Source organism: Streptomyces sp. NPDC058457 (assembly GCF_042720695.1).
Classification (GTDB): Bacteria; Actinomycetota; Actinomycetes; order Streptomycetales; family Streptomycetaceae; genus Streptomyces.
On the sequence record NZ_JBHXLU010000068.1, the window covers coordinates 1 to 56,482 of the forward strand.

Sequence of the window (56,482 nt, forward strand, 5' to 3'; positions counted from 1 at the left end):
GAGCTGTTCGGTCTCGCCCGCGAGCTGAACATCGACGCCGAGGGCATCGACATGGGCCCGTCCCCGACGGACGCCGCCCTTGCCGCCGACCTGGCACTGCCGATCGAGGAGCTGGAGCTCACGGTCCGCTCCTACAACTGCCTCAAGCGCGAGGGCATCCACTCCGTGGGTGAGCTCGTGGCTCGTTCCGAGGCCGACCTGCTCGACATCCGCAACTTCGGTGCGAAGTCGATCGACGAGGTCAAGGCGAAGCTGGCCGGCATGGGCCTGGCCCTCAAGGACAGCCCGCCCGGATTCGACCCGACCGCTGCGGCTGACGCCTTCGGGGCCGATGACGACGTGGACGCCGGGTTCGTGGAGACTGAGCAGTACTGAGCGCTCCGCGAGGAGGCCGGTTCTGCGGCTGCGGGCCCGCTGTGGCTGGTCGCGCAGTTCCCCGCGCCCCTTCGGGGGCGCGGACCCTCCGGGGTTGAAAAGAACCCCGGATCTCCGACGGGCAACCGCCCGCTCGGATACTGACCCCGGTACCTGATACGGCCGGGGCAGACACACAGGAGAAGAACCATGCCGAAGCCCACCAAGGGTGCCCGTCTGGGCGGCAGTGCCGCGCACGAGAAGCTGCTCCTCGCGAACCTCGCGAAGTCGCTCTTCGAGCACGGCCGCATCACCACCACCGAGGCGAAGGCCCGCCGTCTGCGCCCGTACGCCGAGCGTCTGGTCACCAAGGCGAAGAAGGGCGACCTTCACAACCGCCGTCAGGTGCTCCAGGTCATCACGGACAAGAGCATCGTGCACACGCTCTTCACCGAGATCGGCCCGCGGTACGAGAACCGTCCCGGTGGCTACACCCGCATCACCAAGATCGGTAACCGTCGTGGCGACAACGCGCCCATGGCTGTCATCGAGCTGGTCGAGGCGCTGACGGTTGCCCAGCAGGCGACCGGTGAGGCCGAGGCCGCGACGAAGCGTGCGGTCAAGGAGGCCGAGGAGGCCAAGGTCGAGGAGACCAAGGTCGACGAGGCTCCGGCCGACGAGGCTGCCGAGGAGTCCAAGGAGGCGTAAGCCGTCCTTTGGCTGCCGGTCCGTCGTGGCTGGTCGCGCAGTTCCCCGCGCCCCTAGGGGGCGCGCTGGTGGGCCCGTTCCTTTCGAGGGGCGGGCCCACTTTTTCGTGCCTGAGAGGATTCTTCTGTGAGTGACGACGTTCAGCCCGGCCAGGTGCGCATTCGTCTCGACCTGTCCTACGACGGGACCCACTTCCACGGGTGGGCCAAGCAGGCCGGTGGGAAGCGGACCGTGCAGGGGGAGATCGAGGACGCGCTGCGGGTCGTCACGCGGTCGCAGGACACGCTGTACGACCTGACCGTGGCCGGGCGGACGGATGCCGGGGTGCATGCGCGGGGGCAGGTGGCGCATGTCGATCTGCCGGCCGGGGTGTGGGAGGAGCAGCGGGAGAAGCTGCTGAAGCGGCTGGCGGGGCGGCTGCCGAAGGACGTGCGGGTGTGGTCGGTCGGCGAGGCGCCGGCGGGGTTCAACGCGCGGTTCGCCGCGCTGTGGCGGCGGTACGTGTACCGGGTCGGGGACCGGCCGGGAGGCGTGGACCCGCTGCTGCGCAACCACGTGCTGTGGCACGACTGGGAGCTGGACGTCGATGTGATGGACGCCGCCGCGAAGTCGCTGGTGGGGGAGCATGACTTCGCCGCCTATGCGAAGAAGCGCGATGGCGCGACGACGATCCGGGAGATCCTCGGCTTCGGGGTGAGCCGGCGCGCGGACGGGGTCGTCGAGATCGAGGTCCGGGCCGACGCCTTCTGCCACAACCAGGTGCGGTCGATGGTCGGCGCGCTGCTGTTCGTGGGGGACGGGCACCGGGGCGTGGAGTGGCCGCGGAAGGTGCTGGACGCGGGGGTGCGGGACAGTGCCGTGCACGTCGTACGGCCGCACGGGCTGACCCTGGAGGAGGTCGCGTACCCGGCGGCCGACCAGCTGCTGGAGCGGCAGCGGCAGGCGCGCCGGGTACGGGTGCGGACGGTCTGAGGCTCAGCCGGCCAGGGCCTTCTTGACGGTCGGCTTGAGGAAGGGCGCCAGCGACTTGGCGTAGCTGCCCGTCATGTGGCTGTTGTCGAAGTAGACGATCTGGTCGGCGATCACCGTCGGGCAGACGTCGTCCGCGCAGAACGCGGGCAGTGAGTCGAGGACCGTGGCGCCGTGGCGTTCCGCCACCTTCTGCTCTATGGCGCGGAAGTCGGGGTATTCGACGGCCGTCTTCTCGTCGGGACTGCAGGCGGTGACGTCGTGGATGTGGGTGGCGAGGCAGTCCGGGACGTTCCGGCCGGGCTGCGGGGTGTCGGTGATGTAGACGAGCTTGGCGCCGGAGGCCTCGAACTTCTTGAACGCCTTCTCGGCGCCGGCCTCGGTCACCTCGCGCCGGATGCGGCTGGTGACGACGATGACGTCCGGCTTGAGGTCCTCGATGCTCTGGAACGCCGATTCCCGCCAGCTGTCGCACTCGGAGTACTCGCGGTTCAGCTCGGGGTTCTTGATGGCGTAGACCTCGGGGGAGCAGCCGCCCTTCGCCATGGTCACCACCTTGAGGTGCAGGGACTGCCCGAGCGCGTTGAAGGCGTCACCCCACTGCCAGGCGTGCGAGTCGCCGATGACGACGACCGTGCGCTTCCCCGTCTTGTCGCCGATGACGCAGTTGTCGCGCATGACGAACTTCTCGACGTCGGTGTTGTCGATGCAGCCGTAGTGGGTGGTGTCCTTGGGGGCGGTCGCCAGCGCGTTCAGCGCGGTCGCCGACAGTTCGCCCTGGGTCACGGCGCTCTTCACCGACGCCTCGCCGGCGTACCCGGTGGCGCCCCCGTTCACGGCGGCGGCCGAGGTGGCGAGGTTGAGCGGGATGAACAGGGCGCACGCCGTGGCCGCGGCGGCGCTGGCGGTGGCCGTGCCGCCGGCGAAGATGCCCTTCCAGGGGGTGGCCACCAGCTGCGGGTTGTTCCGGAACCGGGCCTCGACGACGTAGTACATGACGACGGCCAGGATGAAGGAGAGCGACAGCACCCGGAAGCGGTCCGAGTAGGTGATGTCCCGTCCCACGACGTCGGGCCACAGGACCAGGATCGGCCAGTGCCAGAGGTACCAGCCGTAGCTCACGTTGCCGACGTAGTCGGTCACCGGGTTGTGCAGGATCCGTTCCACGCCGAGCCGGGGGTTGGCGCAGCCGCCGGCGATGATCATGCAGGCGCCCAGCACGGGGCCGGCCACCGCGTAGCCCGGCAGCGGGGTCTCCTTGGTGATGACGAGCGCGGTGCCGATGGTGGTCACCAGGCCCAGCCAGGAGATCACGGCCGCCAGGCCCTGGTTCATGCGGGAGAGCAGCGGGGCGCCGAGGGCCAGCAGGATGCCGGAGGCGAGCTCCCAGATACGGGTCTGGGTGCCGAAGTAGGCGAGGGGCTGGTTCTCCGCGGTCTGCTTGACCGACAGGTACAGCGACCCGCCGATCGCGGCCACCAGGAACAGCGCCACCAGGGCGCGGTTGCCGAGGATCTTGCGGGACAGCCAGGCCGTGACGACGAGGACGATCGGGGCTGCCACATAGAACTGCTCCTCGATGCCCAGCGACCAGAAGTGCTGGTACGGGGACTGGGTCCCGTCGTTCGCGAAGTAGTCCGTGCCGGTCTCCACGAGGCGCCAGTTCATGAAGCTGAGCGCCGCGCTGAGACCGTCCTTCATGGTCTCGCGGAACCTGAGCGGGCTGGCGTAGAGCCAGGCCACGGCCGCCGTGGTGATCACGACGACGGCCATGCCCGGGGCGAGCCGCCGCATCCGGCGCGCCCAGAACTTGCTCAGCGACACCTTGCCGGTCTTCTCGATCTCGGCGAGGAGCTGGCTGCCGATGAGGAAGCCGCTCAGCACGAAGCTGACGTCCACGCCGCCGTGGATGTCGATCAGGCCGACGTGCATCGTGACCACCATCATGATGGCGACGGCACGCAGGCCCTGGATGTCCGGCCGGTACTTGCGCAGGCGTTCCGTCTGCGTGGCCGGTGAGCGATGGCGGGTCAACGGTTCTCCAGTAACTGTGTCCGGTCGGACCGGCGGCTTCAGTGGGCCGTCAGGCAGGCGGCAGCCGTACCGCTGACGCGCACGCCTTGGCTGGGAATGCGGATGCCGCACGACAGCCGCAGCTGGGCGGGCAGCTCGTTCTCGGCGCCGACGTGGGCGTGGCAGCCCACCACGACCTCGCGGAGGAACGATTCGCTGCCGATCGAGGAGTCGTGGTCGACCACGGACTCGTGGATCCGGGCGCCCTCGGCCACGGTGACGTGTGCGCCGACGATGGAGCGGTCGACGACCACGCGCGGGCCGATGACCGCGTACGGGCCGATCGTCGAGCCGCCCGTGACGCGGGCGCTCGGGTGCACGGTGGCCGTGGGGTGGACCAGCGCCTCGGCCGGCGGTCCCACCAGCGGTGAGGTCGCCCGTCCTGTGACCAGGTCGGCCGACCCCTGGACGAAGGCCAGCGGGGTGCCGAGGTCGCGCCAGTAGTCGTCCGTGGTGTGGCCGAAGACCCGCCCGCCGTCCGCGACGAGCCGGGGGAAGGTCTCCTGCTCGACGCTCACCTCCCGGTCGCCGGGGATGGCGTCCAGGACGGACCGGCGGAAGACGTAGCACCCGGCGTTGATCTGGTCGGTGACGCACTCCTCCTGGGTCTTGGGCTTCTCCAGGAAGGACAGCACCCGGCCGGACCGGTCGGTGGGCACCAGGCCGAAGGCCCGGGGGTCGGCGACGCGGGTGAGGTGCAGCGTCACGTCGGCCGCGTTGGCCTCGTGGTACGCCAGGACGCCGCGCAGGTCCACGCCGGAGAGGATGTCGCCGTTGAGGACGAGCACCGGGGCGTCGGCCGGGCCGCGCAGCAGCCGCCCGGCGTTGCGGATCGCCCCGCCCGTGCCGAGCGGGACCTCCTCGACGGCGTAGGAGATGTCCAGGTCCCGGGAGAAGCCCCGGAACTCCTCCTCGAAGAGACCGGCCAGGTAGGACGTGGCGAACACCAGGTGCTCGACACCGGCGTCCATCAGCTTGGCCACCTGGTGGCGGATGAAGGAGGAGCCCGCGACGCCGAGCAGCGGCTTCGGGGTGTGGTTGGTCAGTGGGCGCAGGCGGGTTCCCTTGCCGCCCACCAGAATGATGGCTTCCTGCATGAGTGCCTCGCTGGTCAGCTAGCGGTGGTGGTCCCGGGGCCTGCGTAGTCCGAGGTGAAGCAGTTCTTGATCGCTTTCTCGGACTGGGGGCGGCCGGCGAAGTCGAGCCGGGAGGCGACCTTGTCGTCGGGCTTGGTGTTCGGGTCGTCGTCGAAGTAGATCGACCACCAGTAGACGCCGCTCATCTTCCGTTCCTGGACGACCTTGCAGACGGCGGTGTACCAGTTGGCCTGCACCTCGGGGTTGACCGCCCGCTTGGTGTAGAAGTCGCCCGGGGCGTGGTAGGCGCCGTTCATGGCGCCGATGCCGGCCTCGGCGACGGTGATCTTGGGGAGGGTGCCGGTGGCCTTCTTGTCCAGCCACTTGTCCCAGCCGTCGACCAGGTCCTGCACCGAGGCGTCGTCGTCGACCTTGACCGGGAAGTAGGCGTCGATGCCGAGGTGGTTCACCGGCATGGTGATCGGTCCCTCGACGTAGTTGTCCCAGTTCGCGTCGTAGGCGACCTCGCCGCTGAACACCTTCTCGGCGTCGTCCACGACGGTCTCCCAGTGCGGGTCGCCCTCCAGGGAGTTCAGCTCGGTGCCGATGACGAAGGTGGCCGCCTTCTCGCTCTGAGCCGCCTTCAGGTACGGGGTGACGAACTTCTCGTACGAGGCGAACCACGCGCTGCGGTCGGCGGGCTTGATGGAGCCGCGCCAGCCCTTCTCGGCCTTCAGGGAGTGCTCGTCCATCAGGGGCCGGATGGTGGTGCGCAGCCCGGCCTCGTGGAAGATCTCCAGGACGCGGGCGAGCCGGTCGGGGGTCGGGGTCTTGTCACCCCGGCTGACCGCCGTCGAGGCGAGCTTCCCGGTGAAGAACGGGAAGGAGACGCTGACCGAGTTGGCGTGCAGGCCGACCAGGTAGTTCGCGTGCAGGCGGGCCTGCTTCTCGATGTAGGCGAGGGAGTGCTTGGGGTTGTCCTCCCAGTAGAGCTGGGCGCCCCACTGCGGCATCCCCTTCTTCCACTCCTTGTCCACCTTGGCGACCTCGGTGGTCGGCGACGGTGCCGCGGAGGTCTTGCCGTCGCCGCTCGTGGAGCCGGCCGGCCCGCTGTGCTCCTTGCCGTCGAGTACCAGGTGGGGCATGAACGAGCCCGACGACCACTGCAGCGGGTGGTCGCCGACCACGAAGGGGGTCGCGACCACGAGTGCGATGACGGTGACGGGGAGCACGGCGAGCAAGGGCAGGCGTGCGCGCTTCATGAGTGTGGGGTCTCTTCCGGGTCAGGCGGGCTTGGCGATGACGACGAACTTGTTCTCCTCGCGGCGGACGAACTTCCACAGGCCCTTGATGCCGCCGATGCCCTCGATGAGGGAGAAGAAGGGCAGCATGACGAGGACGGCCAGGGGTTCCCACCACCTGCGCCTGCCGTTGACGGAGGCGATCGCGTTGAGCCGCAGACCTTCCCAGTACGCCCAGATCACGTAGGCGAAGCTGACCGACCAGAGGATGACCACGGACTGGGTCACGGGTGAGGTGTTCATGTCGCCGATGAACCAGGCCACGAACAGGATCGTGCCGACGTGCTGCAGCGGACCCAGGATCCAGCTCGTCACGCAGATGGTGAGGAACCAGCGGTAGCGCAGCGGCACCTTGCGGTTGAAGCAGAGGGCGACCAGGCCCCAGGCCCAGCGCTCGCGCTGCTTGATGAAGTCCTTGGTGTTGGCGGGCGAGGCACCGTAGCAGCGGCCGTTGAACCAGTCGCTGCGACCCGGGTAGATGCGGCAGAAGGTCAGGGCCAGCCGGGCGTCCTCGACGATCTCCTTGGGGCCGAAGTCCCAGCCGATCTCCGCCTCGATGGAGGCACGGATGACGAGCAGCTCGCCGTGCACACCGGCGGCCGGGGTGCCGAGGCCGGTGAAGGCGCGGAACCGGGCGATGTCGTCGGCCGGGCGGATGGCGTCGGCGAACCAGGTGAGCAGGGACACCGCGTTCTCGCGCGGGTACGTCAGGATGCCCTGCGCCATGTGCTTGACCTCTTCGGGGGTCGCACGGCGCTGCCGGTTGATGAACTGGGCGAGGGACGCCGAGGTGTCGGGGCCCACTCCGGTGTCGTCGTCCATGTGCAGCACCCACACGTGGTCGAGGGCCTCGCCCTCCTCGATGCGCAGCTCGTGGGCGTAGTTGTTGGCGCGGGCCTTGAATCGGGTGCCGTTCTTGGTCTGGTAGGCCTTCGGGACCGTGACCACACGGATCAGGTTGCTGGTCGCGGCCAGCTCGTCGATCCGCTCGGCGGCCTCGCAGCCCTCCTCGGTGAGCACGTCCACGCGCATGTACGGGAACCACTCCGGCAGGTGCTCCACGTAGGAGAGGACCGAGCGCTCCAGGGCCGGGTAGGTGTCGTGGCGCCCGATCGTCGGCACCAGCACGGTCAGGAAGTCCTGCTCGACCAGGGCCGGCGGGGTCATCAGATGGGCCTTGCGGATCCGGCGGCGGATGAGCAGGAAGCCCTGGATCGACACGAGCACGCCGGGCACCGGCAGGGCCCAGCAGATGGTGATCAGCCAGGCCAGCGGCGAGTCGCTGGGCGTGTAGGACCACAGGCTGAAGAGAGTCAGGAACACGAGCGGGATCAGGAACGGCAGGATGCCCGGTTTCCACTCGGCAGTGCGTTTGGCCAGCTTCGCGTTGTGTCGCGAATGCGGGGCTCCCCCGTCGACCACTGTCGATGCCATACGGCTACATGCTCTTCCGTGAGTTCGGCGGCTGCCGGACGGCATGGCTCGGTGACGGGTACGGGTGACACGAGAAACCTCGTCTCATCCGTCCCGTTCCGGGCCTTGATGTTGCCCCCCGGCGCCTTCTTCGGCGTTCTGCGGCCGGTCAGATGCCCCCCCGGGCGACCTGCGCCCCGGCCGTACAAGAAATCAAATCCTGCCACGTAAGAATCAGCCATGAAGCATGAGTGAGCAAGATGTAGTGGGAAAGTAATAAACCTATGTCTTGTGCAACGAAGTCCAGTCGAAAGCCGTCCGCCCGCCCCCGCTGCCGGTGATGACCTGCGAAGACGAATAAGTCGCTTTCACGTCTTCTGGGGTGTTTTTAGCGGTCGGGCCTGAGACATTCGCGTATGTGAGGGCCTGCCCCCATACCGTCCAGAGCACCCAGGGGGTGTCCGAAAGTGTGCTGCGCTGAGCGGAGCCGAGCGGAACGTGAAAGGACTCGGCCATGACGCGGGGCCGGTCGTAGCGCTCCAGGCCCCGGTACCAGACCTCGGTCCAGGGCCTGCCCCGGAACGGCCGCTGCGGGGTGTCGGTGTAGTCGTCCACGCCCACGACGTCGACGTACCGCCCGCCCGGGTAGTAGTCGCCGGGCTCCCGCGCGAAGGTGCCCTCCCAGGCGCTGGGCGACCAGACGAAGAGGAGGTTGTGCAGACCGCGGCTGCCCACGAGGTAGTCGTATGTGACATGCCACAGCTTCCGGTAGGCGGCCGGATCCTGCCCCGCCCACCAGAATCCGTGCCCCGGCCTGGCGTTCATCTCGTGGTACGGCCGCAGCAGGACCGGCACCCCGTGTGCCGCGAGATACCCCAGGTGGTCGGCGAGGTAGCCGAGGTCCAGCAGCAGGGCCTGGTGCTCGGCGGTGCCCGGGGTGACCACCCGGCCGAACCAGCCGCTGTCCCGGGCCGCGGGGGAGTTCTGGTACCGGGTCTGCTCGAAGCCCTTGACGGTGCTGCCCGGGTAGGGCTGGTGGAAGGAGAAGCCGACGATGCCCGCCGGGCCGCCCCCGTTGCCGGGCAGGCTCACCCGGATCCCGGAGGCGCAGTCGACGTGCGTACCCGAGGGGTGGTACGACCCGTCCGCCGGCCGGGGCAGCCCCGCCCACACCCCGAGCGCCAGGTCCACCGCGTCGTCGACGTACCCCCAGCACCTGCGGCAGCTCGGCCACGAGGAGCGGGAGTACGAGCGCGGCTCGCCCACCGCCCAGCCCGGCTGCCCGTACCCGGGCCCCAGGTCCACCTCCACGAACCCCGGGAACCTGCCGGTGATGTCGTGGGCCTTCTTGTAGTAGTAGCCGGGCTGCTTGGTGCCCCGGTAGTCGCCGTACGACGCGTTGTAGCGCTCGTTGTGCAGCTCGACGTGCTGGCCGATGACCGTACGGGACGGCTCGCCGCGCCGCGCCCGGTTCTCCAGGCCCGCGAGCAGGGCGTAGACCCGGCGGGCGGCGGGCGTCGCGTGCGGGTCCCGGGTGCGCAGGTCCGCGGGGACCGGACGCGGGCCGCCGCCGACGGCCTCGGGCCGGGTGGCCCACCATGTCAGGGGGGCGAGCAGTCCCGCCGCCACCCCGGCCCCGACGAGCCGAACCCGCCCGCGCATGTGCATGTCCCGACCCCTCCCCGGCCAACCCTGTGCATGCCGATTCTGCCTCGAAGCGGACGGGGCCTGCCGAGTCGTGCCTGCTGGGAGGGGGGGCTAGCCCTGGGCCGCCGCCGACGCCTGGGCCTCGCCGCGGCGGTGGATCTGGCGGAAGGTGAACTCGGCGAGGTCGTCGCCGGCCTGGAACACCTTGGTGTCCTTGGTGGTGACGTCCTTGCCGTTGAGGAAGCCCGCGGTGGTGAAGTACGCGTAGCGGCCGTACGAATTGGTCGTCGTACGGCAGACGCCGGAGTCGCAGAAGGCCTTCACGCCGGAGCCGGCCAGGGCGGTGACGAAGCCCTTCTTGTCGGCCTCGGTCTTGGCCTTGCTCGCCTGTGCCTCGGTGTCGAAGACGGCCACGCCGACCGTGACCGCGACGCCGTCCTTGAAGTAGGTGACGCGCAGCAGGCGGGTGCAGTCGTTCTTGGTGAGGATGCTCGGGAGGGTGCCCTTGGCGGCCGTGGCGCACTTCTTGGTGTCGGCCGTGGGGCCCTTCTTGTACACCGTCTCACCCATGGTCAGCTGGGTGCCCGGGAAGAGGGTCTCGGCGCTGAGCGGCGCCGTGTCCTTCTTCACGTTGCCTATGAACTCCTCCGGGTCCAGCGGCGGCGGCGCGCTGGTCGGCGCGAAGGACGGCGCCGAGTCGGCCGAGTCGCTGGGCAGCGAAGCGCTCGCGGGCAGGTTGGTGGGCGTGCCGGAGGCGTTGTCGTCGCCGTTCGCGGACACCACGGCCATGGCGACGGCGGTGCCGATCGCCAGCGTGGCGACCACGCCACCGCCGATGAGGAACACCCTGCGCCGCTTGTTCCGCGTTTCCGAGGCCTCGGCGAGCGATGCCCAGTCCGGAGTCGGCCCGGTGCCGCTGCTCCAGGGCTGCTGAGACTGCGGTTTCCACGGATCCCACTGGGACTGAGGTCCCCCCTGCCCATAACTCATGGGGCGCATCTTAGACGGGGGCCGGGGGGTACCGGTGCGACTGTAGGAACAGTGATAGGGGACCTTTGGGGGCAGGACGGCGCATCACGGCCGCGCCGGGTGCCCCGGGTTCGCGCCAATGTCGACGACGGCTCGTCCGGATGTCGGCGGGAGCTCGTTTTGACCCGTCCGGGGGCACCCTTGTAGGCTTGCTCTTCGTTGTGTATTGGCTCGCTCATTCTCACGGGAGTGGCCTCTACCTAGGTTCCCTGGAGCAGTTACCAGTGGGCGGCATACGGGCAGCGTCCCCGGCATTGTCGTCCTCAGCTGCACGATCGCTTCAGTGATGCCATGTGTCAGCACCCATCCACTGAAGAAGAAGGCTGCGAAGTGCGTACGTACAGCCCCAAGCCCGGCGATGTGACTCGCCAGTGGCACGTCATTGACGCCCAGGACGTCGTCCTGGGCCGTCTCGCCACCACCGCCGCGTCCCTTCTCCGCGGCAAGCACAAGCCGATCTACGCCCCCCACGTCGACACCGGTGACTTCGTCATCATCATCAACGCCGACAAGGTGCACCTGTCCGGCAACAAGCGGACCCAGAAGATGGCGTACCGCCACTCCGGCTACCCGGGTGGTCTGCGCTCCGTCCGCTACGACGAGCTGCTGGACAAGAACCCCGAGAAGGCCATCGAGAAGGCCGTCAAGGGCATGCTCCCCAAGAACACGCTGGGCCGTCAGATGCTCTCGAAGCTGAAGGTCTACAAGGGTGACGTGCACCCGCACGCTGCGCAGCAGCCGGTGCCGTTCGAGATCACCCAGGTCGCGCAGTAGTTCCGGCCACCCCCTAAGACTGAAGAGAATCTGAGGAGCATCGTGGCCGAGACCACCGTTGAGCAGCCGGTCGAAGAGACCGAGCTTGTCGACATCGACAGCTACACCACCGAGTCGGACGTCCCCGTCGAGGGCGAGTACACCTCCGAGTCCCTCGCGTCCCGCTTCGGCGACCCGCAGCCGGCCGCCGGCCTGGGCCGTCGCAAGAACGCCATCGCCCGCGTCCGGATCGTCCCGGGCACCGGCAAGTGGAAGATCAACGGTCGCACCCTTGAGGACTACTTCCCCAACAAGGTGCACCAGCAGGAAGTCAACGAGCCCTTCAAGGTGCTGGAGCTCGAAGGCCGTTACGACGTCGTCGCCCGCATCGCCGGTGGCGGTGTCTCCGGTCAGGCCGGTGCGCTCCGTCTCGGTGTCGCCCGCGCGCTGAACGAGGCCGACGTCGACAACAACCGCGGCCCGCTCAAGAAGGCCGGCTTCCTCAAGCGCGACGACCGTGCGGTCGAGCGCAAGAAGGCCGGTCTGAAGAAGGCCCGCAAGGCCCCGCAGTACAGCAAGCGCTAATCACCAGCTGCCTGCACGTACTCCGAACGCCCCGGCGGCACGCCACATGTGCCGTCGGGGCGTTCGTTTATCCCAGCCAAGGGCGTATAACGACACAAGACGCTCAAAGGCTGGTGTGATCGAGTGACCAAGCGCCTGCCATCATTCCCTGGCAGCAAGGACGCTTCTTCAGGAGGACAAGTGGGACGACTCTTCGGCACGGACGGCGTGCGCGGTGTCGCCAACGCGGACCTGACCGCCGAAATGGCGCTCGGCCTGTCCGTCGCGGCGGCGCACGTGCTGGCCGAGGCGGGCACGTTCGAGGGCCACCGGCCGACGGCGGTCGTCGGACGCGATCCGCGCGCGTCCGGAGAGTTCCTGGAGGCGGCCGTGGTCGCGGGCCTGGCCAGCGCCGGCGTCGACGTCCTGACCGTGGGGGTCCTCCCGACACCGGCCGTCGCGTTCCTGACCGGCGCGCTCGGCGCCGACCTCGGTGTCGTGCTCTCCGCCAGCCACAACGCCATGCCCGACAACGGCATCAAGTTCCTCGCCCGCGGCGGGCACAAGCTCGACGACGAGCTGGAGGAGCGGATCGAGGCGGTGTACGAGTCCCACCGGCACGGCGAGCCCTGGGAGCGGCCCACCGGCGCGGGCGTCGGCCGGATCCGGCCGTACGACGAGGGCTTCGAGCAGTACGTCACCCATCTCCTCGGCGTGCTCCCGAACCGGCTCGACGGACTGAAGATCGTCCTGGACGAAGCGCACGGCGCGGCCGCGGGGGTCTCGCCGGAGGCGTTCCGCCGGGCCGGCGCCGAGATCGTCACCATCGGCGCGGAGCCGGACGGGCTCAACATCAACGACGGCTGCGGTTCGACGCACCTCGGTCCGCTGAAGGCCGCGGTCGTCGAGCACGGGGCCGCCTTCGGCATCGCGCACGACGGGGACGCGGACCGATGCCTCGCCGTCGACCACACCGGCGAGGAGGTGGACGGCGACCAGATCATGGCCGTACTCGCCCTCGCCATGCGGGAGCGGGGTGCGCTGCGCGCCGACACCGTCGTCGCCACCGTCATGTCCAACCTCGGCTTCAAGCTGGCGCTGGAGCGTGAGGGGCTGCACCTCGTGCAGACCGCGGTCGGCGACCGGTACGTCCTGGAGGAGATGAAGGAGCACGGGTACGCCCTCGGCGGCGAGCAGTCCGGGCACGTCATCATCCTCGACCACGCGACGACCGGCGACGGCACGCTGACCGGGCTGCTGCTGGCGGCGCGGGTCGCCGAGACCGGGCGGTCGCTGCGGGAGCTGGCGGGCGTGATGGAGCGACTGCCGCAGGTGCTGATCAACGTGCCCGACGTGGACCGGACGCGGGTGAAGACGTCGGGGGACCTCGCGGCGGCCGTGGCCGAGGCGGAGCGGGAGCTGGGGGAGACCGGGCGGGTACTGCTTCGCCCTTCGGGCACCGAGCCGTTGGTACGGGTGATGGTCGAGGCGGCCGACATCGAGCAGGCCCGGTCGGTGGCGGGGCGGTTGGCGGACGCCGTCAAGTCCGCGCTGGGGTAGGGCGGTTCGTTCCGGGTTCGGGGTGCCGGGGAGTGTGCGTCGCGGGCTGACGGTTCGTCGTGGCTGGTCGCGCCCGCGCGGCGGTAACCGCTTGTCTGCACAGCCCCGCGCCCCTGGGTTTGTTGATGCTGCTGTTTCCAGAAGTACTTCTGGGCGATGAGCAGCGAGATCGCGTCGGGCCGGTAGATGAAGTTGCTGTTCGGGCGTTCCGCGGCCAGCTGCACCTTGGTGAACAGGCCGATGCCGTCCACGAAGTAGCCGAACCCGACCGTCACCGGCAGCGCCACCGCGAAGCCGACGAGGAGCGCAGCGCCAGGCGGGGATGGCGCTGCGTCCGCGCCCGCACCCGGCGCCTCCTCCTAGAGCTTGCGGAGCCGCAGCCGCTGCACCTTGTGGTCCGGGCCCTTGCGGACGACCAGGGTGGCCCGGCCGCGGGTCGGGGCGATGTTCTCCACCAGGTTGGGCTTGTTGATGGTGCGCCAGAGACCGCGGGCGTAGTCGACGGCCTCGTCCTCGGACACCTGGGTGTACTTCCTGAAGTACGAGTCCGGGTTCTGGAAGGCGGTCGCACGCAGCTTGCGGAACCGGTTGAGATACCAGCGCTCGATGTCCTCGGTGCTCGCGTCGACGTACACGCTGAAGTCGAAGTAGTCGGCGAGACCGACCCGGGTGCGGCCGTCCTGGCCGGGCAGGGCGGGCTGGAGGACGTTGAGGCCCTCGACGATCAGGATGTCCGGGCGGCGGACCGTGAGCCTGCGGTCCGGGACGATGTCGTAGATGAGGTGGGAGTAGACGGGGGCGGTGACCTCGTCCTTGCCGGCCTTGATGTCGGCGACGAAGCGGGTCAGGGCCCGGCGGTCGTAGGACTCGGGGAAGCCCTTGCGTGACATCAGGCCGCGGGTTTCGAGTTCCCTGGTCGGGAGCAGGAAGCCGTCCGTCGTCACCAGCTCGACGCGCGGGTGCTCGGGCCAGCGGGAGAGCAGGGCCTGGAGGAGCCGGGCGACGGTGGACTTCCCGACGGCCACCGAGCCGGCGACACCTATGACGAACGGGGTGCCGGACTGGGAGCCCTGCTCGCCGAGGAAGGTGTTCAGGGCGCTTCTCAGGCCGTCCGTGGCACCGACGTACAGGTTGAGCAGGCGCGACAGCGGGAGATAGATGTCCCGTACCTCGTCGAGGTCGATGACGTCGCCGAGGCCGCGCAGCTTCTCGACCTCCTCGGCGGTGAGCGGCAGCGGCGTCTTGTCGCGCAGCGCGCTCCACTCGGAACGGGTGAGGTCGACGTAGGGAGTCGCCTCCGGCTTGTGCCGGTGGGCGCTCCGGGAGATCGGGGAGACCGGAGAGATCACATTCCATTGTTAACGGAGTTTGAACGGGGTGGGGGGTGGGGTCGGTCACGTGGGCGCCGTGGAGCCCTCAGCTCTCGCTGTCCGGCGCGGCTCCGGAGGCCCTGCGCAGGGCGATGCTCCTGCCCGCCATCCGCGCCAGCGACTTCGCGCGCGCGACAAAGGTCTCCGGGTCGTCCATCCCGGCGGTCACCCGCGGTGGATAGATCTCGGAATCGACGTGACCGGGAAATACGTCGCGCAATGCGGTCAGGACGTTCGTCTGATCGGGCTCCGGGAGTTCACCGATGAACACATAGCCCGATGCGGCACCCGCGGCGATGTCGCGCCTGGCCCGGTCGTCCGCCACATGCCGGAGGACAAAAGCGGCCACGTCGTCGAAGAGAGCTGAGGTGGCGAACCAGTTGAGGTCCTCTCCCGGCCCGCCTGACGGGAACGACACGAGCTTTGTCATGGCTTCCTTTCCTTTGCTGTGAGTAGCGCGACCGGGGGACGCGGTACCGAACCTGTCATAGCCAGGCCTTGGGGCGTGAGGTGACGTCGGCCGGTTCCGAACCCCGGTTTAATTTCCGATTTCGGGCACGCTGAGCCGTGTTCGGGCGGGGTTCGGCACTTAGGCTGCCGCCCATGTGCGGAATCGTGGGATACGTGGGGGCGCAGTCTGCGCTCGATGTGGTGGTCGCCGGGCTCAAGCGGCTGGAGTACCGGGGTTACGACTCGGCAGGCGTCGCCGTGCTCGCGGACGGCGGGGTGGCCTCGGCGAAGAAGGCCGGGAAGCTGGTGAACCTGGAGAAGGAACTGACGGAGCGGCCGCTGCCGACCGGTGCCACCGGCATCGGGCACACCCGCTGGGCCACACACGGCGGGCCGACGGACGCCAACGCGCATCCGCATCTCGACAACGCGGGCCGGGTCGCCGTCGTCCACAACGGGATCATCGAGAACTTCGCCGCGCTGCGCGGCGAGTTGGCGGAGCGCGGGCACGACCTCGCGTCCGACACGGACACCGAGGTGGTCGCGCACCTGCTGGCGGAGGAGTTCTCCGGCACCGCCGATCTCGCCGAGGCCATGCGGCTGGTGTGCCGGCGCCTGGAGGGCGCGTTCACGCTGGTCGCGGTGCACGCCGACGAGCCGGACGTGGTCGTGGGCGCGCGCCGGAACTCCCCGCTCGTGGTGGGCGTTGGAGAGGGCGAGGCCTTTCTCGCCTCGGACGTCGCCGCGTTCATCGCCCACACGCGCTCGGCGGTCGAGCTGGGCCAGGACCAGGTGGTGGAGCTGCGCCGGGACGGCGTGACGGTGACCGGCTTCGACGGCGCCCCGGCGGACGTCCGCTCGTACCACGTCGACTGGGACGCGTCGGCAGCGGAAAAGGGGGGTTATGACTACTTCATGCTCAAGGAGATCGCCGAGCAGCCCAAGGCGGTCGCCGATACGCTCCTGGGCCGCATCGACACGAACGGCTCGCTGACGCTGGACGAGGTCCGGATCGGCGCCGCCGAGCTCCGGGAGGTCGACAAGGTCGTCATCGTCGCGTGCGGTACGGCCTTCCACGCCGGCCTGATCGCCAAGTACGCCATCGAGCACTGGACGCGGATCCCGTGCGAGGTGGAGCTGGCGAGTGAATTCCGGTACCGGGACCCGATCCTGGACTCGCGTTCGCTGGTCATCGCCATCTCCCAGTCCGGCGAGACCATGGACACGCTCATGGCGCTCAGGCACGCCCGCGAGCAGGGCTCCAAGGTGCTGGCGATCTGCAACACCAACGGCTCGACGATCCCGCGCGAGTCGGACGCGGTGCTGTACACGCACGCCGGGCCGGAGGTCGCGGTCGCCTCCACGAAGGCGTTCCTGACCCAGCTGGTGGCCTGCTACCTGGTGGCGCTGTACCTCGGCCAGGTGCGGGGCACCAAGTGGGGCGACGAGATCAGCGCGGTGATCCGGGACCTCTCGCACATCTCAGGTGAGGTCGAGAGGGTGCTGGAGACCATGGAGCCGGTACGGGCGCTGGCGCGCTCCCTCGCCGACAAGAAGACGGTGCTGTTCCTCGGCCGGCACGTCGGCTACCCGGTCGCCCTCGAAGGTGCCCTGAAGCTCAAGGAGCTGGCGTACATGCACGCCGAGGGCTTCGCGGCGGGCGAGCTGAAGCACGGGCCGATCGCGCTGATCGAGGAGGACCTGCCGGTGGTGGTCGTGGCCCCGTCCCCGCGCGGCCGCTCCGTCCTGCACGACAAGATCGTCTCCAACATCCAGGAGATCCGGGCCCGGGGCGCCCGCACCATCGTGATCGCGGAGGAGGGCGACGAGGCGGTCGTACCGTATGCCGACCACCTGATCCGCATCCCCGCCACCCCGACCCTGCTCCAGCCGCTGGTCGCCACGGTCCCGCTCCAGGTCTTCGCCTGCGAACTGGCCACGGCCCGGGGCAACGAGGTGGACCAGCCGAGGAACCTGGCCAAGTCGGTGACGGTGGAGTGAGGAGACCGGGCCCGTCCCGACGGATGTGACGGATCCGGTCAGTTGCCGCGGCGGGCGTGGACCCGGTGCCGCGCACCGGCCCTCCGGCGGCGGGGACTTCGTCCTCGCCGCCGCGGCACGGCGGGGGTCACAGCCGTGTGGCCGTGCGGATGAGCCCGGCGAGGGCGAGGGAGCGGCTGTGCGCGGGCCACGCGATGTGGGTGACGACGGGTGGGGCGTCGGTCAGGGGGACCGCGGTGTGCTCGGCCCACAGCCACGCGCGGGCCGAGTCGGGCAGGACGGTCACGGTGCGTCCGAGGGCGATCAGCTGGGCCAGCTGTGTCTGGTCGTGGATCTCGGGGCCTGGGCCGGGTGGGTACGCGCCGTGGCGGGGCCAGCGCGCGAGCGGAAGCTCGGGGATGCCGATGACGTCGGCCAGGGACAGCGTCCTGCGTGCGGCGAGTGGGTGCCCGGCGGGCAGGACGGCGATCTGGCCCTCGGTCGTCAGCTCCTCGCTGTCGAACCCGGCGAGGGAGTTGAACGGTGTGTGCATCAGCGCCACATCGGCGCGGCCGTCGCGCAGCATCCCTTCCTGCTCGCACAGGCCGCCCGGCAGCACCTCGATCTCGGCGGCGCCCGGCTCGGTCGCGTAGGCGTCGAGGAGCTTGTGCAGCAGCTCGTGAGAGGCGCCGGCCTTCACCGCCAGCACCAGGCGGTTGCGGGGGCCGGCCGGGCTGTCGGAGTCACCGGCACGACGGGTGCGGCGAGCGGCGGCGGTGGTCGCGTCGAGGGCTGCGCGACCCTCGTGCAGCAGCACCTCTCCGGCGCCGGTCAGCCAGACGCCGCGGCGGTTGCGTGTCAGCAGGCAGACGCCGAGACGCCGCTCCAGCTGTTGGATCGCCCGGGACAGCGGCGGCTGGGCCATGCCGAGGCGCTCGGCGGCGCGGCCGAAGTGCAGTTCCTCGGCGACGGCCAGGAAGTACCTCAGCTCGCGGGTCTCCAAGGTGTCCATGGCCACAACATACCTCGGTGATACCCACCGGGTATGACAGGGCACTGTACCGGTATTTGATGCGCCACTCGTCCGCGGGCGAACATCGACGGCATGACCATGAACACATCCTCCGCGTCACTGCCCGGCGGCACCTGGACCCTGGGCGACCTGACCGTCACCCGACTCGGCTACGGCGCCATGCAGCTCGCCGGCCCCGGGGTCATGGGCCCGCCGGCCGACCACGACGGCGCGCTCGCCGTCCTGCGCGAGGCCGCCGGCCTCGGGATCACCCATGTGGACACCGCCGGTGCATACGGGCCACGCGTCACCAACCGGCTGATCCGTGAGGCGCTGCACCCCTACTCCGCGTCGCTGCACATCGTTACCAAGGTCGGCGCGGCCCGCGATCAGCAGGGCGGCTGGCTTCCCGCCCGGCAGCCCGAGGACCTGCGCCGCGCCGTTCACGAGAACCTTGAGGACCTCGGCCTCGACTCGCTCGACGTGGTCAATCTCCGGCTCGGCGACGCCCGGGGGCTCCAGCCCGGCTCGCTCGCCGAGCCCTTCGAGGCGCTCGCCGAACTCCAGCGGCAGGGTCTGGTCCGGCACCTCGGAGTAAGCAACGTGACGGCGGAACAGATCGCCGAGGCGCAGGCGATCGCGCCGATCGTGTGCGTCCAGAACATGTACAACCTCGCCTACCGTCAGGACGACGACCTGATCGACGATCTCGCCGACCAGGGCATCGCCTACGTCCCCTTCTTCCCGCTCGGCGGCTTCACCCCGCTGCAGTCCACGGCTCTGTCCGCGGTGGCCGCCAGGCTGGACGCGACGCCGATGTCGGTCGCCCTGGCCTGGCTGCTGCGGCGGTCGCCGAACATCCTGCTCATTCCCGGCACCTCGTCGGTGGCGCACCTGCGCGAGAACGTTGCCGGCGCGGGACTCCCGCTCTCCGACGAGGACCTCGTCGAGCTGGAAAAGATCGGCCACTAGCGGGACACGGCCCGGCCCGCGGCTGTCTGACGGGTCGTAAGGTGCTCCGGTGAGCATCATCGGAGTGGGTATCGACGTCGCCGAGATCGACCGGTTCCGGGAGTCGCTGGAGCGGACTCCCGGGCTGGCCGGGCGGCTCTTCGTCGAGCGTGAGCTGTTCCTGCCGAGCGGGGAGCGGCGCGGTGTCGCCTCGCTCGCGGCGCGGTTCGCGGCCAAGGAGGCGTTGGCCAAGGCCTTGGGGGCGCCGCCCGGGCTGCTCTGGACGGACGCGGAGGTCTTCGTCGAGGACAGCGGACGGCCGCGCCTGCAGGTGAAGGGGAGCGTGGCCGCCTGTGCGGCGGAACTCGGCGTGCGGTCGTGGCATGTGTCGCTCAGTCACGACGCCGGCGTGGCGTCGGCGGTGGTGATCGCGGAGGGGTGACACGGGTGGGGTGGGCGGATGCGCGTCCCACCGGTTCCGGGGGAGACTCGGGGCATGCGGACTGCTTACAGCGTGGAGACGGTACGGGCGGCCGAGCGGGAGTTGATGGCGCGGCTGCCGGCAGGGGCGTTGATGCAGCGGGCCGCCGCCGGGCTGGCCGCCGCCTGCGCCGACCTCCTCGGACGGGTGTACGGCAGCCGGGTGGTCCTGCTGGTCGGCAGCGGGGACAACGGCGGGGACGCGCTGTACGCCGGGGCGCGGCTCGCTCGGCGGGGCGCGGGGGTCGCGGCGGTGCTGCTCGCGCCGGAGCGCACGCACGCGGGTGGTCTTGCGGCGCTGCGCCGGGCCGGGGGGACCGTGGTACGGGACGGTGGCGCCGAGGAGTCGGTGCTGCGGGCCGATCTCGTCGTCGACGGGATCGTGGGGATCGGCGGGAAGGGCGGGCTGCGGCCCGAGGCGGCGGGGCTGGTGGCGGTCGTGGAGCGGTCCCGGGCCGCCGTCGTCGCCGTGGACCTGCCGAGCGGGGTGGAGGCGGACACCGGTGAGGTGCGCGGGGCGGCCGTACGGGCCGACCTCACCGTGACGTTCGGGACGCACAAGCCGGGGCTGCTGATCGATCCGGCGCGGGAGTACGCCGGTTCGGTACGGCTGGTCGACATCGGTCTTGAACTGCCCGAGGCGGCCGAGCTGGAGGCGCTGCAGGACGTGGACGTGGCGCGGCTGCTGCCCGAGCCGTCGGCGGAGAGCGACAAGTACCGGCGGGGGGTGGTGGGCATCGTCGCCGGGTCGGCGCGTTATCCGGGGGCGGCCGTGCTGGCCGTCGCGGGGGCGTTGCGGGGCGGGGCCGGGGCCGTACGGTACGTCGGGCCGGCCAAGGACGAGGTGCTGGCCCGCTTTCCCGAGACGCTGGTGTCGGACGGGGGGCCGCGGAAGGCCGGGCGGGTGCAGGCGTGGGTGGCCGGACCGGGGGTCGGGGACGACGCCGAGGCCGTCGCCGAGGCGCTGGCGGAGGAGGTGCCGGTGCTGGTCGACGCCGACGGGCTGCGGCACGCCGACCGGGACGCGGTGCGCGGTCGTACCGCGCCGACCCTGATGACGCCTCATGCCGGCGAGGCGGCCGCCCTGTTGGGGGTACGACGGGAGGAGGTCGAGGCCGGCCGGCTCGCGGCGGTGCGGGAGCTGGCGGCGGCCTATCGGGCCACCGTGCTGCTGAAGGGGTCGACGACGCTGGTGGCGGCGGACGGGGGAGGGGTGGCCGTTCGTGTGAACGCGACGGGGACGCCCTGGCTGGCCACCGCCGGGAGCGGGGACGTGCTGTCGGGTCTTGCGGGGTCGCTGCTGGCGTCGGGGCTTTCGGGGAGGGACGCCGGGAGTGTGGCGGCGTATCTGCACGGGCTCGCGGGGCGGTTCGCGGCGGAGGGGGCGCCGACGGTTGCCCATGCGGTGGCAGCGGAGCTGCCGTCTGCCTGGCGGGGTGTTTTCCCACCCGCCCGCCCGACTCGGTAGGCCGGGCCGCACCGTCACGGGGCTCCGCCCCGGACCCCGTAGGTGTGCATTCCGGGTGCGGGTGGGTGGGGGCTGGGCGCGCAGTTCCCCGCGCCCCTGACGGGGCGCTGCCCCGGGCCCCCTGATGGGGCGCTGCCCCGGGCCCCCTGATGGGGCGCTGCCCCGGGCCCCCTGACGGGGCGCTGCCCCGGGCCCCCTGACGGGGCGCTGCCCCGGGCCCCCTGATGGGGCGCTGCCCCGGGCCCCCTGACGGGGCGCTGCCCCGTGCTCCCTTACGGGGCGCTGCCTCGCGCCCCCTTACGGGCGCCCTGCATCCCCCGGGTGACCTCACCGCGCGGCTCCCTGGAATCCCGGGCCCTGCGGGGTTGTCTGATCGCATGATTAGTGGACGAATCATGTGTAAGCGGGGTGGTCGTGCGCGGGGCGCCGCAGGGACCCTCGTCGCCGCCGTGGCCGTTCTCTCGCTCGGTGCCGGAACAGTGGTCGCGGACGCCGGCGTGCCCGAACCAACCGCCGCCGTCCCCGAGTCGGACCTGGTGCCGGGGGTCGCGCTCGGCCCCTCGCAGCCCTGGCAGATCGACACCCCCGACCAGATGCTGGCGCCCAAGGTGTACACGCCCAGCCTCAAGGAGGACGCCGTCGAGCCGAAGGCGGCGGCGCCGGGGACGTACGACCTCATCGAGTACGTGCCGCTCAGTGACGCCGTCTCCAAGGTGAGCTGCTCCAAGCTGACCGGGCCGTATCAGAAGCAGATCGAGCAGTGGCTGAAGCTGAAGGTGGACGGGAAGCAGTCCATCGCCGACTGCAAGGCCATCCAGAAGTTCCAGAAGCAGTACAAGATCAAGCCGGCCATCGGGTTCGCGGGGCCCGTGACCTGGTACCAGATGATGCTCCTCTCGGCGAAGAAGAACCCGAACGCCAAGAAGAACTGCCCCGTGAAGTCGTACCGGGTCGCCTGTGTCGATCTCAACCGGCAGGTCACCTGGGTGCAGAAGGGCGGCAAGGTGATCTACGGGCCCGTGCAGATGCGGAGCGGGCGGAAGGGGTACGCGACCCGGGCCGGGTGGCACGCCGTCTACTGGCGGCACAAGAACCACTGGTCCACCCTGTACAACTCGCCCATGCCGTACGCCCAGTTCTTCGACGGCGGACAGGCCTTCCACGCCGTCTACGGCTCCATCTACACCACCGTCGGCTCCTGGGGCTGCGTGAACCTCAAGCTCGGCGACGCCAAGAAGCTGTGGAGCGTGCTGAAGAAGGGGGACAAGGTGTACGTGTGGGGTCACCGTACGGGTACCTGAGCCCCGTACCAGGGACTGTGCCGGAGTGCTGCCGGATGCCTCTGAGACACTGGGGGCGCGATGAGTGAGACAGCTACTGCACCGACGGCGCCCCTGCGCGCCCGCGCCGAGATCGATCTGGCCGCCCTGCGGGCCAACGCGCGGACCCTGCGTGCCCTCGCGCCGGACTCGGCCCTGATGGCCGTGGTGAAGTCCGACGCGTACGGCCACGGGGCCGTCCGGTGTGCCCGTGCGGCCGTCGAGGCGGGCGCGAGCTGGCTCGGTACGGCCACCCCGGAGGAGGCCCTGGCGCTGCGCGCGGACCCCGGGCTGCCGGCGGACGTGCGGATCATGTGCTGGCTGTGGACGCCGGGCGGGCCGTGGCGGGCGGCGATCGAGGCCGGTCTCGACGTGTCGGTGAGCGGGATGTGGGCCCTGCAGGAGGTGACCGCGGCGGCCGGGGAAGCCGGTCGCCCCGCGCGCGTGCAGCTCAAGGCCGACACCGGGCTCGGGCGCAACGGCTGCCAGCCCGCCGACTGGCCCGAACTGGTCCGCGAGGCGCTGCGCGCCGAGGCGGCGGGGCTGGTCCGGATCACCGGACTGTGGTCGCACTTCGCCTGCGCCGACGAGCCCGGCCATCCCTCCATCGCCGCCCAGCTCACTCTCTTCCGCGAGCTGCTCGGCTACGCCGAGGAGCAGGGCGTGCGCCCCGAGGTTCGGCACATCGCCAACTCGCCGGCCACCCTCACCCTCCCCGAGGCCCACTTCGACCTCGTCCGCACGGGCATCGCGCTCTACGGCCTCTCGCCCAGCCCCGAGCTGGGCAGCGCGGCCGACTTCGGCCTGCGCCCCGTGATGACGCTGTCCGCCTCCCTCGCCCTGGTGAAGCACGTACCGGGCGGGCACGGGGTCAGCTACGGGCACCACTACGTCACGCCCGGCGAGACCACCCTCGGACTCGTCCCCGTCGGCTACGCCGACGGCATCCCGCGCCACGCCTCCGGCACCGGGCCCGTGCTGGTCGGCGGCAAGTGGCGGACGGCCGCCGGGCGCATCGCCATGGATCAGTTCGTCGTGGACCTCGGCGGCGACGAGCCCGAAGTCGGTGCGGAGGCCGTGCTGTTCGGTCCCGGCGACCGGGGCGAGCCCACCGCCGAGGACTGGGCCCAGGCCGCGGGCACGATCGCATACGAAATCGTCACCCGCATCGGAACCCGGGTTCCCCGCGTCTATGTGAACGAGGAACCGAGTGGGCAAGAACCAGGGGACGGCGCCTGACCCTCGGGGTTCGACGGCGGCACAACCCGGTTACACCTGTAACAGCAGTGACATCGGCAACAGCCATCACATCGGCATCACCCGTGTCACCGAAGCAGCGAACTGCAGTACGGCGAAGAGGAGCGGTACGTGAGCGAGAGCAGTGCGGAGGCCGTAGCGGACGCCGCCGCCGCGGCGGCCGTCGTCGCCTCGGCCACGGGGGCGGGCAGCTGGCGCAAGGTGACGGGCGTCGCCGGAGCCGCCATAGGAGTGCTCGCCGCGGGCGCGGCCGCCGGGGTCGCCGTGGAGCGGATGACCGTCGGCCGCGGGATGCGCCGCAAGGCCCGCCTCGCACTGGACTCGGCGGGCCCGTACGGCACCCTGCGCGGCACGCCCGGCAAGGCGTACGCCGACGACGGCACCGAGCTGTACTACGAGGTCGACGAGGTGGAACCCGACCTCGGCCCCGCCGTCTCGCCGCGCCGCCGCCGGCTCTTCGGCCGCAAGGCGCCCGCGCCCGTGACCGTCGTCTTCAGTCACGGCTACTGCCTCAACCAGGACTCCTGGCACTTCCAGCGGGCGGCCCTGCGCGGGGTCGTCCGCACCGTGCACTGGGACCAGCGCAGCCACGGGCGCTCCGGGCGGGGCGTCGCCCAGCACGAGGACGGGGTGGAGCTCACCATCGACCAGCTGGGCCGGGACCTTAGGGCGGTCCTGGACGCGGCCGTGCCGGAGGGGCCGATCGTGCTGGTCGGGCACTCCATGGGCGGCATGACGGTGATGGCGCTGGCCGCGCAGTACCCCGAGCTGATCCGGGACCGGGTGGTCGCCACCGCCTTCGTCGGTACGTCGTCCGGGCGGCTCGGCGAGGTCAACTTCGGGCTGCCGGTGGCCGGCGTCAACGCGGTGCGCCGGGTGCTGCCCGGGGTGCTGAAGGCGCTGGGGACGCAGGCCGCGCTGGTGGAGAAGGGGCGGCGGGTCACCGCCGATCTCTTCGCCGGGATCATCAAGCGGTACTCGTTCGCGTCCAAGGACGTCGACCCGGCCGTGGAGCGGTTCGCGGAGCGGATGATCGAGTCGACGCCGATCGACGTGGTCGCCGAGTTCTATCCGGCCTTCGTCGACCACGACAAGACGGCCGCGCTCGCCTACTTCCAGAATCTGCCGGTGCTGGTGCTGGCCGGGGTCCAGGACCTCGTCACGCCCAGCGAGCACAGCGAGGTCATCGCCGACCTGCTGCCCGACGCCGAACTGGTGCTCGTCCCGGACGCCGGGCACCTCGTCATGCTGGAACACCCGGAGGTGGTCACCGACCGCCTCGCCGACCTGCTCACCCGCGCGGGGGCGGTGCCGGCAGGGGCTACGGTAAGTGGCTATGGAAGCACCAGCAGCACGGCACAGCCCGGCTGAGACCGAGTTGATCGTCACCTCGCCCGAGCAGATGGGGGAGCTGGGCCGCCGACTGGCGAAGTTGCTGCGCGCCGGTGACCTCGTGATGCTCAGCGGGGAGCTCGGCGCCGGCAAGACGACGCTGACGCGGGGACTGGGCGAGGGGCTCGGTGTGCGCGGGGCCGTCACGTCGCCGACGTTCGTCATCGCCCGCGTGCATCCGTCCCTGGGGGGCGGGCCGCCGCTCGTCCACGTCGACGCGTACCGCCTGGGCGGCGGGCTCGACGAGATGGAGGACCTGGACCTCGACGTCTCGCTGCCCGAGTCCGTGATCGTCGTGGAGTGGGGCGAGGGCAAGATCGAGGAGCTGACCGACGACCGGCTCATGGTCCGCATCCACCGGGCGGTCGGGGACACCACGGACGAGGTGCGGCACGTGACCCTGGCGGGGCTGGGGGAGCGGTGGGGTGCGGTGGATCTGGGGGTGCTGTCGGCCTGAGGACCGTGTGAACGTTCCGACAAGGCGTCGGCAAGATATTGCGCCGGACGTATCGGGCGTGGTCACATGGTATCCAGTCAGTAGTTAGGTGTACCTAACTACGTCCGCCCCCGCACCTCAGGAGGCGCCCGTGTCCGTGTCCCAGTCCGAGGAGCGGCGACCGGTCGTGGTCGCCGGGGTTCCCGGGGTCTCCATGCGTGAGCTGCTGGCGTCGTGTGCGTGTGCTGACGCGGTGTCCCGGCCGCCAATACCGCGGTTGGGCCTTGTTATGCGGGCTCAACTGGACCGAATGGCTGCCTGGGTGGGCCCCGCCTAACCGAGGCGTTTCGGCAGCGCCCCGTATGGGGCGCGGGGAACTGCGCGACCAGCCACGATGGCGCGGCAGTCGGCAGATCGCAGCCTTTCCGGCGGAGCGCTTGGACGGGTTCGGGCGGTGGGTCAGTGCGGGTGCGTTGTGGCTGGTCGCGCAGTTCCCCGCGCCCCCAAGCGGCGGCTGCGCCGCCGATCCGTGGCCGCTCAGCGGATCACCATCACCTTGACGCCGATCGTCGCGAAGTTCCACATCGCGTTGCCGTCCGGGCGGGTCTCGCGGATGCCGCCTGTTTTCACCGTGGGGTCGGGGGGTGCCGCGGGGCGTTGTGCGGTGACCGCGCTGAAGCCGATGGCCGAGCCGTCCTTCGTGGTGGCGAAGCGGACCACGTGTTCGATGGGGAGGCCGTCCGTGCCCGTGACCGCCTTGGAGCGGGACGTCACCCAGTAGGCGCCCGTGGACGGGTCGATGGTGCCGGGGTTCACCTTGAAGGTGCGCTCGACGCGGCCCCGCTCGTTGACGAGCCAGACCCGGTCGTCGTCCACCGAGTACACCACCCGTTCACCCGTGCCGGAACTGTTCGGCAGGGCGGTGGGGTGGCGGTGGTCCCGGGGTGCCTTGGTGGCCGGTGCGCCGGGCGCGGGGCTCGCCGCCGACCTGTCGCCGAGGCCGGGCGGGACGGTGGCCGAGGCCTGGTAGGCGAGGAAACCGACCACCCCGACGGCCGCCGCGGTGAGGCCGGCCACGACTCCCGAGCTGGTCCCTGCCACGTGCGCCACCTCTGCCTGCCGTAGAGCCTCACGGAGAGCCTCAGAGGGAGCCTCGCCGTATATGTCGTACTTCGTACAGACCGTAGCAGCCAGTGACCGTCGGTCCCCGGCGGCCGTGCTCGCGGCTTCTGAGCCGTAGGCTGTTCGCGTGCTCTTGCTCGCTCTGGATACCGCCACCCCCGCCGTCACCGTCGCCCTGCACGACGGTGCGGCCGTCATCGCCTCGTCGAGCCAGGTGGACGCGCGCCGGCACGGCGAGCTGCTGCTGCCGGCCGTCGACCGCGTCCTCGCCGAGGCGGGGGTCGGGCTGGACGCCGTCACCGGGATCGTCACAGGCATCGGTCCCGGCCCCTACACCGGCCTGCGGGTCGGTCTGATGACCGCGGACACCTTCGGGCTCGCGCTCGGCGTGCCCGTCCACGGCCTGTGCACGCTCGACGGGCTCGCCTACGCGGCCGACATCGAGAAGGGCCCGTTCGTCGTCGCGACCGACGCCCGCCGCAAGGAGGTCTACTGGGCGGTGTACGAGGACTCGCGCACCCGGCGCACGGATCCCGCCGTGGACCGGCCCGCCGACATCGCCGAGCGGGTGGCCGGGCTGCCCGCCGTCGGTGCCGGGGCGCTCCTCTACCCCGACACCTTCCCGGTCGCGCACGAGCCCGAGCACGTCTCCGCCGCGGCCCTGGCGTCGCTGGCCGCCGAGAAGCTGGCCGCCGGGGAGGAACTGCCCGAGCCCCGGCCGATGTATCTGCGCCGGCCGGACGCCCAGGTGCCCAAGAACTACAAGGTGGTCACGCCCAAGTGACCGCGCAGCTGCGCGAGATGCGCTGGTGGGACATCGACCCGGTCCTGGAGCTGGAGAAGGACCTGTTCCCCGAGGATGCCTGGTCGCGGGGGATGTTCTGGTCCGAACTGGCGCATGCCAGGGGCCCCGAGGCGACCCGCCGGTACGTGGTGGCCCTGGAGGGCGACCGGGTCGTCGGGTACGGAGGGCTCGCCGCCCAGGGCGGCACGGCCTCCGACGCCGGCTCCGCCGCGGTGGGCGACATCCAGACCATCGCCGTACGCCGTGACCAGTGGGGCACCGGGCTCGGCGGGGAGCTGCTCACCGAGCTGCTGCGGGCCGCGACCGCCTTCGAGTGCGCCGAGGTCCTGCTCGAATGCCGGGTCGACAACATCCGCGCCCAGAAGCTCTACGAGCGGTTCGGCTTCGAGCCCATCGGGTTCAGACGCGGTTACTACCAGCCGGGGAACGTGGACGCCCTGGTGATGCGCCTGACGACCGGGCAGCCCGGCACCGGCTCCGCCACCGGGCCCACCTCCGAAGAAGGAACCGAGACCAATGGCTGACGAACCCCTGGTGCTGGGGATCGAGACCTCCTGCGACGAGACCGGCGTCGGCATCGTCCGCGGCACCACCCTGCTGGCCGACGCCGTCGCCTCGTCCGTCGACGAGCACGCGCGCTTCGGCGGGGTCGTCCCCGAGGTGGCGTCCAGGGCGCATCTGGAGGCGATGGTCCCGACCATCGAGCGGGCCCTGAAGGACGCCGGGGTGAGCGCCAGGGACCTCGACGGCATCGCGGTGACGGCAGGACCCGGCCTGGCCGGCGCGCTGCTGGTCGGCGTCTCGGCGGCGAAGGCGTACGCGTACGCGCTCGGCAAGCCGCTCTACGGCGTCAACCACCTCGCCTCCCACATCTGCGTCGACCAGCTGGAACACGGTCCGCTGCCCGAGCCGACGATGGCCCTGCTGGTCTCCGGCGGCCACTCCTCGCTCCTCCTGTCCTCCGACATCACCTCCGACGTACGGCCGCTCGGCGCGACCATCGACGACGCGGCCGGCGAGGCCTTCGACAAGATCGCGCGCGTGCTGAACCTGGGCTTCCCGGGCGGTCCGGTCATCGACCGGTACGCGAAGGAGGGGGACCCTTCGGCGATCGCCTTCCCGCGCGGTCTCACCGGCCCGCGCGACCCGGCGTACGACTTCTCCTTCTCGGGTCTCAAGACGTCGGTGGCCCGCTGGATCGAGGCCAAGCGGGCGGCGGGCGAGGAGGTCCCGGTCCGCGACGTGTCCGCTTCCTTCCAGGAGGCGGTGGTGGACGTCCTGACCCGCAAGGCCGTCCGGGCCTGCCGTGACGAGGGCGTCGACCACCTGATGATCGGCGGCGGTGTCGCCGCCAACTCCCGGCTGCGCGCCCTCGCACAGGAGCGTTGCGAGGCGGCCGGCATCCGGCTCCGGGTGCCGCGTATGAAGTTGTGCACGGACAACGGCGCGATGGTGGCGGCGCTGGGTGCTGAGATGGTCGCGCGCAACCGGACCCCGTCCGGCTGGGACCTCTCGGCGGACAGCTCCCTGCCGGTGACCGACCCGCACGTCCCCGGCACCCATCACCACGACCATGTGCACGAGGTCAGCAAGGAGAACCTGTACTCGTGACGGTCGCGTTGATGTGGGAGGCGCGGGCGGCGGAGGGCCGGTGCGCGGAACTGGTCGCGTGGGCACGCGAGCAGAAGCTCCCCGAGGCCCCGTTGCGCCGGGAGACCTTCCGGTCACCGCAGGACCGGGTGCTGGTCATCACGTGGTGGGAGGCGTCGTACGAAGACTCGGGCATCCCCGAACTCCCCGATCCGCCCGGTGACTTGGTCACCAGGCCGGTACACCGCTGGCGGTTCGAGTCGGTTGGCGACACCCCCTAGAGGCCTCTGGAGGGCAGCGGCGAGTTCTCGGACGGCCGTCACGCGGGCAGCGCCAAAAGGCTGAGCCGCACCCGACACGACGTCGGTCACCCGAGCACCGGACGGGCGAGGTGGATAACTGGATTTCCACACAATCAGTGAGCCGCCCGCCCTCCTAGTGTGGCTTCGCGACTTGGCCGAACGGGTCGGCTCACCGACCCGTTCGGAGGGTAGATGCACGTACCCCGCGCCTTGCGTTCGATCGTTGCCGTCGCCTCGGTGGGAGCGGCTCTGATGGCCTCCCCGGCGTGGTCCGCCACGCCCGCCGCCGGCACCGTACCCAAGCCCGCCGTCCCTACGGGGGCCACTCGGTCCCCTGACTCCGGCCCCGCGGTGCACCATGACACCTCGCCACCGCTGCGAGAGCTGTGGCAGAGATCCAGGACGTTTCGGTCCACCCCTCATCTCATGCCCCGCGGAAAGGCCTCGCGCCCGCCCCTCGCCAAGGCCGGCGGCCGGGACCGGATCCGGCTGGGCGTCAATTTCGAGGGCATCCGGGAAGGCGGCGGCACCCCACCCGACCCCAACGCCTCGGTGGGCTCCCGCCAGGTCGTGGAGATCACCAACTTCGACCTCGCGGTGTACTCCAAGTCCGGTGCCACGCTGCTGGGACCGCTCACGACCCAGACCCTGTTCAAGGGGTTCGGCGGACCGTGCGAGACCGCTCAGGCCGACTTCCTCGGGGACCCCGAGGTCCGCTGGGACTCCCTGGCCCGCCGCTGGGTCATCAGCCAGTTCGCCAGCGACGACGGAACCACCACGAACCGGCTGTGCGTGGCCGTGTCCCGGACCGAGGACGCGACCGGCCAGTACTACCGCTACGCCTATGGGTACCGGAACCTCCCCGACCACCCGAAGTTCGCGGTCTGGCCGGACGCCTACTACATGAACGCCACCGCGGCCGGTCCGCTCTTCGAGTCGTGCGCCTGGGACCGGGCGAGGATGCTGCGCGGAGCCGACGCCGACCAGCAGTGCTTCACCGTTCCGGCATCGACCATCCCGATCGGCTCGGACCTCGACGGCACGACCCCGCCCCCGCGGGGCGCGCCCAACCTGCTGATCAACCTCGGCCCCACGAACGACAGCCTGCAGTACTGGCGGTTCCACGTGGACTGGAAGAACCAGAACCGCACCACCCTCGCGGGACCGTACCGACTGGGGGTGGCCCCCTACACCCCGGCCTGCGCGAGCACCGATCCCACCCAGTGCGTCCCCCAGGCCGGCACCACCCAGAAGCTGGACTCGCTCTCCTACTCGCCCATGTACCGGTTCGCGTACCGCAACTTCGGCGACCACGAGTCCCTGGTCGTCAACCACGCGGTCGACGCCCGCGGCGGCGTCGGCGTGCGCTGGTACGAACTGGGGCTGCGCGACGGCCGGCCGGTCGTCCGCCAGCAGAACACCTACGCCCCGGACTCCACATACCGGTGGATGGGCTCCGCGGCCATGAACGGGAACGGCGACATCGCCCTCGGATACTCGCAGTCGTCCTCCCGGACCCGTCCCTCGATCCGCATCACCGGACGCCTGGCGAACGACCCGCCGAACCTGATGACGTTCCGCGAAACCACCGTGTGGACCGGCGCGGGCTCCCAGACCGGGAGCAACCGCTGGGGCGACTACACCTCCATGGCGATCGACCCGGTGGACGACTGTACGTTCTGGTACACCAACCAGTACCAACCGGCCGACGGCACCGGAAACTGGAACACCAGGATCGCTTCCTTCCGGCTCTCCGACTGCCACGCCCACAGCCGCCTGCACGGCCACGGGTGACAACCCCCTAGTCGGCCGGGGGCTGGGCCGAAGGCCTGGGCCAGGTCAGGCGGATCTGGGCGTCGGTCATCGCGGACGTCCGGGCCGTCGGGGCCTGTTCCAGGCCGAAGCCGACCATCAGGACCTCGGCGTAGCGGCGCCAGGCGTCGGGGGCGATGTCGTGGGTGCGGTCGACGACGGCGCCGACCATGCCGGTGACCGACCCGCACGTCCCCGGCACCCACCACCACGACCATGTGCACGAGGTCAGCAAGGAGAACCTCTACTCGTGACGGTCGCGTTGATGGGGGAGGCGCGGGCGGAGGCGGGCCGGGGCGAGGAATTGCTGGCCTGGACGCGGCAACAGGGCCTTGCCCAGGCCCCGTTGCGCCGCGAGATGCTGCGGGCACCGTAGTGACCTGAGAGGTCGGGGCACGGGTGGTGTTCGGTCTGTCACGGGCCGGGCGTGCACGAGTCGGGCGAGGCTTCCGGGCCTCGCCCGACTCGTCCCCGGCGGCTGGACGGGCCGGGGTGTCAGAGCGTCAGAGCCGACGTCCGCCGTGGTAGGCGCTCAGGGGAACGCGGCCGAGGATGGCGTCGAGTTCGCCGTTGCGGCCGTCGGCCCAGCTGACGTAGGCGTACTTCTTGTCGAGGGTGATGGTCGACCAGCGGTCTCCGGGCGGGCCGTTGACGCCGGCGGGTTCGGTGGTCCTGTTGACCTGGAGGCGGTCGCTGAAGGTGCGGCCGTGGTCGAAGGAGACCACCGAGTAGACGTTGAGTTCGGTGGTGCGCCACATGACGCCGAGCTGTCCGTCGGGCCCGAAGTCGAACCAGGGTCGCTGTGCGTCGGGGGCGGCGATGGTGGCGGGGCCGGTCCAGGACTTGCCGGCGTTGTCGGTGACGTACACCTCAAGGTTCGAGTCGCGGGGGACCATGACCGCGAACCGGCCCTTGCGGGTGGGGTCGGCGGAGACCCAGGGGACGGGGTCGGCGGCGGCGCCCAGGGCGGGGACCGGTACGAGGGAGCCGGTGCCGTTGAGGACGGGGGTGCCGTCGCTGTCGGTGATCGGTAGCGTCCGCCAGCTCCTGCCGTCGTCGCGGGTGGTGTAGAAGGCGATCCTGCCGTCGTCGCCCTGGCTCGCGGAGGCCAGGATCCCGCCGTGGACGGCGATCTCACGGCCGGGGTAGCCGCAGGACGGGGGCAGGTCGGGGGTGATCTCGACACAGGGCTGAGGACCGGGGATCGTCGACGGGTCCGACCAGGTCTCGCCCTCGTCGCTGCTGACGGAGATGGCGCTGGGGTACTCGAAGGCGGTGTGGGAGGCGACCGCGTACACCTTGCCGGTCGCCTGGTCCACACGGAGCTTGGGTGCACCGCCCAGGACCAGTGGTGTCTGCACCGGGCCTGTCCACGTCCGACCGCCGTCGACGGACTTGGAGACGACGTTGTGGTTGGTGTACGTCGTGTAGCGGTCGGGGCCGATCTGGTTGTTGGAGATGTAGAACACCCCGTTGGCGTCGGTCGTGACTTCCGGTTCGCCGCACTGGGGGCGGTCGCCCATCGGCCAGGACGACTGGTGCCAGGTTTTGCCCCGGTCGAAGGAGAAGGCCACGAAGCACGCGCCGACGGGCTCCAGGCCGGGGCTGTCGGGGAAGACGGTCGAGGTGAAGACCAGGTTGTCCGGGTTCCTGGGGTTGACCGCGAGGACCGACTGTCCCTCCCGGGTGTCGGGGAGGTTGGTGACGTCGGTCTCCAGGATCTTTTCGTTCGCCGGGTGATGCGCGGGGGCGGAGTCCGTCTCGGCGAGGGCGGCGGGGGCGCCGGCCAGCAGGATGAGCGCGGACAGTGCGGCGGCGGTTCTCGCTCTCGTTAAAGCGGTGAGCGGCATGCTCGGCAGTCCTCTCGGATGTTCCGGGGAGTGAGGCCCGGTCACCGGCGGCACCCTCGGTGAGGGGTGGGCCAGTACCTGATCAGGGGCGCACGCAGTCGCTGCGTCGGCCGGCCGGGCGGTGAGGCCCTCAGAGAGTGGCAGCCCGTCCGAGGGCACGGCGTCGGACGGGTGCAGGCCCGCGTGTACTGCCTGAGTACGACGGGCGCTACTGCGCATGCCGGTGGCTACCGCCTGTCCGGCGGTACTGCCGATTCAGTAGGCCGGGTCGGCGATCTCAGTAGGAGCTGTCGGCGTCGGCACGACGACGGCCGGGGCTCCGGCTTCGCAGCATGGGTGCGTTCCCGATTCTGATGTGGAGATCCGCTCCGTGGCTGTTTTTCTCTACCGCATGGGCCGTACGGCCTTCCGGCGGCGCTGGTACGTCGCCCTGCTCTGGGTGGTGCTGCTCGGTGCCCTCGGTTTCGCCTCGACCCAGGCGGCCTCGCCTCCCGAAGACACCGGCTCCATGCCGGGCATCGAGTCGCAGCGCGCCTACGACCTGCTGCAGAAGCGGTTCCCGGGCGCCTCGCAGAGCCCGGACCAGGCGACGGCGCGCATCGTCTTCGTTGCGCCCGACGGCCAGAAGCTGACCTCCTCCGCCAACCGGGCGGTGATCGCGAAGCTGGTCGGCGAGGCGGCCGAGAGCAGCCAGGTCCAGGCCGCCGTGGACCCCTTCCGCGCCGGCACGGTGAACAAGGCCGCCTCCACGGCGTACGCGACGGTCACCTACAAGGCCGCGTCCAAGGACCTCACCGACGCCACCAGGAACAGCCTCCAGAAGGCTGTCGACGAAGCCCGGCACGCCGGGCTGACCGTGGACGTGGGCGGGCCGGTCCTCTCCGACGACGCCGCCGCCGGCGGGGCCGGTGAGCTGATCGGCATCGTCATAGCGGCCGTCGTCCTGCTGGTGACCTTCGGTTCCCTCGCCGCGGCCGGGCTGCCGCTGCTGACCGCCGTACTCGGGGTGGGCATCAGCATCGTGTCGATCATGGCGCTCGGCTCGACGCTCGGGCTCTCGACCACGAGCAGCAGCCTCGCCTCCATGCTGGGCCTGGCCGTCGGCATCGACTACGCCCTGTTCGTCGTCTCCCGCTATCGCGAGGAACGCGGCCACGGGCACAGCCCGCAGGAGGCCGCCGGCCGTGCCGTGGGCACCGCCGGCTCGGCGGTGGTCTTCGCCGGTCTGACCGTCGTCATCGCCCTGGCCGGACTGTCCGTGGTCGGCGTGCCGACGCTCACCAAGATGGGCCTGTCCGCCGCCGGAGCCGTCGTCGTCGCCGTCCTGGTCGCCCTCACCCTCGTACCGGCCCTGCTGGGCATCCTGCCGAACGCGGTCCTGTCCCGCCGTGTCCGCAAGGGCCGCGACACCGGCGACACCGGCGCCGGTACAGGCGACAACGCGGGCACCCGGTGGGCACGGTTCGTGCAGCGCCGGCCGGTGCCGGTGCTGCTCGCCTCGGTCATCGGCCTCGGAATCGTGGCGCTGCCGGTCCTCGACCTGCAGCTCGGCATGCCCGGCGACGAGTCCAAGTCCACCGCGACCACCGAACGACGGGCCTACGACGAACTCGCCGACGGCTTCGGCCCCGGCTTCAACGGCCCCTTCACCGTCGTGGTGGACGCCAAGGGCGCGAAGAACCCCAGGAGCGCCGCGAAGAGCGTGGGCGAGACGATCTCCGCGACCAAGGGCGTCGTCTCCGTCACCGCGCCCGTCTTCAACCCGGCGGGCGACACCGCGATCTTCACGGCCACCGCCTCCACCGCGCCCACCGACGAGAAGACCAAGGACCTGGTCCGCGCCATCCGCGCCGAACGGCCGGCGGTGACGGCCGAGACCGGCGCGACCTTCCTCGTCTCGGGCACCACGGCGATCAACATCGACGTCGCCGACAAGATGCAGAGCGCTCTGGTGCCCTACCTTGCGGTCGTGGTCGGGCTGGCCTTCCTCCTGCTGCTGGTCGTCTTCCGGTCCGTCCTGGTCCCGCTCAAGGCCGCCTTCGGGTTCCTGCTGTCCGTGCTGTCCGCGCTCGGTGCGGTGGTGGCGGTCTTCCAGTGGGGCTGGCTCGCCGACCTGATCGGCCTGCAGCAGACCGGCCCGGTGATGAGCACCATGCCGATCATGATGGTGGGCATCGTCTTCGGCCTGGCCATGGACTACGAGGTGTTCCTGGTCTCCCGGATGCGCGAGGCCTACACCCACGGCGAGCGCCCCGCCGAGGCCGTCGTCAGCGGCTTCCGCCACAGCGCCCGGGTCGTGGTCGCCGCCGCACTCATCATGATCGCCGTGTTCTCCGGCTTCGTCGGCGCCGGCCTCGCCCTGATCAAGATGATCGGATTCAGCCTGGCCGTCGCCGTCCTCTTCGACGCCCTCGTCGTGCGGATGGCGCTGGTCCCCGCGGTCATGGCCCTGCTGGGCCGGCGGGCCTGGTGGCTTCCGGCCCGCCTTGCCCGGTGGCTGCCCCGCGTCGACATCGAGGGCGAGTCCCTGAGCCGTTCGCCCGCCACCGGGACGGAACCTGCTCCGGTCGCGGAAGCGGTACACCGTTGATCCAGGCTCTACGGGGCCGGGGCGGCCTCCGGCACGGCGGCCGCCCGGTCTCGCCGGTCGCGGTCATTTGGCAGGATGGCTGCACGCCCACCTCGCCGGAGCAAGCGTCGATGACCACCCGCTGGCAGCACTTCTCCCGCCGACACCGCCGTCTCCTCGACACGGTGCTCGTCGTGGTGCTGTTCGTCCTGTCCGGGCCGGTGGCGTTCTACAGCAGCAAGTCCTACGCCGACGGCCTCGGCTGGTGGTCCGCTCTGCCCCTCGCGGCGGTGGCCTCCGTCGCCGTGCTGTGGCGGCGCCGTCACCCGTACGGGGTCGTGCTCGTCACCGGCGTGTGCGCGGGTGCCGCCGGCGCGGTGGGCTATCTCCTCACCCCGATGCTCCTGGCCCCCGTCCTGGTCGCCTTGTACGGGTTCGCCGCCCGTGTCGCGCCCAGGACGGTCTACCGATTCTGCCTCCCGGTGACGGCGATGATCGTGCTGACCACCGTTTTCGGTGACCGCGCCGGCCGCCCCTGGCCGCTGGCCACCGTCAATCCCGTCCTGTGCCTGCTGCTGCCGGTGGCCCTGGGATCCGCCGCCCGCATGCGCAACGCCTACCTCGAAGCGGTCGAGACCCGTGCCGCATACGCCGAACGGACCCGCGAGGAAGAGGCCAGGCACCGGGTGGCGGACGAACGGGTCCGCATCGCCCGTGAACTCCACGACGTCGTCGCCCACCACCTCGCCCTGGCCAACGCCCAGGCCGGCACCCTCACCTTCCTCGCCCGGACCAGCCCCCACAAGGTCGCCCCCATGGTGAACCAGCTCGCCGCCACCACCTCCTCGGCGCTGCGCGAACTCAAGGCCACCGTCGGCCTGCTGCGCCGGCCCGACGACCCCGACGTCCTCGAACCGGCCCCCGGTCTGGCTCAACTCCCGCACCTGATCGAGTCGTTCACATCGACCGGTCTCGATGTCCAGGTCATCACCGAGGGCAGGGCGCAGCAGCTCTCACCCGGTGTGGATCTCAGCGCGTACCGCATCGTGCAGGAGGCCCTCACCAACATCACCAAGCACGCCCCCGGCGGCACCGCGCGCGTCCGGCTCGGCTACGGGTACGAGCGGCTGACGATCACGGTCGCCAACACGCCCGGGCGGCCCTCCGCCGCACCCTCCCGCACCCCCGACGGCGACGGCTTCGGACTCATCGGCATGCGTGAGCGCGCGCACTCGGCCGGGGGCAGCTTCACCGCCGGACGCCAGTCGGACGGGGGCTTCACCGTCACCGCCGACCTCCCCATCCTGCCCTGACCCGGCCCCCCTCCGCGAAGACAGGCCCGATGACAATCCGCATCCTCCTCGCCGACGACCAGCAGCTCCTGCGCATGACGTTCCGCATCCTCATCGGCGAGGTCCCCGACATGGAGGTCGTCGCCGAAGCGGCCGACGGCGCCGAAGCGGTCGCGCTCACCCGCCGCCACCGTCCCGACATCGTCCTGATGGACATCCGCATGCCGGGCACCGACGGACTCGCCGCCACCACCGAGATCTGCGCCGACCCCGCCCTGTCCGCCACCCGCATCCTCATCCTGACCACGTTCGAGACCGACGAGTACGTGGCCCAGGCCCTGCGCGCGGGTGCCAGCGGCTTCCTCGGCAAGGACGTCTCCGCCCAGGCCCTCGTCGACGGAATCCGCACCGTGGCCGCCGGCGAAGCACTCCTGTCACCGAAAGCCACCCAGACCCTGATCACCCGTTTCCTCACCACTCCGGTCCCCGTCGCGGCCCCGCCGCCCGAACTCGCGGCCCTGACCGGCCGGGAGCGTGAGGTCATGATCGAGGCGGCGCAGGGCAAGTCCAACGCCGAGATCGCGAGCGAGCTCTTCCTCAGCCCCCTGACCGTGCGTACCCACATCCACCGCGCCATGACCAAGCTCAACGCCCGCGACCGCACCCAACTCGTCGTCATCGCCTACCAGAGCGGACTGGTCCGGCCCTGACCGACGCCGGTCCGCACGGAGGTCCGCGGGCCGGAGCACCCCGGCTACCCGGCTTCTTCCTTCTCGTGGTCCGCGATGGCGTCCTCGATGCCCCGGTCCACGGCGGTCGCGTTGCCCCAGCCCGTGTAGTACGCGAGTTGCAGGACCCCTTCACGCAGTTCGTCGCGGGTCAGTTCGCCGTTGCGCAGCGCGCCGAGGGCCTGGATGCGGACGAGGTCCGCCCGCCCCAGCGCGGCGGTCGCGCCGATCACCAGCAGCCTCCGGTCCCGGACCGGGAGACCCGGCCGGGACCAGACGTCGCCGAAGAGATGCTCCACCGTCTCCCGGTGGTACGGCTGGCCGCGCTCGACCGGGTAGTACGTGCCGGAGAAACCCTCCCCGTACACGTCGTCCATGACCTCCCTGCCACGGCTCCAGCGGTCGCCCTTGTCCGTCGCCATCCGATCTCCCTTCCGCGGCCGGGCCCCTGGCCTGCTCCGGAGGGCCGACGCCCCGGAAGCTAGCCGACGGACGCCGCGGCATCCCAGTACGTGTCCCGCTGACAGGGACAGCCGATCCGGCCACCGGCCCGGTGTGACTACCGTCGCCTCCACCGCAGGCGAAGGAGGACGACGTTGCAGGCCCAGTCGGATGGAGCACAGAAGGACACCGTCACCGCGGGCGTGATCGGCCTGGGGATGATCGGCGGTGGCGTGGCACGGAACATCGCCGCGGCGGGCCTGCCCCTGACGGTCTACGACATCCGTCCCGACGCCGCCGACGGGCTCGACGGCGTGGCCGCGCCCCTCGGTTCCCCCGCCGACGTCGCGCGGGCCAGTGACGTCGTGCTGATCTCGGTGGTCGACGCCGGGCAGGTCCGGGAGGTCCTGACGGGCGAGGGCGGAGTGTTCGGCGCCGGCAAGCAGGGGCTGGTCGTGCTGTTGCTGTCCACGGTGGCGCTCTCGGCGGTACGGGAGTTCACCGCGCTGTGCGCCGGGCAGGGGGCGACGCTGCTGGACGCGGGGGTGACGCAGGCGGGCGACGGGCTTCTCGTCTCCATGGTCGGCGGGCCCACCGACATCGTCGAACGGGTGCGGCCCGTGCTGGACGCCTTCTCCAAGGCCGTCGTGCACTGCGGCCCGGTCGGTTCCGGCATGGTGACCAAGATCGCCCGCAATGTCGTGACGTACGCGAGCTGGGCGGTGGTGCGCGAGGCGACGGGCATGGCCGTCCGGGCCGGGGTCGATCCCGAGCGGCTGATCGAGGTGCTGGACACGGCCGTCACGGGTGGCACCTCCCCGCTGTTCCTGCTCCGGGACCATCTCGACACGCAGGGCGTCATCCGGCGCCAGGCCGCCTACATCGAGGCCCTCGCGCAGAAGGACCTGGCCGCGGCCCAGGAGTTGGGGCGGGAGATCGGCCTCGCCACCCCTGTCGTGGACACGGTACGGCCCTGGATGTCCGCCGTGCTCGAAGGGAAGTACGAAGGCACCGCGGTGGGGAGCACACCCCGCAAGACCGGGGGCCACGACTCCTGAGGAGGGTGGCCTGCCGCCTTCCTGTGGCCAGGATGACCAGGCCGCTCCGGCTGCTCAGGGACTCCCCTGTGCGGGGCCTGTTCCAGGCCGAAGCCCGTCAGCAGGAACTCGGCGTAGCGGCGCCAGGCCTCGGGCGCGATGTCGTGGGTGCGGTCGGCGACGGCGCCGATCATGTAGAGGTAGGCATACACGTCGGAACTGGCGAAGTCCTCGCGGACGGCGCCCGCCGCCAGGGCGCGTTCCACCATGCCGTCCACGTGGCGGCCGAGTTCCTCACGGAGCCCGAGGGTCGGTCCGCTTCGAGGTCCGCGGCTGCCGCAACACTAACCGGATATCTCTGTCCGCTTACGTGATACGGCTGCGCGGGGGGCCGCCGCCCGTCACTCTGAGTACATGACTGGTGGCGTTGAGGTGGGTGGCGAGCCCGAGTCGTCGGACAGCATGAAGACGTTCGGGGCGTTCGTGCAGGGGCTGCGGGAGCATGCGGGGCTGAGCCGGGAGGAGTTCGGGGCGAGGGTCCACGTGTCCAAGCACTCCGTGGCTTCGATCGAGCTGGGGAGGAGGCTGGCGGATCAGAGTTTCGTGGATGCGGCGGAGGGGGTGCTGGGCAACACGGGGGCATTACGGAAGGCGTTCGGGCGGGTGGCACGGCAGCCGGGGTTCGCGGTGTGGTTCCGGAAGTGGGCCGCGTTGGAGCAGGAGGCGGTGAGCCTGGCAACGTACGAATGCCGTCTGGTTCCGGGGCTGTTGCAGTCAGAGCTGTATGTGCGGGCGGTGTTCGGCAACAGCATTCCGCCCTTGTCCGACGAGCAGGTGGAGGCGCAGGCCGAGGCCCGGATGGAGCGGCAGCTGATGCTTCGGGAGCGGCCCAACACTTCCTTCAGCTTCGTCATGGATGAGCACATCGTGCGGCGACGCCTGGGTGGCGACGAGGTGGCCCGCGCCCAGCTCGATCACATGCTCGACTACGCCCAACTCCGCAACGTGGAGATCCAGATCATGCCGCTCGACTGTCAAGTTCACGCGGGGCTGGACGGTCCGCTGGCCTTGTTGGAGACACCGGAAAGCGCTCGTCTCGCTTACTCGGAGGGCCAGCAGACCGGCCAGCTAATCGCCGACCCGAAAGAGGCAGCCATCCTGCACCGTCGGTATGCGACACTCCGCTCACAGGCTCTCAGCCCCCTGGACTCCCTGAGCCTGCTGAAGCGCATCAGAGGAGAACTATGAGCGACAGCACCGAGTTGGCGTGGTTCAAGTCCAGCTACAGCGGCACCCAGGGCGACAACTGCATAGAAGTAGCCGTAGCCCCCACCACCATCCACATCCGCGACTCCAAAGACCGCGCCCGCCCCCACCTCGCCCTCACCCCCGCCGCCTGGGCCCCCTTCGTCGCGCACGCTGCCGCCGCCTGACGGTCAGTTCACGGTCGTCTCGCAGCGGAGTACCCGGTCCGGGCCCAACTGACGCACCGGGCCGGTCAGTTGGAGTCGAATCACCGCTCGTACCTCCGCGCTCGAAGCTGCCATCCGCAGTTCCAGGGCCCCCGGCTCCACCACCCGCGCCCCCTCCCGGTCCGTGAACGCCGACAGGTCCGCGTGGAAATGGAAGGTCAGGCTTCGGGATTCGCCCGGGGCGAGAACCATGCGCTGGTAGCCGATCAGGCGGACGTCAGGGCGGGTCACCGAGGCCACCGGATCGTGCAGGTAGAGCTGGACGACCTCCGCACCCTCGCGGTCGCCTGTGTTGCGGACGGTGACGGTCACGTCGTGGGAGCCGTCCGTGGGGAGTTCGGCCGATGAGGGCGACGTCGGCTCCCAGGCGAAGCTCGTGTACGAGCGGCCGTGCCCGAAGGGGTACAGGGGGGTCGGGTCCAGGTTGCTGACCTCGCCCGCGAGGCCCAGCGGGGGCTGGAGGTAGGTCCACGGCTGGCCCCCCGGCACGCGCGGCACGCTCACCGGCAGGCGCCCCGACGGGTTGACGCGACCCGACAGCACTCCCGCCACCGCCGGGCCGCCCTCCTCCCCGGGGAAGAACGCCTGCACCACCGCGCCGAGCCGGCCCTGCCAGCGGCCGAGTGCGTAAGGGCGCCCGGTGAGCAGGACGAGGACCACCGGGACGCCCGTCGTGAGCAGGGCGTCCAGCAAGTCGGCCTGGACACCTGGAAGTTGCAGGTCCGTGACGTCGCAGCCCTCGCCCGACGTGCCCCGCCCGAAGAGGCCCGCGCGGTCGCCGAGCACCGCCACGCACACGTCCGCCTCCGCGGCGCGGGCCACCGCCTCCTCGAAGCCGGCGGTGTCGGGGTCCGAGACGTCGCAGCCCTCGGCGAACGTGACCTTCGCGTCCGGGAGTTCGGCGCGCAGCGACTCCAGGACCGTGGGGATGGCGATGCCCAGGTCGACCTCGGGGTGGTGGGTCAGGACGTGGGACGGGAAGGAGTAGCAGCCGAGCATCGCGAGGGCGTCCGCGGCGCGCGGGCCCACCACCGCGATGCGGGTGTCGGGGGCGAGGGGGAGTGTGCCGTCCGGGTTGTCGAGGAGGACCACGGACTCCTCGGCGAGGCGGCGGGCCAGCGCGCGGTTCGCCGTCGAGTCGAGGTCGATCGGGCCTTCCCGTGCGGGCTCCGGCGTCCAGTCCTCGTCCAGCAGGCCCAGTTCGCACTTCTGGAGCAGGACCCGGCGGGCGGCCCGGTCGACGAGCGACTCCGGGATCGTGCCTTCCCTGACCGCCGCGATCAGCGGGCGGCCGTAGCACTTCAGGGTCGGCAACTCGACGTCGATGCCGGCGGCCAGGGCGAGACGGGCCGCCTCCGCCTCCGTGCCGGCGACGCGGTGGAGGGTCTGGAGAAAGCCGATGCCGAAGTAGTCGGCGACGACCGTGCCGTCGAAGTCCCAGTCAGTGCGGAGGAGTTCGGTCAGGAGGCCGGGGTCGGCGGACGCGGGGACGCCGTCCGTCTCGTTGTACGCCGCCATCACCGAGCGGGCCCCGCCCTCCCGGAGTGCCATCTCGAACGGGGGAAGGGTGACGTCCGCGAACTCGCGTACCCCCGCCCGGACCGGGGCGAGGTTGCGGGCGCCGGTGGAGGAGGCGTAGCCGGCGAAGTGCTTGAGGGTGGCGATGACCCCGGCCGACTCCAGGCCCCGGACGTATGCCGTGCCGACCGTGCCGACCAGGTACGGGTCCTCGCCGATCGTCTCCTCGACCCGTCCCCAGCGCGGGTCGCGGACCACGTCCAGCACGGGGGCCAGGCCCTGGTGGACGCCGACCGAGCGGAGGTCGTGGCCGATGCGCCGGCCCAGCTCCTCGACCAGCGGCGGGTCGAAGGCGGCGCCCCAGGCGAGCGGGACCGGATAGGCCGTCGCCTGCCAGGCCGTGAAGCCGGCCAGGCACTCCTCGTGGGCGATCGCCGGGATGCCGAAGCGGCCGGCCGCGGTGATCCGGCGCTGGGCGCGGGCCAGCGCCCGCGCGCCCAGCGCCGGGTCCACCGGGGCCGTGCCGAAGGAACGGGTCAGCTGGCCGAGGCCGAGGGTGATCAGCTCACCCCAGTCGTAGTCGGCGGTCATCTCGCGTTGCAGCGGGGCGACCCCGTCGCCGTCCGTGGCGGCGCCCACCCACACCCCGTACAGCTGGGCGGTCTTCTCCTCCAGGGTCATCCGGGTGAGCAGGTCGTCGACGCGGGCGGCGGCGGGCAGTGCGGGGTCGCGCCAAGGAGCGGTGGTCATGAAACTCCCGTCTCTGCTCTCTGCGGTTCTCTGCTACGAACGCTGCTACGAATGTTTCGTACCACACACCGAATGTTCCGGGAACCTATGGCGTGCGAAGGTCTTCGTCAAGGGGGAGCGCAGGGATACGATCGCGGGCATGACGCCTCCGAAGCCCACAGAAACGCAGACGGCGACGCTCGCCGAAATCGCCCGTGAGGCCGGTGTGTCCGCTCCGACTGTTTCGAAGGTCCTGAACGGGCGTGCCGACGTCGCCCCGGCGACCCGCACCCGGGTCGAGGAGCTGTTGCGCGCCTACGGCTACCGGCGCCGCCGGGCCGAGGCCTCCCGGTCGCCGTTGATCGACCTGGTCTTCCACGAGCTGGAGAGCGCGTGGGCGATGGAGGTCATCCGGGGGGTGGAGAACGTGGCCCGGGACGCCGGGCTGAGCGTGGTGCTCAGTGAGAGCGCCGGGCGGCTCACCCCGGGGCGGACCTGGGCCGACCAGGTGGCGGCGCGGCGGCCGCACGGGGTGGTGCTGGTGCTGTCGGGGCTCGACGAGTCGCAGCGGGCGCTGCTGCTGAGCCGGTCGATCCCGTTCGTGGTGATGGACCCGGCGGGGGACCCGGGGCCGGACGTGCCGTCGATCGGGGCGACGAACTGGCAGGGCGGGCTGGCCGCCACCCGGCACCTGGTGGAGCTGGGGCACCGGCGCATCGGGGCCATCAGCGGGCCGTCCCGGATGATGTGCAGCCGGGCCCGGGTGGACGGGTACCGGGCCGCGCTTGAGACCGCCGGGCTCCCCGTCGACCAGGCCCTGATCAAGGCCGGCGACTTCCACCACGACGCCGGCTACCGGCTCGGCCTGGAGCTGCTGCGCATGCCCGACCGGCCCACCGCGATCTTCACCGGCAACGACCTCCAGGCGCTCGGGCTCTACGAGGCCGCGCGCGAGCTGGGGCTGCGCATCCCGGAGGACGTGAGCATCGTCGGGTTCGACGATCTGCCGGTGGCCCGCTGGGTGGGGCCGCCGCTGACGACCGTACGGCAGCCGCTGACCGAGATGGCCGAGGCGGCGGCGCGGCTGGTCCTTGAGATGGGGCGGGCGGCGGAGGCGACGACCGCGACCCGGGTGGAGCTGGCGACCAGCCTGGTGGTGCGCAGCAGCACGGCGGCGCCCTCTGCTCCGTGAGGCTCCGTGAGGCTCCGTGAGGGGAGTGGCCGGATGTTGACGTATTGACGGGTGGTGCGGGTGTCTCCACACTCCTCCGAAGCCAGTCGGTTGAATGACCGAAACTTTCGGAGGTACCCGCAATGAGATCTCTGAGAACAGGCTTACCCGCAGGCTTGTCCCTGGCGGCCATCGTCACCGGCGCCGCCCTGCTGTTCACGGCGTCCGCGGCGCACGCCGCCGACACCCCGCTGCGCGACCTCGCCGCCGCGAAGGGCAAGGTCATCGGCACCGCGGTCACCGGCTCCAAGCTCACCGGCACCTACGGTGACCTGGCCGGCAGCCAGTTCAGCTCGCTGACCCCGGGCAACGCCATGAAGTGGGGGACGGTCGAGCCCACGCAGTCCACGTTCAACTGGACCGAGGCCGACCAGATCGTCGCCTTCGCCCAGGCCCACAACCAGCAGGTCCGCGGCCACACCCTGGTCTGGCACAGCCAGAACCCCAGCTGGCTGACGAACGGCACCTGGACCTCCGCCCAGCTCAGCAGCCTGCTGCAGAACCACATCAGCACCGAGGTCGGCCGCTACAAGGGCGAGATCGCCGCCTGGGACGTCGTCAACGAACCCTTCAACGAGGACGGCACCTACCGGTCGACGCTCTGGTACAACGGCCTCGGTTCCGACTACATCGCCAACGCCCTGACCTGGGCGCACGCGGCCGACCCGGCCGCGAAGCTGTACATCAACGACTACAACGTCGAGGGCGTCAACGCGAAGAGCACGGCCCTGTACAACCTGGTGAAGTCGCTCAAGGCGGCCGGCGTCCCGATCGACGGGGTCGGGCTCCAGGCCCACCTCATCCTCGGCCAGGTGCCGGCCACCCTCCAGCAGAACATCCAGCGCTTCGCCGACCTGGGCGTCGACGTGGCGATCACCGAGCTGGACATCCGGATGGCACTGCCCTCCGACAGCACCAAACTCGCCCAGCAGAAGGCCGACTTCAAGTCGGTGGTGGCCGCGTGCGTGGCGGTGAGCCGCTGCGTCAACGTCACCGTGTGGGGCTTCACCGACTCCGACTCCTGGGTGGACAGCACCTTCCCGGGGTACGGCGCGGCGACCCCGTACGACGCGAACTACGTGCCGAAACCGGCGTACTACGGCATCGCGGAGGCGCTCGGCGGGACCACGACCACCCCGCCGCCGACCGGTGCCTGCACAGCCGCCTACAGCGTGAGCAGCCAGTGGAACACCGGGTTCACCGGCCAGGTGACCATCTCCTGCTCGGGTGCCTCGCTCTCGTCCTGGCAGGTGAGCTGGGTGTACGGCGCGGGGCAGCAGATCACGCAGGCCTGGAACGCCACCTGCACCCAGACGGGCGCGGCCGTGTCCTGTGCCAACGCCTCCTACAACGGGACGGTGGCGGACGGGAGTTCGGTGAGCTTCGGGTTCAACGCGTCCTGGAGCGGAAGCAATCCTCTGCCCGCCGTCACCCTGGGCTGAACCCGGACTGAGAACGGTGAGATTTTCCGAAGAAAACCCCTTCGCGGCGCTCGCGCTAACAGTCCCCTAATAATTCGGACTTACGTTCCTGCCTTGTGACGGGACACGAGGAGCAAGGCGACGCGGGCAGACGGGTGGGCCGGCGGTCGAGAGTGCTGAAGATCGTCGGCCTCACCCTGGCGGGGGTCATGACGCTCGGCATCGCGGGCGCGGGGTGGGTCTACTGGCACCTCAACGACAACATCAAGAGCGTCGACATCAACAGCGCGCTCGGGGACGACCGCCCGGCGAAGGCGGTGACGACGCCGACGGCCACCGCGTCCGCGTCCGCCTCCCCGTCGCCGCTGCCCACCGGCTCGGTGAACATCCTGGTGCTGGGCTCGGACTCGCGCAGCGGCAAGGAGAACAAGAAGCTCGGCGGCGGCAGCAGCTCGGGCGCCCGCTCCGACACCGCGATGGTCGTCCACATCGACGCCGGACGGACCTCGGCCACCGTCGTCAGCATCCCGCGCGACACCCTGGTCACCCGGCCCTCCTGCCCGCTGTCCTCCGGCGGCTCGACGTCCGTCGCCTACAACGCGATGTTCAACAGCGCCTACTCGGTGGGCGGGGCGGTGTGCGCCGTGAAGACCGTCGAGTCGATCACCGGCGTCCGCATGGACCACTACCTGGAGATCGACTTCTCGGGCTTCGCGAAGCTGGTCGACGCGCTCGGCGGGGTGACCGTGACCACCGACCAGGACATCGACGACGACGACAGCCATCTGCACCTGAAGAAGGGCACCCACCACCTGAACGGCACCCAGGCCCTGGCGCTCGCCCGCACCCGGCACGGCATAGGCGACGGCAGCGACCTCGGCCGGATAGGCCTCCAGCAGAAGCTGGTGAAGGCCCTCCTCGACCAGATGGCCTCCAGCAGCCTGCTGACCAACCCGGCCAAGCTCTACGAGGTCGCCGACGCGGTCACCTCCAGCCTCACCACCGACACCGGCCTGGACTCGCTCAGCGAACTGATGCGGCTGGGCCAGAGCCTGAAGGGCCTCACCTCCGACAACGTCAAGACGGTGATGATGCCCGTGGTGACCGCGCCCTCGGACCACAACCGGGTGATCGCGAAGGAGCCGGCGGCGAGCGACCTGTGGAAGTCGTTGCGGTAGCGGACGGCCTTGAGAGCCGCCGACGTGGCTGTGACATCCGCATCCTGCGCACCAGCGAGCGACATCCGTGACTCGAAGCTCAATCTTTGGGGCGACGCCTCCGAGTTGACCGCGCTCCGGCTCCTCCCTGACGGAGTCCGTCGCGCACGTCGTCGCTTGAGCTTCGGGGGTCGGGATCCGAGATCCTTTTTGTAAGGAATGGGTGGGTGGGCTCAACCCACCCACCCTCCCAAGTCGCCCGCTGGCCAGGCGAGATGACTTTTCGTGATCGGGTCGCGCCGCAGCGTCGCGAACGTGTAGCGTGCGCCACGAAAGCATCGACCCCCGTGGGTGTTAGCAGCACCACGCGGGGGTCTGACCACCAGATCGAATGAGAGTCGTCGATCCATGGCTACCGCCCAGCCTAGTGCTGCCCCGCGCCCGTCCGCGCACCCGAAGGCCAATCCCGGCTACGGAAAGAAGTCCGCCCCGGGCCAAGAGCCCCGCACCGGACGCGACTTCGCCCACCTGCCCGTCCGCGAGGCATCGATCGCCACGTACCTCGACCGGCTCGACGACGAGGCGGACATCTCCATCAAGACACTGGCCAAGCACCTCCCGTACGGCCAGTGCGCCATCGGGACCGCACTCAACAACCTCTCCGTGGCGGGCCATCTGCGCCGCGTGCGCCGCCCCGTCACCGTCGACGGCAACCCGCGCTGGGTCTGGCACACCTTCTTCTCCCGCACCGCCCGTGACGACGCGTGGTGGGACGCCTTCCTCGCCGGCGAGGTACCACCGGCCGCCGCGCCTTCCCAAGCGGCGCGCACGGTGGCGTACGACGTGCTCGCCCGCCTCGGTCGCATCGAGCCCCGACTGACGCTGTCGGCCGGGGAGTGCGTCGCACTGGAGGAGAGCGCGGCGGAATGGTTCGCGAGGGGCGCGAACGAGGCGCAGCTCGTGCAGGCGATGACCGCCGGGCTGCCGGAACACGTGGCGCATGCGTACGGGTTCGTACGCGCCCGCCTCGTTACGAAGCTCCCGCCGGAGCCGGAGCCGGAGCCGGAGCCGGAGCCGCAGCCTCAGCCGCCCACCCGGTACGAGGTCGTGTGCACCGCGTGCGCCGAGCCGGCGGCCGGGGCCTCGCTGCGCGGCGGGCTCTGCGAGGGCTGCCGGGGAGGACGGTCCGCCCTCACCGCCGACCAGGTCCACGCGCACGTGGGGCGACTGCGTGCCGTCCTGCACACCCGGCCTCGTACACAGAAAGGAGCAGACGCATGACGACCTTGCAGCACGGGCCGCCCGCGACCGGGGCAGGATGGAGGGGAGGAGGCGACGCCATGACCCCCAGTACTGCCGACCGGCCCCAGATGCTCGTCGAGGAATTCGAGGAGCTCGCCCGCCATGCGCCGGAGTCGGCACGCCTGGAGTTCCTGAACGGAAAGATCGGGGTCAAGCCCATGCCGGACGGCAACCATGGACAGATTGTCGCCTGGCTTCTCAAGCGCTGCATGCAGCACCGTCCTGAGCTGTTCCTCTTCCCGGAGCAGGGGCTCGAGGTCGAGGCGTACCGCAAGGGACGTGCGAGGCCGGACGGTGCCCTGGCAGCCGAGGAGTACTTCGTCGGCAAGGGCGAGTGGGCCGAGCCGGACGGTGTCCTGATGGTCGTCGAGGTCACCTCCCACGACCGGGACGCCGACAAGCGGGACCGGGTCGAGAAGCCCGACGGCTACGCGGCCGCCGGCATCCCCGTGTACCTCCTCGTCGACCGGGACCTGACGAGCGTGATCGTCTACTCCGACCCGGAGCGCGGTGTCTATCGTTCCGTCACCAGCCGGGCCTTCGGCGCCGTGATCGAGCTCCCGGATCCCGTCGGCTTCACCCTGGAGACGGAGAAGCTCAAGGACTTCGCCGACTGATCTGGCCTTGCCTGATCTTTCCTAACCCTGTCTGACCTGCGGAAACGCTCATCGGGAAATTTTCTTCGAAGAGATTTCGCGAACGTGTCGATCCGCCCGTCCCCCGTTCGACGCATGGGTGAGCGGCGAGGAGAAGCCCCGCCGCATCGGAACGAGACCGAGGAGTCACCATGCCCCGTTACCTGTCGCTCGTGCGGATCGACGAGACCGCCGCCCCCGCCGAGGGGCCCAGCCAGGAGCTGATGCAGCGGATGGGCGAGCTGATCGAGGAGATCACCAAGGCCGGCGTGATGCTGGACACCGCTGGGCTCACCCCGACCTCGCAGGGCACTCGGGTGCACTGGGAGGGCGGCAAGATCTCCGTCACCGACGGGCCGTTCACCGAGTCCAAGGAGGTCATCGGCGGTTACGCGCTGATGCAGTGCAAGGACAAGGCCGAGGCCCTGGAGTGGACCAAGCGGTTCCTCAAGGTGCACGAGGAGTTCTGGACCGTGACCTGCGAGGTCCGGGAGATCGCGGAGGGCTGACCTTCGCCGACCTTCCTGGCGTCCGTCCTGCGGTGGGTGTTGCATGGGGGGCTGTGAGCACACAGCCCCCCGCCGAGGCCGACGCCCCCGCCGAGGCCGAGGCCCGGCACGCCATCGAGACCGTCTTCCGGCTCGAATCGCCGCGCGTGATCGCCGGCGTCGCCCGGGTCGTCCGGGACGTCGGCATCGCGGAGGAGCTGGCGCAGGACGCGCTCGTCGCCGCCCTGGAGCAGTGGCCCCGGGAGGGCGTGCCCGACAACCCGGGCGCCTGGCTCATGACCACCGCCCGCCACCGCGCCGTCGACCTCGTCCGACGCCGGGAGAACTACGCCCGCAAGCTCGCGGAGATCGGCCGCAGCACGGAGACGACGGCCCCGCCCGAGGAGCCCGCCGACCCGGACGACATCGACGACGACCTGCTCCGCCTGGTCTTCACCACCTGCCACCCGGTGCTGTCGCCCGAGGCCCGCACGGCCCTCACCCTGCGCCTTCTCGGCGGCCTGACCACGGCCGAGATCGCCCGCGCCTTCCTCGTCCCCGAACCGACCGTCGCCCAGCGCATCGTCCGCGCCAAGCGCACCCTCGCGACGAAGAACATCGCCTTCGAGGTGCCGTACGGCCCCGACCGCGAGGCCCGGCTCGGCTCGGTCCTTGACGTCATCTACCTGATCTACAACGAGGGCTACGCGGCCACGGCGGGCGACGACTGGCTGCGCCCCTCGCTGTGCGAGGACGCGCTGCGGCTGGCGCGCGTCCTGTCCTCCCTGATGCCGAAGGAGCCGGAGGTGCACGCCCTCACCGCCCTCCTCGAATTCCAGTCCTCCCGTACGGCCGCCCGTACCGGTCCCGACGGCGCACCGGTCCTCCTCCGGGACCAGAACCGCCGCCGCTGGAACCGCATGCTCATCGCCCGCGGCATCGGGGCCCTCGCCCGCGCGGACGCCACGGCGACCGGCGCCCCGGGGCCGTACGCCCTCCAGGCGGCCATCGCGGCCTGCCACGCGCACGCGTACACGTACGAGGAGACCGACTGGACCGCCATCGCCACCCTGTACGGCCTGCTGGCCGCCCGCTCCCCGTCCCCGGTGGTCGAGCTGAACCGCGCGGTGGCCGTGTCGATGGCGGACGGCCCGGCGGCGGCCCTGGCGATCGTGGACCCGCTGACCGCCGAACCCGCCCTGCGCGACTACCACCTGCTGCCGAGCGTGCGCGGCGACCTGCTGGCCCGCCTCGGGCGGACCGCCGAGGCCCGCGCGGAGTTCGAGCGGGCGGCGGCACTGGCACGCAACGAACGGGAGCGGGAGCTGCTGCTGGCCAGGGCGCGGGAGTGCGCTTCGTAGCCGAGCTCAGGACGGCGCGGGGGCGGCAGCCCTGGCGGGGGCGCCGACGAGCATGGTCGGCGCCCCCGCCACCCGGGTCAGGAACACCGTCGCCGCGTTCGGGCCCTGCGGCTTGACCTTCCTGCGCAGTTCCTCGGGTTCCACGGCCGACCCGCGCTTCTTCACGGTCAGGTTCCCGACCCCGCGCTCGCGCAGCAGTGCCTTCAGCTTCTTGACGTTGAAGGGGAGTTCGTCGGTGATCTCGTACGCCGTCGCGTAGGCGGTGGCCCGGAGCGTGTCGGCCGTGATGTACGCGATCGTCGGGTCGACCAGACCGCCGGCGAGCTCCTCGGCCACCTCGGCGACCAGGTGGGCGCGGATGACGGCGCCGTCCGGCTCGTACAGGTAACGGCCGACCGGCCGGACCGCGGGGTCGGGGAGGCCGCGGCCGAGCAGGGTGCGCGGGCCCGGCAGGAGGGTGGCGCGGACGGCCCCCGGAGTACCGGTGCCGAACCAGAGGACGGCCTCCTTCACGTCACCCGCGTCCGAGATCCACTCCGCCTCGGCGGCCGCCGGGACCGCCTCGTGCGGGATGCCGGGGGCGATCTTCAGCGCCGCGACCGGCGCCCGGTGGGCCGTCTCGACCGCCCAGGACAGGGGTGGTGAGTAGGCCTCCGGGTCGAAGATGCGGCCGCGGCCGCCGCGCCGGGCCGGGTCCACGAAGACGGCGTCGTGGCCGGCCGTGTCCACCTCCTGGACGTCCGCCTCCCTGACCTCGATCAGGCCGGTGAGCCCGAGCGCCTCGGCGTTCGCCCGCGCGGTGGCCGCCGTCACCGGATCCCGGTCCACGGCGAGGACGCGGATCCCCGCCCGCGCGAGCGCGATCGCGTCGCCCCCGATCCCGCAGCACAGGTCGGCGACCGAGGTGACCCCCAGCGCCTTCATCCGCTCCGCCCGGTACGTGGCGACACTCGCCCGCGTCGACTGCTCGACCCCGTTCGGCGTGAAGAACATGCGGCCCGCGTCCGCCTCCCCGAACTTCGCCGCCGCCCGCTGCCGCAGCCGGGCCTGGGCCAGCGCCGCCGACACCAGCTCGGCGGGGTGCTCGCGGCGCAGCCGGGTGGCCACGGCGAGCTCGTCGGCGGGCGCGGTGCCGCGCACCTCGTCGAGGAGGGCGCGGCCCTCGGGGGTGAGGAGGGGGGAGAGGTGGTCGTTCACCGGGTCATTGTCGGCCAGTCGGTGGATGGTTCGCCTCCGGCCGCGGTGTCTGCCCGGGTTCCGGGAAGGTGCCTGGAAGGATCCGACGCCATGCGAGCAGTCGTACAAAATGACAAAAATAGGGCAGTACTCGCCGTTGCCGCCCTCGCCACGGCCGCTGCCGCCCTCGTCTCCGGCTGCGCCGGACCGGGGGACGAGGCGGAGGTCCGCCCCGCCGCGGGCCAGCAGGCCCACCGGGGTGCCGCTCCCGACTCCCATGCCGCCCTGGTCGCCGCCGCCCGGCGCTGGGGGCTGGACGCGGTCCCGCTGCGGCCCCCGGCCCCGCCGGAGCACAAGCCGAGGATCACCGCTCGCGACGGCTTCGAGGTGGACGGCCAGGAGGAGGACGACCTGCCCCCGGTCTTCACCACGATCCCGACGAAGAAGAAGGTCGTCTTCCTCACCATCGACGACGGCGCCGAGAAGGACCCGGACTTCCTGCGGATGATGAGCGAGCTGCGGATCCCCTACAGCGCGTTCCTCAGCAACTACCTGGTCAAGGACGACTACGGCTACTTCCGCCGGATGCAGGCCGAGGGCCACACCCTCAACAACCACACCCTCACCCACCCCTACCTGCCGGGCCTGACCTACGACGAGCAGAAGCACGAGATCTGCGGCATGCAGGAGATCATGAAGAAGCAGTTCGGCAAGGCGCCGACGGTCTTCCGCCCGCCCTACGGCAACTACAACGGCGACACCCTGCGCGCCGCCAAGGCCTGCGGCATCAAGTACGCGCCGATCTGGGACGAGGAGGTGTTCGTCGACCACTGGGAGTACCGGGAGTGGGACCGCGGACTGCACCCAGGTGACATCGTCCTCACGCACTTCCGGGGCCGGAACGACTGGGACGGCACCATGGTCGACGACATGCGCCGCTTTCTGAACAAGGTCACCCGCGACGGCTACGCGGTGGCGCGCCTGGAGGACTACCTGTGAGCCGACTGAGGGCGACGGCCGCGCTGCTGGCCGTCGCCCTCCTCCTGTCGGCCTGCGCCCCGTCCGTCGACCCCATCGAACGGCTCGGCAGGAAGGCGGCCGACCGGGTACGCCCGCACGGCCCGGCCGGCGTGCCCGCCTACCGCCGGTGGGGCCTGGCCGCGCCCCTCTCCCCGGCGCCCCGCCCGCCGCTGCACCCGCTGGCCTTCCGCGCCGCCCTGCCGCCGGTCGTCGACCACATCCCCACGTCCGACCGGGTCGTCTTCCTCACCTACGACGACGGCGCCGAGAAGGACCCCCGCTTCGTCGACATGGTCCGCGAGCTGCGCCTGCCGGTGAGCATGTTCCTCACGGACAGCGTGGTCGGCCCCGGCTACGGCCACTTCGCCCGCCTCCAGTCGGTCGGCGCGAGCGTCCAGAACCACACCCTCGACCACCCGGCCATGCCCGGTCTGCCGTACGCCGGCCAGCGCGCCGAGATCTGCGGCCAGCAGGAGAAGCTGAAGTCCCGTTTCGGCATCCGCCCCCGCCTCTTCCGGCCGCCCTACGGCACCTACGACCGCACCACCCTCCGCGCCGCTGCCGACTGCGGTGTCACGGCGGTGGTCCTCTGGCGGGCGGCGATGACCCCCGACGGCATCACCTACCGGAGCGGGGACAAGCAGCTCCGCCCCGGCGACATCATCCTGGTGGGCCCCGACGAGGCCCTCGGCCCGACCCTCAGGGAGCGCACCACCCGGCTGCTGCGCCGGGTACAGGCGAGCGGGCTGACGGTGGGCCGTCTCGAGGATTATCTCTAGCCCAATATAGCTTTAATCATCAAGTCAATACCGGCGCGCGCTGCCACTCATTCCAGGCATGAATGATCCATGTTAACTTGAATATTCACGTCAATGGATCCTCGTACGGAGCAGGGGGGCACAACATGAGCGCACTACCGGCACCCGGCGTGGAGGTGCGGCGCGGTGACGCGCGGCTCGCGAGCCGGCTGTCCTGGCTCGACTCGAAGCACTCGTTCTCCCTCGGCACGCACCGGCCGGACCCGGCCAACACGCACCACGGGGTGCTGCTGGTCAACAACGAGGACCTGGTGCAGCCGGGCACGGGCTTCGACACCCACCCGCACCGGGACATGGAGATCGTCACCTGGGTGCTCCAGGGCTCGCTGGTCCACCAGGACTCCGGCGGCCACTCCGGCGTGATCTACCCGGGCCTGGCCCAGCGGATGAGCGCCGGCACCGGCATCCTGCACTCGGAGAAGAACGACACCTACCGGGCCGCCGGTGCACCCCCCGCCGATCCCGTGCACTTCGTCCAGATGTGGGTCGTACCCGACGAGGCCGGCGTCACCCCGGGCTACGAACAGCTGGAGATCGACGCCGAGCTGCTGTCCGGCGGGCTGGTCACGGTGGCGTCCGGCATGGACCGGCACAAGGACGCGAGCGCCATCCGGATCCGGAACCGGTACGCCGCGCTGTACGCGGCGCGGCTGCGTCCCGATGGGCAGGTGACCCTTCCCGAGGCGCCGTATCTGCACCTGTTCGTCGCCCGCGGTGCGGTGGACCTGGAGGGCGTCGGAGTGCTCGGCGAGGGTGACGCCGCGCGCTTCACGGCCACCGGCGGGCACCGGGTGACGGCCTCGGGACCCGCCGAGATCCTGGTGTGGGAGATGCATGCCGCCGTCGATCTGTGATCCCCGAGGGGTCCGATTCCGGCGGCGCGCCGCCCGCAATTGGCACTCCGCTTGACCGAGTGCTAATCGCGGTCATAGTCTCGGCTCTGGCACTCGGCAGATGAGAGTGCCAACAACGCGACGGGCAGATCCGGCACCCGCGACGACGGATCCACCTGGTCGCCACCTCAGACAGTTAACCCCGTGAGATCTCCGAAGGGGGAGGTCGGATCGTGACGACCACCAGCTCCAAGGTTGCCATCAAGCCGCTTGAGGACCGCATCGTGGTCCAGCCGCTCGACGCCGAGCAGACCACCGCCTCTGGCCTGGTCATCCCGGACACCGCGAAGGAGAAGCCCCAGGAGGGCGCCGTCCTCGCCGTGGGCCCGGGCCGCTTCGAGAACGGCGAGCGGCTTCCGCTCGACGTCAAGGTCGGCGATGTCGTGCTGTACAGCAAGTACGGCGGCACCGAGGTGAAGTACAACGGCGACGAGTACCTCGTCCTCTCGGCTCGCGACGTGCTCGCGATCATCGAGAAGTAATTCACCCGAAGCACATTCTGCTTTGAGCTGCGCCCCTGGCCCCCGCGACCTTATGAAGCCGGGCGTCGGGGGCGCGGTTCGTTTCACCCACGTTTTCCGAGAGGGCTGAACCGCTCCCATGGCGAAGATCCTGAAGTTCGACGAGGACGCCCGTCGCGCCCTCGAGCGCGGCGTCAACAAGCTTGCCGACACGGTCAAGGTGACGATCGGCCCCAAGGGCCGCAACGTCGTCATCGACAAGAAGTTCGGCGCCCCCACCATCACCAACGACGGTGTCACGATCGCCCGCGAGGTCGAGCTCGACGACCCGTACGAGAACCTCGGCGCCCAGCTGGTGAAGGAGGTGGCGACCAAGACCAACGACATCGCGGGTGACGGTACGACCACCGCCACCGTGCTGGCCCAGGCGCTCGTCCGCGAGGGCCTGAAGAACGTCGCCGCGGGTGCCTCCCCGGCCGCCCTGAAGAAGGGCATCGACGCCGCCGTCGCCGCCGTCTCCGAGGAACTGCTCTCCTCCGCCCGTCCGATCGAGGACAAGGCCGACATCGCCGCCGTCGCCGCGCTGTCCGCCCAGGACACGCAGGTCGGCGAGCTCATCGCCGAGGCGATGGACAAGGTCGGCAAGGACGGTGTCATCACCGTCGAGGAGTCCAACACCTTCGGTCTGGAGCTGGACTTCACCGAGGGCATGGCCTTCGACAAGGGCTACCTGTCGCCGTACTTCGTGACGGACCAGGAGCGCATGGAGGCCGTCCTGGAGGACCCCTACATCCTCATCAACCAGGGCAAGGTCTCCTCCATCGCCGACCTGCTCCCGCTGCTGGAGAAGGTCATCCAGGCGGGTGCCTCCCGGCCGCTGCTGATCATCGCCGAGGACGTCGAGGGCGAGGCCCTCTCCACCCTCGTCGTCAACAAGATCCGCGGCACCTTCAACGCGGTCGCGGTCAAGGCCCCGGGCTTCGGTGACCGCCGCAAGGCGATGCTGGAGGACCTGGCGACCCTCACCGGCGGCACGGTCGTCTCCGAGGAGGTCGGCCTCAAGCTCGACCAGGTCGGCCTGGACGTGCTCGGCTCCGCCCGCCGCGTCACCGTCACCAAGGACGACACCACGGTCGTCGACGGCGCCGGCGACTCCTCCGCCGTCACGGGCCGCGTCGCCCAGATCAAGGCCGAGATCGAGAACACCGACTCCGACTGGGACCGCGAGAAGCTCCAGGAGCGCCTCGCGAAGCTGGCCGGCGGCGTGTGCGTGATCAAGGTCGGCGCCGCCACCGAGGTGGAGCTGAAGGAGAAGAAGCACCGTCTGGAGGACGCCATCTCCGCGACCCGCGCCGCGGTCGAGGAGGGCATCGTCTCCGGTGGCGGCTCCGCGCTCGTCCACGCCGTGAAGGTCCTGGAGGGCAACCTCGACAAGACCGGCGACGAGGCCACCGGTGTCTCCGTGGTCCGCAAGGCCGCCGTCGAGCCGCTGCGCTGGATCGCCGAGAACGCCGGCCTGGAGGGCTACGTCATCGTCTCCAAGGTCGCCGACCTGGAGAAGGGCAACGGCTACAACGCCGCCACCGGCGAGTACGGCGACCTGGTCAAGGCCGGCGTCATCGACCCGGTCAAGGTCACCCGCTCCGCCCTGGAGAACGCCGCCTCCATCGCCTCCCTGCTCCTGACGACC

53 protein-coding genes (1 of these 53 cut by a window edge) are annotated in these 56,482 nt (G+C 70.8%); 38 read left to right on the forward strand and 15 right to left on the reverse strand.

Annotation, left to right across the window (positions count from 1 at the left end):
• The 3 genes from ACFWPS_RS37995 to truA all read left to right on the forward strand — a co-directional run.
• Nucleotides 1-375 (forward strand): DNA-directed RNA polymerase subunit alpha C-terminal domain-containing protein (locus tag ACFWPS_RS37995; RefSeq protein WP_365436850.1); only part of this gene is annotated, 375 nt, incomplete at its 5' end.
• Between the two features lie 189 nt (nt 376-564).
• Nucleotides 565-1,062, forward strand: coding sequence for a 50S ribosomal protein L17 (gene rplQ, locus ACFWPS_RS38000; protein WP_350787225.1), 498 nt, complete (start codon nt 565-567; stop codon nt 1,060-1,062).
• Nucleotides 1,063-1,188: 126 nt separating this feature from the next.
• Complete coding sequence (gene truA / locus ACFWPS_RS38005) at nt 1,189-2,034, forward strand: tRNA pseudouridine(38-40) synthase TruA (protein WP_383714120.1); 846 nt, start codon at nt 1,189-1,191, stop codon at nt 2,032-2,034.
• A 3-nt stretch (nt 2,035-2,037) separates the two neighbouring features.
• Here the strand turns inward: truA and ACFWPS_RS38010 are convergent, their stop codons facing one another.
• From ACFWPS_RS38010 to ACFWPS_RS38035, 6 genes are all read right to left on the reverse strand, one after another.
• Nucleotides 2,038-4,065: an acyltransferase family protein gene (locus ACFWPS_RS38010; RefSeq protein ID WP_383714122.1), complete on the reverse strand. Its 2,028-nt coding sequence runs from the start codon at nt 4,063-4,065 to the stop codon at nt 2,038-2,040.
• Nucleotides 4,066-4,103: 38 nt separating this feature from the next.
• Nucleotides 4,104-5,201, reverse strand: coding sequence for a sugar phosphate nucleotidyltransferase (locus ACFWPS_RS38015; protein WP_383714125.1), 1,098 nt, complete (start codon nt 5,199-5,201; stop codon nt 4,104-4,106).
• Nucleotides 5,202-5,215: 14 nt separating this feature from the next.
• On the reverse strand, nt 5,216-6,442 hold the full coding sequence (locus tag ACFWPS_RS38020; RefSeq protein WP_383714127.1) for a glycoside hydrolase family 113: 1,227 nt from the start codon (nt 6,440-6,442) through the stop codon (nt 5,216-5,218).
• Nucleotides 6,443-6,463: 21 nt separating this feature from the next.
• Entirely contained in the window at nt 6,464-7,915 is a 1,452-nt protein-coding gene (locus ACFWPS_RS38025) for a glycosyltransferase family 2 protein (RefSeq protein ID WP_383714129.1), read from the reverse strand.
• A gap of 261 nt (nt 7,916-8,176) precedes the next feature.
• Entirely contained in the window at nt 8,177-9,556 is a 1,380-nt protein-coding gene (locus ACFWPS_RS38030) for a glycoside hydrolase family 26 protein (protein ID WP_383714132.1), read from the reverse strand.
• A 96-nt stretch (nt 9,557-9,652) separates the two neighbouring features.
• Nucleotides 9,653-10,531, reverse strand: coding sequence for a hypothetical protein (locus ACFWPS_RS38035; protein ID WP_383714134.1), 879 nt, complete (start codon nt 10,529-10,531; stop codon nt 9,653-9,655).
• A gap of 369 nt (nt 10,532-10,900) precedes the next feature.
• Here ACFWPS_RS38035 and rplM point away from each other — a divergent pair, with 369 nt between their 5' ends.
• The 3 genes from rplM (at nt 10,901) to glmM (ending at nt 13,447) form a co-directional block, all read left to right on the forward strand.
• Complete coding sequence (rplM, locus tag ACFWPS_RS38040) at nt 10,901-11,344, forward strand: 50S ribosomal protein L13 (protein ID WP_020941688.1); 444 nt, start codon at nt 10,901-10,903, stop codon at nt 11,342-11,344.
• Between the two features lie 42 nt (nt 11,345-11,386).
• Entirely contained in the window at nt 11,387-11,908 is a 522-nt protein-coding gene (gene rpsI / locus ACFWPS_RS38045; RefSeq protein ID WP_351714120.1) for a 30S ribosomal protein S9, read from the forward strand.
• Nucleotides 11,909-12,088: 180 nt separating this feature from the next.
• Entirely contained in the window at nt 12,089-13,447 is a 1,359-nt protein-coding gene (gene glmM, locus ACFWPS_RS38050) for a phosphoglucosamine mutase (RefSeq protein ID WP_383714137.1), read from the forward strand.
• A 359-nt stretch (nt 13,448-13,806) separates the two neighbouring features.
• Here glmM and coaA read toward each other — a convergent pair whose 3' ends face one another.
• Together coaA and ACFWPS_RS38060 are read right to left on the reverse strand one after the other, a co-directional pair.
• Complete coding sequence (gene coaA, locus ACFWPS_RS38055) at nt 13,807-14,796, reverse strand: type I pantothenate kinase (protein WP_383714140.1); 990 nt, start codon at nt 14,794-14,796, stop codon at nt 13,807-13,809.
• A 67-nt stretch (nt 14,797-14,863) separates the two neighbouring features.
• Nucleotides 14,864-15,247: a hypothetical protein gene (locus tag ACFWPS_RS38060; protein WP_383714143.1), complete on the reverse strand. Its 384-nt coding sequence runs from the start codon at nt 15,245-15,247 to the stop codon at nt 14,864-14,866.
• A 173-nt stretch (nt 15,248-15,420) separates the two neighbouring features.
• Here ACFWPS_RS38060 and glmS point away from each other — a divergent pair, with 173 nt between their 5' ends.
• Nucleotides 15,421-17,268: a glutamine--fructose-6-phosphate transaminase (isomerizing) gene (gene glmS, locus ACFWPS_RS38065; protein WP_383714145.1), complete on the forward strand. Its 1,848-nt coding sequence runs from the start codon at nt 15,421-15,423 to the stop codon at nt 17,266-17,268.
• Nucleotides 17,269-17,395: 127 nt separating this feature from the next.
• Here glmS and ACFWPS_RS38070 read toward each other — a convergent pair whose 3' ends face one another.
• Entirely contained in the window at nt 17,396-18,259 is an 864-nt protein-coding gene (locus tag ACFWPS_RS38070) for a LysR family transcriptional regulator (RefSeq protein ID WP_383714148.1), read from the reverse strand.
• A 99-nt stretch (nt 18,260-18,358) separates the two neighbouring features.
• Here ACFWPS_RS38070 and ACFWPS_RS38075 point away from each other — a divergent pair, with 99 nt between their 5' ends.
• The 7 genes from ACFWPS_RS38075 to tsaE all read left to right on the forward strand — a co-directional run bounded on the left by ACFWPS_RS38075 (nt 18,359) and on the right by tsaE (nt 25,583).
• Complete coding sequence (locus ACFWPS_RS38075; protein WP_383714248.1) at nt 18,359-19,231, forward strand: aldo/keto reductase family oxidoreductase; 873 nt, start codon at nt 18,359-18,361, stop codon at nt 19,229-19,231.
• Between the two features lie 49 nt (nt 19,232-19,280).
• Entirely contained in the window at nt 19,281-19,652 is a 372-nt protein-coding gene (locus tag ACFWPS_RS38080; RefSeq protein WP_383714151.1) for a holo-ACP synthase, read from the forward strand.
• Between the two features lie 54 nt (nt 19,653-19,706).
• Nucleotides 19,707-21,158: an NAD(P)H-hydrate dehydratase gene (locus ACFWPS_RS38085; RefSeq protein ID WP_383714154.1), complete on the forward strand. Its 1,452-nt coding sequence runs from the start codon at nt 19,707-19,709 to the stop codon at nt 21,156-21,158.
• Between the two features lie 395 nt (nt 21,159-21,553).
• Nucleotides 21,554-22,459 carry a L,D-transpeptidase gene (locus tag ACFWPS_RS38090; RefSeq protein WP_383714157.1) on the forward strand — a complete coding sequence of 302 codons (906 nt, stop codon included), beginning with the start codon at nt 21,554-21,556 and terminating at the stop codon, nt 22,457-22,459.
• A 60-nt stretch (nt 22,460-22,519) separates the two neighbouring features.
• On the forward strand, nt 22,520-23,716 hold the full coding sequence (gene alr, locus ACFWPS_RS38095) for an alanine racemase (protein ID WP_383714159.1): 1,197 nt from the start codon (nt 22,520-22,522) through the stop codon (nt 23,714-23,716).
• Nucleotides 23,717-23,845: 129 nt separating this feature from the next.
• Complete coding sequence (locus tag ACFWPS_RS38100) at nt 23,846-25,105, forward strand: alpha/beta fold hydrolase (RefSeq protein ID WP_383714162.1); 1,260 nt, start codon at nt 23,846-23,848, stop codon at nt 25,103-25,105.
• Nucleotides 25,071-25,583: a tRNA (adenosine(37)-N6)-threonylcarbamoyltransferase complex ATPase subunit type 1 TsaE gene (gene tsaE, locus ACFWPS_RS38105; protein WP_383714165.1), complete on the forward strand. Its 513-nt coding sequence runs from the start codon at nt 25,071-25,073 to the stop codon at nt 25,581-25,583. Before ACFWPS_RS38100 ends, tsaE begins: the two co-directional genes overlap by 35 nt.
• Before the next feature lie 516 nt (nt 25,584-26,099).
• Here the strand turns inward: tsaE and ACFWPS_RS38110 are convergent.
• Nucleotides 26,100-26,663, reverse strand: a complete 564-nt coding sequence (locus ACFWPS_RS38110; RefSeq protein ID WP_383714168.1) for a hypothetical protein — start codon at nt 26,661-26,663, stop codon at nt 26,100-26,102.
• Between the two features lie 148 nt (nt 26,664-26,811).
• Between ACFWPS_RS38110 and tsaB the strand changes: the two genes are divergently transcribed.
• The 5 genes from tsaB (at nt 26,812) to ACFWPS_RS38135 (ending at nt 31,175) form a co-directional block, all read left to right on the forward strand.
• Nucleotides 26,812-27,468, forward strand: a complete 657-nt coding sequence (gene tsaB, locus ACFWPS_RS38115; RefSeq protein WP_383714170.1) for a tRNA (adenosine(37)-N6)-threonylcarbamoyltransferase complex dimerization subunit type 1 TsaB — start codon at nt 26,812-26,814, stop codon at nt 27,466-27,468.
• Nucleotides 27,469-27,485: 17 nt separating this feature from the next.
• Nucleotides 27,486-28,013: a ribosomal protein S18-alanine N-acetyltransferase gene (gene rimI / locus ACFWPS_RS38120; protein ID WP_383714251.1), complete on the forward strand. Its 528-nt coding sequence runs from the start codon at nt 27,486-27,488 to the stop codon at nt 28,011-28,013.
• Nucleotides 28,006-29,100 (forward strand): tRNA (adenosine(37)-N6)-threonylcarbamoyltransferase complex transferase subunit TsaD, encoded by a 1,095-nt coding sequence (gene tsaD, locus ACFWPS_RS38125; protein ID WP_383714173.1) that lies wholly within the window; start codon nt 28,006-28,008, stop codon nt 29,098-29,100. The genes rimI and tsaD overlap by 8 nt, the downstream gene beginning before the upstream one ends.
• A complete protein-coding gene (locus tag ACFWPS_RS38130) occupies nt 29,097-29,360 on the forward strand; it encodes a hypothetical protein (protein ID WP_383714176.1) in 264 nt (87 codons plus the stop codon). Before tsaD ends, ACFWPS_RS38130 begins: the two co-directional genes overlap by 4 nt.
• A gap of 447 nt (nt 29,361-29,807) precedes the next feature.
• Nucleotides 29,808-31,175 (forward strand): hypothetical protein, encoded by a 1,368-nt coding sequence (locus ACFWPS_RS38135; protein ID WP_383714179.1) that lies wholly within the window; start codon nt 29,808-29,810, stop codon nt 31,173-31,175.
• 7 nt (nt 31,176-31,182) lie between these two features.
• On the opposite strand, the gene ACFWPS_RS38140 is transcribed toward ACFWPS_RS38135, so the two are convergent.
• Nucleotides 31,183-31,395, reverse strand: coding sequence for a hypothetical protein (locus ACFWPS_RS38140; protein WP_383714181.1), 213 nt, complete (start codon nt 31,393-31,395; stop codon nt 31,183-31,185).
• A gap of 48 nt (nt 31,396-31,443) precedes the next feature.
• On the opposite strand from ACFWPS_RS38140, the gene ACFWPS_RS38145 reads away from it, so the two are divergent.
• Nucleotides 31,444-31,569, forward strand: a complete 126-nt coding sequence (locus tag ACFWPS_RS38145) for a hypothetical protein (protein WP_383714183.1) — start codon at nt 31,444-31,446, stop codon at nt 31,567-31,569.
• A gap of 127 nt (nt 31,570-31,696) precedes the next feature.
• Here ACFWPS_RS38145 and ACFWPS_RS38150 read toward each other — a convergent pair whose 3' ends face one another.
• Nucleotides 31,697-33,043, reverse strand: a complete 1,347-nt coding sequence (locus ACFWPS_RS38150) for a sialidase family protein (RefSeq protein WP_383714186.1) — start codon at nt 33,041-33,043, stop codon at nt 31,697-31,699.
• Between the two features lie 370 nt (nt 33,044-33,413).
• Here ACFWPS_RS38150 and ACFWPS_RS38155 point away from each other — a divergent pair, with 370 nt between their 5' ends.
• The 3 genes from ACFWPS_RS38155 (at nt 33,414) to ACFWPS_RS38165 (ending at nt 37,614) form a co-directional block, all read left to right on the forward strand.
• Nucleotides 33,414-35,633 (forward strand): MMPL family transporter, encoded by a 2,220-nt coding sequence (locus ACFWPS_RS38155; RefSeq protein WP_383714189.1) that lies wholly within the window; start codon nt 33,414-33,416, stop codon nt 35,631-35,633.
• Between the two features lie 110 nt (nt 35,634-35,743).
• Nucleotides 35,744-36,925, forward strand: coding sequence for a sensor histidine kinase (locus tag ACFWPS_RS38160; protein WP_383714192.1), 1,182 nt, complete (start codon nt 35,744-35,746; stop codon nt 36,923-36,925).
• A 29-nt stretch (nt 36,926-36,954) separates the two neighbouring features.
• A complete protein-coding gene (locus ACFWPS_RS38165; protein WP_383714195.1) occupies nt 36,955-37,614 on the forward strand; it encodes a response regulator in 660 nt (219 codons plus the stop codon).
• A 44-nt stretch (nt 37,615-37,658) separates the two neighbouring features.
• On the opposite strand, the gene ACFWPS_RS38170 is transcribed toward ACFWPS_RS38165, so the two are convergent.
• A complete protein-coding gene (locus tag ACFWPS_RS38170; protein WP_383714197.1) occupies nt 37,659-38,054 on the reverse strand; it encodes a carboxymuconolactone decarboxylase family protein in 396 nt (131 codons plus the stop codon).
• 114 nt (nt 38,055-38,168) lie between these two features.
• On the opposite strand from ACFWPS_RS38170, the gene ACFWPS_RS38175 reads away from it, so the two are divergent.
• From ACFWPS_RS38175 to ACFWPS_RS38185, 3 genes are all read left to right on the forward strand, one after another.
• Entirely contained in the window at nt 38,169-39,131 is a 963-nt protein-coding gene (locus tag ACFWPS_RS38175; protein WP_383714254.1) for an NAD(P)-dependent oxidoreductase, read from the forward strand.
• 393 nt (nt 39,132-39,524) lie between these two features.
• The gene (locus ACFWPS_RS38180) at nt 39,525-40,358 is read left to right on the forward strand and encodes a Scr1 family TA system antitoxin-like transcriptional regulator (RefSeq protein WP_383714199.1); all 834 of its coding nucleotides are present in this window, start codon (nt 39,525-39,527) and stop codon (nt 40,356-40,358) included.
• A complete protein-coding gene (locus ACFWPS_RS38185; protein ID WP_383714200.1) occupies nt 40,355-40,543 on the forward strand; it encodes a DUF397 domain-containing protein in 189 nt (62 codons plus the stop codon). The genes ACFWPS_RS38180 and ACFWPS_RS38185 overlap by 4 nt, the downstream gene beginning before the upstream one ends.
• A gap of 3 nt (nt 40,544-40,546) precedes the next feature.
• Here ACFWPS_RS38185 and ACFWPS_RS38190 read toward each other — a convergent pair whose 3' ends face one another.
• Nucleotides 40,547-42,850: a glycoside hydrolase family 3 N-terminal domain-containing protein gene (locus ACFWPS_RS38190; protein WP_383714203.1), complete on the reverse strand. Its 2,304-nt coding sequence runs from the start codon at nt 42,848-42,850 to the stop codon at nt 40,547-40,549.
• Between the two features lie 139 nt (nt 42,851-42,989).
• Here ACFWPS_RS38190 and ACFWPS_RS38195 point away from each other — a divergent pair, with 139 nt between their 5' ends.
• The 7 genes from ACFWPS_RS38195 to ACFWPS_RS38225 all read left to right on the forward strand — a co-directional run bounded on the left by ACFWPS_RS38195 (nt 42,990) and on the right by ACFWPS_RS38225 (nt 50,424).
• A complete protein-coding gene (locus tag ACFWPS_RS38195; RefSeq protein ID WP_383714206.1) occupies nt 42,990-44,021 on the forward strand; it encodes a LacI family DNA-binding transcriptional regulator in 1,032 nt (343 codons plus the stop codon).
• A 122-nt stretch (nt 44,022-44,143) separates the two neighbouring features.
• The gene (locus ACFWPS_RS38200; protein WP_383714208.1) at nt 44,144-45,502 is read left to right on the forward strand and encodes an endo-1,4-beta-xylanase; all 1,359 of its coding nucleotides are present in this window, start codon (nt 44,144-44,146) and stop codon (nt 45,500-45,502) included.
• 152 nt (nt 45,503-45,654) lie between these two features.
• A complete protein-coding gene (locus tag ACFWPS_RS38205) occupies nt 45,655-46,659 on the forward strand; it encodes an LCP family protein (protein ID WP_383714257.1) in 1,005 nt (334 codons plus the stop codon).
• Between the two features lie 387 nt (nt 46,660-47,046).
• Complete coding sequence (locus ACFWPS_RS38210) at nt 47,047-47,919, forward strand: hypothetical protein (RefSeq protein WP_383714211.1); 873 nt, start codon at nt 47,047-47,049, stop codon at nt 47,917-47,919.
• Nucleotides 47,920-47,978: 59 nt separating this feature from the next.
• On the forward strand, nt 47,979-48,557 hold the full coding sequence (locus ACFWPS_RS38215; RefSeq protein ID WP_383714214.1) for a Uma2 family endonuclease: 579 nt from the start codon (nt 47,979-47,981) through the stop codon (nt 48,555-48,557).
• A 170-nt stretch (nt 48,558-48,727) separates the two neighbouring features.
• Entirely contained in the window at nt 48,728-49,084 is a 357-nt protein-coding gene (locus tag ACFWPS_RS38220) for a YciI family protein (protein ID WP_217558557.1), read from the forward strand.
• 53 nt (nt 49,085-49,137) lie between these two features.
• Nucleotides 49,138-50,424 (forward strand): RNA polymerase sigma factor, encoded by a 1,287-nt coding sequence (locus ACFWPS_RS38225; RefSeq protein ID WP_383714217.1) that lies wholly within the window; start codon nt 49,138-49,140, stop codon nt 50,422-50,424.
• Between the two features lie 6 nt (nt 50,425-50,430).
• Here ACFWPS_RS38225 and ACFWPS_RS38230 read toward each other — a convergent pair whose 3' ends face one another.
• The gene (locus tag ACFWPS_RS38230; protein WP_383714220.1) at nt 50,431-51,621 is read right to left on the reverse strand and encodes a methyltransferase domain-containing protein; all 1,191 of its coding nucleotides are present in this window, start codon (nt 51,619-51,621) and stop codon (nt 50,431-50,433) included.
• Nucleotides 51,622-51,711: 90 nt separating this feature from the next.
• Between ACFWPS_RS38230 and ACFWPS_RS38235 the strand changes: the two genes are divergently transcribed.
• The 5 genes from ACFWPS_RS38235 to groL form a co-directional block, all read left to right on the forward strand.
• A complete protein-coding gene (locus tag ACFWPS_RS38235) occupies nt 51,712-52,599 on the forward strand; it encodes a polysaccharide deacetylase family protein (protein ID WP_383714222.1) in 888 nt (295 codons plus the stop codon).
• Complete coding sequence (locus tag ACFWPS_RS38240; RefSeq protein ID WP_383714225.1) at nt 52,596-53,399, forward strand: polysaccharide deacetylase family protein; 804 nt, start codon at nt 52,596-52,598, stop codon at nt 53,397-53,399. Before ACFWPS_RS38235 ends, ACFWPS_RS38240 begins: the two co-directional genes overlap by 4 nt.
• Nucleotides 53,400-53,524: 125 nt before the next feature.
• Complete coding sequence (locus ACFWPS_RS38245; protein ID WP_383714228.1) at nt 53,525-54,292, forward strand: pirin family protein; 768 nt, start codon at nt 53,525-53,527, stop codon at nt 54,290-54,292.
• Nucleotides 54,293-54,504: 212 nt separating this feature from the next.
• The gene (gene groES, locus ACFWPS_RS38250; protein WP_066995800.1) at nt 54,505-54,813 is read left to right on the forward strand and encodes a co-chaperone GroES; all 309 of its coding nucleotides are present in this window, start codon (nt 54,505-54,507) and stop codon (nt 54,811-54,813) included.
• Nucleotides 54,814-54,931: 118 nt separating this feature from the next.
• Nucleotides 54,932-56,482: the 5' portion of a chaperonin GroEL gene (gene groL, locus ACFWPS_RS38255; protein WP_383714229.1), read on the forward strand. It continues 75 nt past the right edge of the window; 1,551 of the gene's 1,626 nt are visible here — the first part of the coding sequence; it begins with the start codon at nt 54,932-54,934; its stop codon lies beyond the right edge, outside the window.

Excerpts from the sequence above, each read along its gene's own strand:
- ACFWPS_RS38150 (WP_383714186.1), bottom strand. The coding sequence starts at position 33,043 with ATGCCGCTCACCGCTTTAACGAGAGCGAGAACCGCCGCCGCACTGTCC.
- ACFWPS_RS38135 (WP_383714179.1), top strand. The coding sequence starts at position 29,808 with ATGCCCCGCGGAAAGGCCTCGCGCCCGCCCCTCGCCAAGGCCGGCGGC.
- ACFWPS_RS38190 (WP_383714203.1), bottom strand. The coding sequence starts at position 42,850 with ATGACCACCGCTCCTTGGCGCGACCCCGCACTGCCCGCCGCCGCCCGC.
- ACFWPS_RS38070 (WP_383714148.1), bottom strand. The coding sequence starts at position 18,259 with ATGGACACCTTGGAGACCCGCGAGCTGAGGTACTTCCTGGCCGTCGCC.
- glmS (WP_383714145.1), top strand. The coding sequence starts at position 15,421 with ATGTGCGGAATCGTGGGATACGTGGGGGCGCAGTCTGCGCTCGATGTG.
- ACFWPS_RS38075 (WP_383714248.1), top strand. The coding sequence starts at position 18,359 with ATGAACACATCCTCCGCGTCACTGCCCGGCGGCACCTGGACCCTGGGC.
- ACFWPS_RS38160 (WP_383714192.1), top strand. The coding sequence starts at position 35,744 with ATGACCACCCGCTGGCAGCACTTCTCCCGCCGACACCGCCGTCTCCTC.
- tsaE (WP_383714165.1), top strand. The coding sequence starts at position 25,071 with ATGGAAGCACCAGCAGCACGGCACAGCCCGGCTGAGACCGAGTTGATC.
- ACFWPS_RS38210 (WP_383714211.1), top strand. The coding sequence starts at position 47,047 with ATGGCTACCGCCCAGCCTAGTGCTGCCCCGCGCCCGTCCGCGCACCCG.
- ACFWPS_RS38215 (WP_383714214.1), top strand. The coding sequence starts at position 47,979 with ATGACCCCCAGTACTGCCGACCGGCCCCAGATGCTCGTCGAGGAATTC.
- ACFWPS_RS38060 (WP_383714143.1), bottom strand. The coding sequence starts at position 15,247 with ATGACAAAGCTCGTGTCGTTCCCGTCAGGCGGGCCGGGAGAGGACCTC.
- ACFWPS_RS38020 (WP_383714127.1), bottom strand. The coding sequence starts at position 6,442 with ATGAAGCGCGCACGCCTGCCCTTGCTCGCCGTGCTCCCCGTCACCGTC.
- ACFWPS_RS38085 (WP_383714154.1), top strand. The coding sequence starts at position 19,707 with ATGCGGACTGCTTACAGCGTGGAGACGGTACGGGCGGCCGAGCGGGAG.
- ACFWPS_RS38180 (WP_383714199.1), top strand. The coding sequence starts at position 39,525 with ATGACTGGTGGCGTTGAGGTGGGTGGCGAGCCCGAGTCGTCGGACAGC.
- ACFWPS_RS38195 (WP_383714206.1), top strand. The coding sequence starts at position 42,990 with ATGACGCCTCCGAAGCCCACAGAAACGCAGACGGCGACGCTCGCCGAA.
- ACFWPS_RS38090 (WP_383714157.1), top strand. The coding sequence starts at position 21,554 with ATGTGTAAGCGGGGTGGTCGTGCGCGGGGCGCCGCAGGGACCCTCGTC.
- rplQ (WP_350787225.1), top strand. The coding sequence starts at position 565 with ATGCCGAAGCCCACCAAGGGTGCCCGTCTGGGCGGCAGTGCCGCGCAC.
- ACFWPS_RS38035 (WP_383714134.1), bottom strand. The coding sequence starts at position 10,531 with ATGAGTTATGGGCAGGGGGGACCTCAGTCCCAGTGGGATCCGTGGAAA.
- ACFWPS_RS38025 (WP_383714129.1), bottom strand. The coding sequence starts at position 7,915 with ATGGCATCGACAGTGGTCGACGGGGGAGCCCCGCATTCGCGACACAAC.
- ACFWPS_RS38200 (WP_383714208.1), top strand. The coding sequence starts at position 44,144 with ATGAGATCTCTGAGAACAGGCTTACCCGCAGGCTTGTCCCTGGCGGCC.
- ACFWPS_RS38185 (WP_383714200.1), top strand. The coding sequence starts at position 40,355 with ATGAGCGACAGCACCGAGTTGGCGTGGTTCAAGTCCAGCTACAGCGGC.
- tsaD (WP_383714173.1), top strand. The coding sequence starts at position 28,006 with ATGGCTGACGAACCCCTGGTGCTGGGGATCGAGACCTCCTGCGACGAG.
- alr (WP_383714159.1), top strand. The coding sequence starts at position 22,520 with ATGAGTGAGACAGCTACTGCACCGACGGCGCCCCTGCGCGCCCGCGCC.
- ACFWPS_RS38245 (WP_383714228.1), top strand. The coding sequence starts at position 53,525 with ATGAGCGCACTACCGGCACCCGGCGTGGAGGTGCGGCGCGGTGACGCG.
- ACFWPS_RS38015 (WP_383714125.1), bottom strand. The coding sequence starts at position 5,201 with ATGCAGGAAGCCATCATTCTGGTGGGCGGCAAGGGAACCCGCCTGCGC.
- ACFWPS_RS38235 (WP_383714222.1), top strand. The coding sequence starts at position 51,712 with ATGCGAGCAGTCGTACAAAATGACAAAAATAGGGCAGTACTCGCCGTT.
- rimI (WP_383714251.1), top strand. The coding sequence starts at position 27,486 with ATGCGCTGGTGGGACATCGACCCGGTCCTGGAGCTGGAGAAGGACCTG.
- ACFWPS_RS38165 (WP_383714195.1), top strand. The coding sequence starts at position 36,955 with ATGACAATCCGCATCCTCCTCGCCGACGACCAGCAGCTCCTGCGCATG.
- ACFWPS_RS38170 (WP_383714197.1), bottom strand. The coding sequence starts at position 38,054 with ATGGCGACGGACAAGGGCGACCGCTGGAGCCGTGGCAGGGAGGTCATG.
- ACFWPS_RS38220 (WP_217558557.1), top strand. The coding sequence starts at position 48,728 with ATGCCCCGTTACCTGTCGCTCGTGCGGATCGACGAGACCGCCGCCCCC.
- ACFWPS_RS38030 (WP_383714132.1), bottom strand. The coding sequence starts at position 9,556 with ATGCGCGGGCGGGTTCGGCTCGTCGGGGCCGGGGTGGCGGCGGGACTG.